Source organism: Streptomyces sp. NPDC001373, assembly GCF_042895815.1.
Classification (GTDB): Bacteria; Actinomycetota; Actinomycetes; order Streptomycetales; family Streptomycetaceae; genus Streptomyces.
Window position 1 is genome coordinate 56,247 of record NZ_JBIAWQ010000022.1, and the last position, 51,135, is coordinate 107,381.

Annotated in this window: 13 protein-coding genes and 2 pseudogenes (1 of these 15 cut by a window edge); 3 read left to right on the plus strand and 12 right to left on the minus strand. The window is 77.0% G+C overall.

The genetic code is table 11. The features are described from left to right. Positions 1 to 2,789, plus strand: partial view of an acyltransferase domain-containing protein gene (locus ACFY15_RS32200; protein ID WP_390826566.1) — the 3' portion only. 1,771 nt of this gene lie to the left of the window's left edge; only the last 2,789 of its 4,560 coding nucleotides appear in the window; its start codon lies off the left edge, out of view; its stop codon occupies positions 2,787 to 2,789. Further along, positions 2,789 to 3,637, plus strand: coding sequence for a metallophosphoesterase family protein (locus tag ACFY15_RS32205; RefSeq protein ID WP_390690638.1), 849 nt, complete (start codon positions 2,789 to 2,791; stop codon positions 3,635 to 3,637). The genes ACFY15_RS32200 and ACFY15_RS32205 overlap by 1 nt, the downstream gene beginning before the upstream one ends. A gap of 410 nt (positions 3,638 to 4,047) precedes the next feature. On the opposite strand, the gene ACFY15_RS32210 is transcribed toward ACFY15_RS32205, so the two are convergent. From ACFY15_RS32210 to ACFY15_RS32220, 3 genes are all read right to left on the minus strand, one after another. Continuing rightward, entirely contained in the window at positions 4,048 to 4,230 is a 183-nt protein-coding gene (locus tag ACFY15_RS32210; protein ID WP_366455077.1) for a DUF5302 domain-containing protein, read from the minus strand. A 124-nt stretch (positions 4,231 to 4,354) separates the two neighbouring features. Beyond that, positions 4,355 to 5,767, minus strand: a complete 1,413-nt coding sequence (gene hflX, locus ACFY15_RS32215) for a GTPase HflX (protein ID WP_390690639.1) — start codon at positions 5,765 to 5,767, stop codon at positions 4,355 to 4,357. A 35-nt stretch (positions 5,768 to 5,802) separates the two neighbouring features. Continuing rightward, on the minus strand, positions 5,803 to 8,337 hold the full coding sequence (locus ACFY15_RS32220) for a beta-glucosidase (protein ID WP_390690640.1): 2,535 nt from the start codon (positions 8,335 to 8,337) through the stop codon (positions 5,803 to 5,805). A 455-nt stretch (positions 8,338 to 8,792) separates the two neighbouring features. On the opposite strand from ACFY15_RS32220, the pseudogene ACFY15_RS32225 reads away from it, so the two are divergent. After that, positions 8,793 to 9,614 (plus strand): annotated as a pseudogene (locus ACFY15_RS32225) (transposase); the annotation flags it as partial. 361 nt (positions 9,615 to 9,975) lie between these two features. Here the strand turns inward: ACFY15_RS32225 and ACFY15_RS32230 are convergent. The 9 genes and pseudogenes from ACFY15_RS32230 to ACFY15_RS32270 all read right to left on the minus strand — a co-directional run. Then, positions 9,976 to 11,910 carry a helix-turn-helix domain-containing protein gene (locus ACFY15_RS32230; protein WP_390690641.1) on the minus strand — a complete coding sequence of 645 codons (1,935 nt, stop codon included), beginning with the start codon at positions 11,908 to 11,910 and terminating at the stop codon, positions 9,976 to 9,978. Between the two features lie 363 nt (positions 11,911 to 12,273). Further along, positions 12,274 to 12,999 carry a class I SAM-dependent methyltransferase gene (locus tag ACFY15_RS32235; RefSeq protein ID WP_390690642.1) on the minus strand — a complete coding sequence of 242 codons (726 nt, stop codon included), beginning with the start codon at positions 12,997 to 12,999 and terminating at the stop codon, positions 12,274 to 12,276. After that, complete coding sequence (locus ACFY15_RS32240) at positions 12,996 to 14,309, minus strand: activator-dependent family glycosyltransferase (protein ID WP_390690643.1); 1,314 nt, start codon at positions 14,307 to 14,309, stop codon at positions 12,996 to 12,998. Before ACFY15_RS32240 ends, ACFY15_RS32235 begins: the two co-directional genes overlap by 4 nt. Before the next feature lie 57 nt (positions 14,310 to 14,366). Further along, positions 14,367 to 15,566 carry a hypothetical protein gene (locus ACFY15_RS32245; RefSeq protein ID WP_390690644.1) on the minus strand — a complete coding sequence of 400 codons (1,200 nt, stop codon included), beginning with the start codon at positions 15,564 to 15,566 and terminating at the stop codon, positions 14,367 to 14,369. Positions 15,567 to 15,577: 11 nt separating this feature from the next. After that, the gene (locus ACFY15_RS32250) at positions 15,578 to 21,721 is read right to left on the minus strand and encodes an SDR family NAD(P)-dependent oxidoreductase (RefSeq protein ID WP_390690645.1); all 6,144 of its coding nucleotides are present in this window, start codon (positions 21,719 to 21,721) and stop codon (positions 15,578 to 15,580) included. 63 nt (positions 21,722 to 21,784) lie between these two features. Continuing rightward, the gene (locus ACFY15_RS32255; protein WP_390826567.1) at positions 21,785 to 26,512 is read right to left on the minus strand and encodes an SDR family NAD(P)-dependent oxidoreductase; all 4,728 of its coding nucleotides are present in this window, start codon (positions 26,510 to 26,512) and stop codon (positions 21,785 to 21,787) included. Between the two features lie 32 nt (positions 26,513 to 26,544). Next, on the minus strand, positions 26,545 to 37,848 hold the full coding sequence (locus ACFY15_RS32260; protein ID WP_390691531.1) for an SDR family NAD(P)-dependent oxidoreductase: 11,304 nt from the start codon (positions 37,846 to 37,848) through the stop codon (positions 26,545 to 26,547). A 31-nt stretch (positions 37,849 to 37,879) separates the two neighbouring features. Beyond that, positions 37,880 to 43,582 (minus strand): annotated as a pseudogene (locus ACFY15_RS32265) (SDR family NAD(P)-dependent oxidoreductase); the annotation flags it as partial. A 74-nt stretch (positions 43,583 to 43,656) separates the two neighbouring features. Continuing rightward, a partial coding sequence (locus ACFY15_RS32270; RefSeq protein ID WP_390691530.1) for a type I polyketide synthase occupies positions 43,657 to 51,135 on the minus strand: 7,479 nt, incomplete at its 5' end.

Below are 51,135 nucleotides of genomic sequence, written 5' to 3' on the forward strand. Positions count from 1 at the left end.
GGCTGACCGTGGCCTCGCGGCCGGAGGCGGCGGCCGGGGAGGAGCCGTGGGTGCGGCACCTGACGGCGGCCCTGGCCCCCGGCCGGGCGCCGGCCGGGGGCGACGGCCCGGGTGCCGCCGCGTGGCCGCCGGAGGGCGCCGAACCGCTGGAGGTGGACGGGGAGCGCCCCGCCCTGGAGCGGGCCTGGCGCCGGGGCGAGGAGTTCTTCGCCGAGGCCGCCCTGCCGGAGGACCAGGTGGCGCAGGCCGGGGCGTACGCCCTGCACCCGGCCCTCCTGGAAGCCGCGCTGCACCCCGTGCTGGCCGCCGGGGAGGTGCCGTTGGAGCCCGCCGCCTGGAGGGGGGCGGCCCTGTACGCGACGGGCGCCGCCTTCCTGCGGGTGCGGGCGGTGCGGGGGGCGTTCGGGGTGGTGGAGCTGGAGCTCGCGGACGCCGGGGGCGGGCCGGTGGCGGCCGCCACCGTGACCCTGTCGGCGGTACCGGAGGGCGCCGGCCGGGGACGGCCCGTCGTCCCGCTGCACCTGGTGTGGGAGCGGGCCGCCGACGCCCCCGAGGCGGCCGCCTCGGTGACCCGGGCGCTGGTCGGCGTACCGGCGGACGGCGGGCGGGGCCCGTCGGTGCTGCCGGACTGCGACGGGGCCCCCGCCCACCCGGCGCTGGCGGGCCTGCTGGCCGCGGCCGGGCCGCCGGAGCTGGTCCTGGCGCCGCTGACGCGGGCCGGCGACGGGCGGGATGTGTCCGGGGCCCGGGTGCGGGCCGCGGTGGACGAGGTACGCGAGCTGGTCGGCGCCTGGCTCGCCGAGGAGCGCTGCGCGGGCACGGCGCTGGCCGTCGTGACGAGCGGCGCGGAGGCGGTGCTGCCCGGCGAGGACGTCCCCGACCTGGCCGGCGCGGCCGTACGCGGCTTCGTGCGCTCGGTGCAGGCGTGGCTCGCCGGGGAGGGCGCGCGCCGCCTCATGCTGGTGGACGTGGACGACAGCGACGCCAGCCGCAAGGCCCTGGTGCGGGCGCTGGGCGCTGCGGAGCCGGAGCTGGCGCTGCGGGACGGCGTCGCTCACGCGCGCCGGCTGGTGCGCGCCGAACCCGTTGCGGCGGGGGCGCTCGCGGCCGGCGGTCCGGAGTCGGTGCGGCTGAGCGGCGCCTCCGACGGGCCCTGCGCCGAGGAGGCCGCCCGGCAGCTGGTCGAGGGGCACGGCGTACGGCTGGCGGGGCCCGGTGAGGAGGCGGCGGCGATCGTCCACCTGGCCGGGCCGGGCGGGCCGTCGCTGGAGGCCGCGGTGGACGCCGCGCTCGCCCTGGACGGGCACACCACGCCGCTGGCGTTCGTCACCACCGTCGGGGGCGTGGTCGGCGCGGGCTGCGCCGAGGAGACCGCCGTCCTGGGCGCGTTCCTCACCGCGCTGGCGGCCCGCCGCCGCGCCGCCGGGCTGCCGGCGGCCGTCCTGGGCTGGGGCGCCGACCCCGAGGGCGTCCCGGCGGGCCTGGCCCCGCTGGCCGGGGCCGCCGGGCCGGCGCCGCTGGGGCACGCGCTCGCGCGCAGCCTGACCCTGGTGTCCGCCCGCGCCGACGCGGGCCCGCTGCGGGCCGCGGGCGGGGCCGTGCCGGCGCTGCTGCGCGCCCTGATCCCCGTACCGCCTCGCCGGGCGGTCAACCGGTGGTCCGGCGAGGCCGTTTCGCCGCGCGAGCGGCTGGCGGCGCTGCCCGCCGGGGAGCGGACGGCGGTGCTGACGGACCTGGTGCGCGGGCACGCGGCCGCCGCCCTCGGGCACACCGGCGCCGAAGCCCTGTTCGTGGAGCGGCCGTTCACCGAGCCGGGCCTGCGGCCGGAAGGCGCCCGGCGGCTGGCCGACGCGCTGAGCGGGGCGACCGGGCTGGCGATCGCCCCGCTCGCCGTCCTCGACCACCCGTCGGTGGCGCGGCTGGCGGGGTACCTGGCCGGGCTGCTCGACGGGCCGCCGGAGGCCGCGGACGCCGCCCGGCGGGCCGGGGGCACGCTGGCCGGGCTGCTGCGGGGCGCGCACGCGCAGGGCCGTACCGCCGAGGGCGCGGCGCTGCTGATGGCGGCGGCCGAGCTGGTGCCGGGCTACGACTCGCGTGCAGGGGTGGCGCACTGGCCGGCCCCGGCCGGGCCGGCGCCCCACCCGCAGGGCGCACCGGGGCTGTTCGCGTTCCCCTCGCTGGGCGCGGCCTCGGGCCCGCACGAGTACCTGGCGCTGGCCGGGGCCCTGGCCGGGGGCGGCCGGGGGCTGACGGTGCTCCCGCACCCCGGGTTCGCGGGGGAGGCGGTGCTGCCGCGCAGCAGGCAGGCGTTGGTACGGGCACAGGCGGAGGCGGTCGCCGCTGCGGCGGGAGCGGCACGGCCGGTGCTGCTGGGACACTCGTCCGGGGGCTGGGTCGCGCACGCCGTGGCCCGGGAGCTTCCGGAGATCGGCAGGGAGGCGGCGGCGGTGGTGCTGCTGGACACGTACGCGCACGGTGAGACCCGCCATGGGCTGGCGGTGCTGATGGACCGGCTCCTCGACCCGGACGGCCCGCTGGGGGTGCCCGACGACGGGCGGTTCCTGGCGATGGGCGGCCATCTGCGGGTGTTCGCCGACTGGGCGCCGGAGCCGGCGGCGGCGCCGACGCTGCTGGTGCGAGCCGCCGCGTCGGCGGCCTCGGCCGTGGGCGGCTGGGAGTACGCCGACCACGTGGCGCAGGTGCCGGGCGACCACTTCTCGCTGCTGGACGCGGACGCGGGCGCGGTGGCGGCGACCGTGGACCGCTGGCTGCGGAAGGTGGCCCGCTGATGGCGGCGGCCGGGCGGCTGCTCGCCGTGTCCGACCTGCACGTGGTGCACGCGGAGAACCGGCGGCTGGTCGAGGAGCAGATCGTGCCGACGTCGCCCCGGGACTGGCTGCTGGTGGCCGGGGACGTCAGCGAGACGGCGTCCGAGATCGAGTGGGCGCTGGGCCTGCTGCGGGACCGCTTCGCGCGGGTGGTGTGGACCCCGGGCAACCACGACCTGTGGACGCCGCGGGACGACGCGGTCTCCCTGCGCGGGGAGGCCCGTTACCGCTATCTGGTGGAGATGTGCCGGGGCCTGGGCGTCCTGACCCCGGAGGACCCGTACCCGGTGTGGGAGGGGGAGGGCGGCCCGGTGGCCGTCGCCCCGCTCTTCGTCCACTACGACTACTCGTTCCGGGACGCGGAGCTGACGAAGGAGCAGTCCCTGGCGGCCGCCCACGAATCGGGGGTGGTGTGCACGGACGAGTTCCTGCTCCACACCGACCCGTACCCCGACGCCGACAGCTGGTGCCGGGCCCGGGTGGCGGCGACGGAGGCCCGCCTGGACGAGGTGGACCCCGCGCTGGCGACCGTGCTGGTCAACCACTACCCGCTGGTCCGGGAACCCACCGACGTCCTGCGCTACCCGCAGTTCGCGCAGTGGTGCGGGACCACCCTCACCGCGGACTGGCACCTTCGCTACCGGGCGGCGGCCGTGGTGTACGGGCACCTGCACATCCCCCGGACGACCTACCACGGCGGGGTGCGCTTCGACGAGGTCTCCATCGGCTACCCGCGCGAACGCCGCCGGCGGGGCCTGCCGCGGGGGGTGCTGCGGGACGTGCTGCGGCCGCGCGAGGACGGGGGCTGAGCGGAGGCGGGACCGGGAGGGGGTCTCCCCAGCGGCCTTCGAGCGGACGGCGAGCGGGTGCTGGTGGCGTGTGAGCCGACGGGTACGGCTGGTCGGCGCGCGTGTGACGCCCGGCCCCCTCTCCCTCAGCGGCCCGCCCGGGCCGCCGGGCGGGCCGGGGCCGTTGTTCCGCCGCTCCGCCGGCGGTAAAACCGAGGGGCCAGTTTTGTTTTCGCGGTCTCGCGGTTACGCGGTCTCGCGGATGCCGCGGACCGGAAATTCGGATGCGCTCGCACGAGGGCGCACTGTATTGTTTCCCGAGCCGCGCTCCAGTGGAATTCGAGCGGGATGTGCGGAAAACGGAGAAAGGGCTGCCGCGAACCGGCCGGTGACCGGGTCGCGGCAGCCCGCGCGTTCAGGGGCGGAAAGGGTCAGCCGGCCTTGCGGCGGAAGGTCCGGTTCTGGCCGTTGGGTCCGTTGAAGCCCTTGATCTTCAGGCGGCCCTCGTGATGGGCCTGCTGGGAGCGGGAGTTACGGGCCTTGCGCTCCAGAGCCTCGCGGAACTTGGCCTTGCCGTCAGCCTCGGCGGCGTGGTTTTCCGGCGTATCAGTCATGGGTTACCTCCTGGGCTTTTTCTAGAGCACTTTTATTGTGACATCCGAGTGGACGCATGGCGACCCTCTTACGAGGGAATGGCGCAATTCCTGCGGGAATGGCGCACGGGTGCGGAAGGGGGAATCAGGCGGCGTAGGGGGAGAGTTCCGCCGCCAGGGCGGCGTCGACGTTGGCCTTCAGGAGCGTGCCCGTTTCGCCGTGGGATTCGGAGAGGATCTCGCCGCTCGCGTGGACGCGGGCGACCAGGTGGCCCTCGCTGTAGGGGATCAGGACCTCGATCTCCGTCTCGGGGTGCGGGAGTTCGGCCTCGATGCGGGAGAGGAGGGCGGCGACGCCCTCGCCCGTGCGGGCCGAGACGACGACGGCGCCGGGTTCCGCCTCCAACAGGCGGGCCAGGGCCTGAGGGTCGGCGGTGTCGGCCTTGTTCACGACGACGACCTCCGGGACGCCCGCGCCGCCGACGTCGCCGACGACCGCGCGGACCGCCTCGATCTGGGCCTCCGGGTCCGGGTGCGAGCCGTCGACCACGTGGAGGATGAGGTCCGCCTCCGCGACCTCCTCCAGCGTCGAGCGGAACGCGTCGACGAGCTGGTGCGGCAGGTGGCGGACGAAGCCCACCGTGTCGGCCAGGGTGTAGGCGCGGCCCGCGGGGGTCTCCGAGCGGCGGACGGTCGGGTCGAGGGTGGCGAACAGCGCGTTCTGGACGTGGACCTCGGCGCCCGTGAGCCGGTTGAGGAGTGAGGACTTGCCCGCGTTGGTGTAGCCGGCGATGGCGACCGAGGGGATCTTGTTGCGGCGGCGCTCCTGGCGCTTGAGATCGCGGGCGGTCTTCATCTCGTCGATGTCCCGGCGCATCCTGGCCATCTTGTCGCGCAGCCGGCGCCGGTCCGTCTCGATCTTCGTCTCGCCGGGGCCCCGGGTGGCCATGCCGCCACCGCCGGCCCCGCCGCCGCCCATCTGCCGGGACAGGGAGGCGCCCCAGCCGCGCAGGCGCGGCAGCATGTACTGCATCTGTGCGAGGGCCACCTGGGCCTTGCCCTCGCGGGAGGTGGCCCGCTGGGCGAAGATGTCGAGGATCAGGGCGGTCCGGTCGACGACCTTGACCTGGACGAACTCCTCCAGCCGGACGAGCTGCGAGGGGCTCAGCTCGCCGTCGCAGACGACCGTGTCGGCGCCCGTCCCGATGACGATGTCGCGCAGTTCCTTCGCCTTGCCGGAGCCGATGTAGGTGGCCGGGTCCGGCTTGTCGCGGCGCTGGATCACCCCGTCGAGGACCAGGGCGCCCGCGGTCTCGGCGAGGGCGGCGAGCTCGGCGAGGGAGCTCTCGGCCTCCGCGACCGTGCCGGAGGTCCAGACGCCGACCAGCACCACGCGCTCCAGACGGACCTGGCGCTGCTCGACCTCGACGACGTCCCGCAGTTCGGTGGAGAGGGAGGCGACGTGCCGCAGGCCGGTCTCCTCCCGTGCGTCGATGGCCTCGGCCGTGCCGACCGGACGGGTCGAGGGGGTGGTCGCGGGCTGTGCGTTCGCGGTCATGCGCATCCAATCGGAAGGGGTGGGTGGGAGGTCGGTCACTGGTTGAGGCGGGACGTGAGGCGAAGGTCCGCCGAGGAGGAGCCGACGCTCACGGCGCGCGGGCCGGGGGCGCCGGTCCAGGCGTGGCGTCCGGTGTCCCAGTACTGGAGCTGGCGGGCGTCGACCGGGACGGTGACGCGCTTCTCCTCGCCGGGTTCGAGGGAGACCTTGGTGTAGGCGGCGAGCTTCCTGACGGCCTGCGGCGCGGAGACGAGGGGGCTGGGGCCGAGGTAGACCTGGACGGTCTCCTTGCCGGCGACGGGCCCGCTGTTGCGGACGGTCACGCGGACGGCGGCCCCGGTGGAGGTGCGCTCCACGGCGAGGTCGCGGTAGTCGAACGTGGTGTACGACAGGCCGTGGCCGAACGGGAAGAGGGGGGTGACGCCCTGCTTGTCGTACCAGCGGTAGCCGGAGTAAATGCCCTCGCTGTACTCCTGCCTGCCGTCGACCCCGGGGAACCGCCTGGGGTTTCCGGCGACCGGGTGGGCGTCCTCGGAGGCGGGGAAGGTCTGGGTGAGCCGGCCGCTGGGGTTGGCGTCCCCGTAGAGCAGGGCGGCGGTGGCCTGGGCGCCCTCCTGGCCCGGGTACCACATGTCGAGGACGGCGGCGGTGTCGGCGAGCCACGGCATCAGCACGGAGGAGCCGGTGTTGAGGACGACGACGGTGTTGGGGTTGGCGCGGGCCACGGCGGAGATCAGCGCGTCCTGGCCGTCGGGCAGGGAGAGCGAAGGGCGGTCGTAGCCCTCGGAGCCCTCGTCCTGGGCGAAGACGACGGCGGTCCTGGCGGAGCGGGCGGCGGCGACGGCGCGTTCGAGGTTCTGCGCGGCCTGCTGCGGGGTGACCCAGGTGAGGTCGACGGACAGCGGGCGGTCGGGCCAGGCCCAGCCGCTCATGGACAGCTTGTGGGTGCCCTGGGTGAGGCGGAGCACGACGCTGGTGGTCTCGCTGAAGGAGTCGGCTGCGTAGACCGGGTCCTGTCCTTCGACCTGGAGGACGGCGAGGCCGCCGTCGACGCGGACGCCGATGCGGTAGTCGCCGTCGGCGGGGACGGTGAGGGTGCCGTCGTAGAAGGCGCGGTCGCCGCCGGGTTCGAGCTGCCTGCCGCCGGTGAAGGCGGGGCTGAGGTTCTCGGCGGGCAGCGGGCTGCCGAGCCGGTCGACGCCGGGCTCGTAGCGGACGGCGGCGCCGGAGCCGGCCCGCTCGCGCAGGGCGTCCAGCGGGGCCTTGGCGGCGTCGGGCACGACGTGGGCGCTGCCGAGGCCGGAGACCTTGGGGCGCAGGGCGCTGTCGCCGATGACGGCGAGGTCGGTGCCGGCCGCGCCGGTGAGCGGCAGGGCCTTGCGTCCGCCGGCCGGCGCGGTGTTGCGCAGCAGGACGGCGCCGTTCTCGGCGACGGCGCGGGCGGTGTCGCGGCCCGCCGCGGCGTCGCGTGCGGGCCGCGGGGACGCGGGGGCGTCGAGGAGGCCGAAGCGTTCCATCTGGCCGACGATGCGGGTCACCGAGCGGTCCAGGGCGGCCTGCGGGACGGTGCCGTCGGCGATGGCCTTGCGCAGGGAGGAGCCGAGGTACTTGGAGTCCGGGACGGGGTCGGTGGGCTTGCCCATCTCCAGGCCGAGTTCCTGGTCGAGGCCCTTGGTGAGGTCGGCGGTGGCGTGGGTGGCGAGCCAGTCGGACATCACCCAGCCCCGGAAGCCCCACTGTTCGCGCAGGACCTTCTGGAGCAGCTGGTCGTTGCCGCAGGAGTGGGTGCCGTTGACCCCGTTGTAGGCGCACATGACGGCGGCGGCGCCGGCGTCGACGGCGCCGCGGAAGGCGGGGAGTTCGACTTCCTGGAGGGTCTGCTCGTCGATGGCGGCGTCGACGGTGAAGCGGTCGGTCTCCTGGTTGTTGCCCGCGAAGTGCTTGACCGTGGCCATCAGGCCCTGGCTCTGCGTGCCCTTGATCTGGGCGGCGGCGGTGCGCGAGGCGACCAGGGGGTCCTCGCTGAAGGTCTCGAAGTTGCGTCCGCCGTACGGCACCCGGATGGTGTTGACCATCGGGCCGAGGACGACGTCCTGGCCGAGCGCCCGGCCCTCGTGGCCGAGGACCTTGCCGTAGGCGGTGGCGAGGGAGTCGTCGAAGGTCGCGGCGAGGGCCGTGGGGGTGGGCAGGGCGGTGGAGCGGACGCCGTTGAGGCGGACGCCGGCCGGCCCGTCGGAGGCCTGGAGCGGGGGTACGCCCAGGCGGGGCACGCCGGGGAGGTAGCCGACGCCCCGGGCGAGGGGGCCGCCGGTGGGGCCGGCCGTCCAGTGGACGAAGGACAGCTTCTCGTCGAGGGTCATCCGCGCGACGAGGGCGCGGACGCGGGGAGTGCCCTCGGTGCGGTCCTCGGTGGCTCCGGCGGGCGCGGCGGTGAGCAGGCCGCCCGTGCACAGGAGGGCCGCGGAGGCGGCGAGGAGGCGGGTGGCGCGGGTGCCGGGGCGCCACCGCCCGCGTATGCGGAGGGTGCGGCGGAGGCGGGGTGTTCGCTCCCCTGACCTGCGGGACGGCATGGGGGGTCTCCTGAGTCTTTCGGCGGTGCGGCGTGCCCCGGAGGGGCGCCGGGGTATGCGTACGTCCACGCTTCCGCAGATCGGGGCCGGGGAGGAGGTCGCCCGGCCACACTCTTCGCGGGGCCGTGCCGCGGAGCCCGAACACCGCCCGGGAGCTGGGGCGTTGGCCGGCGCGGCGGCGGCCGGCGGAGGGCGGCGGAGGGCGGGGACGGCCAGGACCGGGTGGGCGGGCCCCCGTCGCCGCCCCCGGGTGGTGGCCCGGCCACCACGCGCGGCGGGCCCGTCGGGCGGTGCGGGGCCGGGCCGGGACAAGCGGGGTGACCGGTCGGTAAGTGTGTTTCCGGCCTACCTGGGCCGGGTGCCGCCTGGCGGGGAGGGTGGAGGGGATCCCACGACCACGACACCGCGAACTGCCCCGGCCTGGCTGCCTCGGGGTGCCGACCCCGAGGAGCGTCATGCGAACCGTTCGCCCGGCCCTGGAAGCCGAGAGCCTGTCCCGTGTCCCGCCCTCGGAGGTCCGCGCCCTGCGCACGTCGGTGCTGGGTTCGCTGCGCCGCCGGGACCAGCGGCACAAAGGCGAGCTGTACGTACGGGCCCTGCTGGACACGCCCGGCCGCAAGACAATGCGCAACCTGGCCGCGAGCACCGGCGAACGAGCCGCGGAGCAGAGCCTGCACCACTTCATCAGCTCCTCGACCTGGGACTGGTCCCCGCTGCGGGCGGAGCTGACGGCCGGTCTGGAGCGGTTGCTGGCGCCGCGCGCCTGGGTGGTGCGCCCGCTGGTGATCCCGAAGACGGGCCGGCACTCGGTGGGAGTGGGGCGCAGGTTCGTCCCGCAGCTGGGACAGGTCGTCAACAGCCAGCACGGGTACGGGCTGTGGCTGGCCTCGGGCGCGGCGGCGGCCCCGGTGAACTGGCGGCTGTCGCTGAGCGGGGACTGGCTCGACGACACGGAGCTGCGCCGCCGGGCGGCGATCCCCGACGACTCGGTCGACGCGGGGGCCGCCGGTGCGCCGGAGGCGCTGGCCGTGGACATGGTGGTGGAGGCGGCCGGCTGGGCCGGGGCGGCGCTGCCGGTGGTGGCCGACGCCCGGGAACAGGCCGTACTGCCGCTGGTGGAGGCGTTCTCGCGAGCCGGCCTGCCGTTCCTGATACGGATCGGGACCGGTACGGGCCTGCTCGCGCCGAACCTGGCGGCCGGACGGAGCCGCGCCGTGGCGGGGTCGGCGGGCGGGCTGGCGGAGCTGGCGCGGCCGCAGCGGCGGCCGGTGCAGTGGCCGGACCCTGCACGGCCGGGGCGGACGCAGACCTCACTGGTGGGGCTGCTGCCGGTGCGGCTGCCGGGCGGTCCGGCGGCGGTGCCGCTGACGCTGGTCGGCGTGTGGTCGCCGACGTCCCGGGAGGTGTCGGAGCTGTGGCTGACCAGTCTGACCGGGGCCGGCCGGGGCACGCTGCTGGGGCTGGGCGGGCTGATCGGGCGCGCCGACGCCGACTTCCGCGACACCAGCCTGCCGGTGGGCGCGCTGGACTTCGAGGGGCGGTCCTACAAGGGCTGGCACCGGCACGCCACGCTCGTGTCGCTGGCGCACGCCTCACGGCTGCTGGAGGCGGGCGCCCACCGGGGCCCCGTCGCGTCGGTCACGTCGATCCCGCTGACGGGGGGACGCCGGGTACGGGGTCGAGTGCGGCGCGCGCCCGGTGCAGCCGCAGCGCGAGCTGGAGTTCCAGTGCCTGGTCGGGATGCTGCCAGTCACGGCCGAGCAGCTGGGTGATGCGTTCCAGGCGGCGCGAGACCGTGTTGGGGTGCACGTAGAGGATCTCGGCGGCCCGGGTGGGGCTGCCGGCGGCACTGAACCAGCCCTGGAGGGTCTCCACCAGGTTGCCGAAGCGTTCCGCGTCGTGTTCCAGGAGCGGGCCGAGGGTGCGTTCGACGAAGCCGGGGACGTCGTGGTCGTCGGCGAGCAGCATCCCGAGGAAGCCGAGGTCGCGGTCGTCGGCGGAGCGGCCGGTGGCGCCGAGGGCGGTCAGCGCCTCCAGGCAGCGCACGGCCTGCCGGTAGCAGCGGTGGACGGCGTCGGCACCCCGCGCGGGGCCGGAGGCGCCGGCGGTCACCGGGGCCCCGGTGACGGTGGCGAGGTCGGCGCGCACCTTCGCGGCGGCCCCGGCCGCGTCCTCGCCGGGCAGCAGCAGGACGACCCGGTCGCCCTGGAGGATCTTCATGCCCCGGTGGCGGCGGGCGTAGGCGGTGGCCCAGTTCTCGATCAGGCCGGATGCGGGACTGTGTGCGTCGGCAACGACCAGGACGTACGGGCGCTGGAGCACGGTGGCTAAGGCTCGGGCCCGCTCCACGATCCGCTCGGGCGGGGCCTCCCAGGTGGTGAGGTCGGCCAGCAGGTCGTCGCGCACCCGGCCCTCGACGGCGCTGGAGCGCTGGACGACGAGCAGCAGGGCGACGGTACGGGCGTAGGAGAGCAGGACCCGCTCGCCGGGCGTCCCGCCGTCGGCGCCCGGGTGGAACAGGAGGCAGCCGACGTCCTCCGACCGCACCGACAGCGGGAGCACCCAGGTGCCGTCGGACAGCGGGCAGGCCACGCCGGTGGCGGCCGCGTTGAGCCGCACGCGGGACAGCTCGCCGGGGTCGGGGCGGGGCATCCGGCCGAGCTCGGCGAGCCGTTCGCCGGCCGCGCCGCGCACGGCGAGGCTGCCGCCGAGTTCGGCGGCGGCCCGGGCGAGGAGGGCGTCGAGGCCGATGCCGTCGAGGACGAGCTGGACGAGCTCGTCCTGGACGCTGCCGGCGCGCAGGGCGTCGCCGAGGGAGGCCCGTGCCCGTGAACCCGCCTTCTCCAGTTCGGTGTTGGCGGTGTGGACGCCCTCCAGCAGGCGGGCGCTCTGGATGGCCGTGGCGGCGAGGTCGGCGAGGGAGCGCATCAGCGCGATCTCGTCGGGGGTGAAGTGGTGGATGCCGCGGGAGGCCGCGTACAGGTAGCCGATGTGCCGGTCGTCCGCGCACAGCGGTACGCCGAGGACCGCCTGGAGGGATTCGGCGTGCAGCACCTCGTCCAGGGCGGTGGCGTGGGTGGTGCGGTCGTCGGCGAAGTGGTCGGCGGTCCAGAAGGGGGCGGGCCGCTCCCCCGGTCCGGCCGCCGCCGGCAGGGCGCCGGCGGGGATGCGGTAGCCGACGGTGAGGGCGCTGACGGCGCCGTCGGCGGTGGTGAGGGTGGCGGAGCCGTCCTCGTCGAGGAGGACGGCGGCCGCCAGGTCCATGGTGGTCATGAGCCGGGCCCGGCGGGTGATCAGGCGCAGGGTCGCGTCGAGGCTGCCGGGGCGGGTGAGGTCGCGGGCGGCGTCGACGAGCGCGGCGAGTTCGGCCTCGCGCCGGCTGCGCCGTTCGAAGAGGGCGTTCACCTCCAGGGCGAGGCCTCTGGCCCGCTCCGTCCGTTCGACGTGCGGTGCGGGGCCCGCGGTGCGGGCGCGGGCGACGAGTTGGTCGTAGGCGCGGGCGGGTGCCTCGCCCGCGAGGAGTTCGAGCACGCGAAGTGCGCCGTCGTCGGTGTGGGAGTCCTCCCCGGTCACTGTTGCCCCCGATCGGCCGGATCCTTCGATGGCGGGGAAGGTAACTTCCGGTTATAAGGAGCGTCAACCGACCTTTATGGCCTGCATACATGTGGTATCGCGGTGATCCGGCCACCACCGGGGGTTCCGGGACGGGGGTCCCGGGGGGCCCGCGCCACCTGGCCCGGCCCCCCGCCCGGACCTACGCTGAAGGGTTTGCCCGGGCAACGCCGCGGGGCCGGGGGCGTGGCCGGCCGGGGCCCGTGAGGGGCCCCGGCCAGGCCCCGGAGAGGCCGGTGGGCGACCCCGCGGCGGCCCCGGGGTCCGGCGGGACACGAGCGGTCCTGGCCCGGCCCTCGGCCGGGGTTCGAGGCGTCCGGCGGCTCAGGCGGGCGTGCCGACGAACAGGCCGCGGCCCGAGGGGCCGCCCTCCAGGAACTCCGCCTCCAGGCCCGCCCGGGCGAACGCCCGCTCGTACGCCGCCCGCTCGAAGAGGGTGATGCGGTGGCTCTCCGCGAGGTGTGCGATCTCCTCGCCCGGTGCGGCGATCAGGTAGTGCACGTCGATGCGGGTGGCGTCGTCCTCCAGCCGTGAGTGCGACACCCGCGAGATGGTCTTCCCCTCCGCCTCGGTGACCGACGCCCCGACGTACCCGGGGGTGAAGGTCTCCGGGAACCACCAGGGCTCCACGACGACCACCCCGCCCGCCGGGTCGAGGTGCGCGGCGAACCGGGCCAGAGCCGCGTCGAGTTCGGCCTGGTCGCGCATGTGGCCGATGGAGCTGAACATGCAGGTGACGGCGGAGTGGGTGGTGCCGAGCGCGAAGTCGCGCATGTCGCCGAGGTGCACGGGCACCTCCGGGTTGCGGCGGACGGCCAGCTCGCGCATGTCCGGGGAGATCTCCACGCCCTCGACCGACGCGAAGAGGGGGGCCAGGTGCTCCAGGTGGAGGCCGGTGCCGCAGGCCACGTCCAGGACGCTGCGCGCGCCCGGCACCCGGGAGCCGATCAGCGCGGCGAGGTCGGCGGCCTCGCGGGCGTAGTCCTTGCCCTTGCCCTGGTGGACGAGGTCGTAGAGGCGGGCGATGCCGCCCGCGTAGGCGGTGGTCACGAGGGGTCTCCTTGGCCGGGGTGGGCGGAACCCGGGCGGCGGGCGCGGTGCCGCGCCGCCAGCCGTTCCAGGGTCGGTACGAGGGCGGCGGGGGCCGGCTGCGCGCGGGCCTCCTCGCGCAGCCGGCGGGCCCCGTCGGCGAGCGAGGGGTCGGTGAGGGCGCGTACGACGGCCTCGCGGAGGGTGGCCGCGTCAAGCTTCTCCGGGGGCAGGTCGATGCCCGCGCCCGCCTCGGCGTGCAGTTCGGCCTTGAGCGGGGCGTCCCACAGGGAGCCGACGATGATCTGCGGAACGCCGTGCAGGGTGGCGGTGTAGCCGGTGCCGGCGCCGCCGTGGTGGACGACGGCCGCGCAGGTGGGCAGCAGGGCGTCCATGGGGACGAAGTCCACGGCACGGACGTTGTCGGGGAGGGCGTCGCGGTCCTGGAGCTGGCTTGCGTCGAGGGTGGCGACGATCTCGGCGTCCACGTCGCCGAGGGCGTGCAGGAGCTCCTCGAAGGGGACGGCGTCGCGCCCGTACGTCTCGCGCGCCGACACCCCGAGGGTGACGCAGACCCGGGGCTGGGCGGGCGGCTCGTACAGCCAGTCGGGGATCACCGAGGGCCCGTTGTAGGGGACGAAGCGCATCGGCAGCACCTCGCCGGGCACCGGTATGCGCAGGGCCTCGGGCGCGGGGTCGATGCTCCACATGCCGCCGATGACCTCCTCGACCGCGGCGGCGTCGGGGGTGATGCCGAAGCGGCCCAGGGTCCAGGCGAGCCAGTCGGCCATCGGGTCCTCACGGCGCTCCTCGGGCTGGAGGGCGAGCAGGTCGAGGAACTGGCGGCGGGCGTTCAGGATGACGTCGGGGCCCCACAGCAGGCGGGCGTGGGCCGCGCCGACGACGTGCGCGGCGATCGGGCCGGCGTAGGTGAACGGCTCCCACAGCACCAGGTCGGGCTGCCAGGCCCGGGCCAGCGCGACGGTGTCGTCGATGGTCGTGTCGCCGTTCAGCGGCGCGAACGACATGGCCGTCATCATGGTCTGCTGCCCGAGGGCGTGCTCCCAGCCGAGCGGCCCGGTGCGGGTCTGCGCGAAGTCCAGGCCCTGCTGGTAGGGGGTGGGGTCGCCGCCGATCTGCGTCATCAGCTCCGCGATGGAGTCGAGGTCGCCGACGGGCGCGGCCGTCAGCCCCGACCCGTTGACCACGTCGGTGAGCGCGGGCTGGCTGGCCACCCGTACCTCGTGTCCGGCGGCGCGCAGCGCCCAGGCCGGCGGCACCAGGTTGTAGAAGTGCGTGTTGTGCGCGAAGCACGTGATCAGGACGCGCATGGCATCCGCTCTCCCTACGGTCGGGGCGGGGTTCGGAAGGGGGGAGGGTCGGGGAGCTCAGGGGCGGGGCGTCCCCGCGGCGACCGGCTGGCGCGCCGGGGCCCGCAGGACGGGCGAGCGCAGCCGGGTCACCGGGTCGCCGTCGGCACGAAGGCCCGGGTGGGTCTCGGCGAGAGTGCGCAGCGCGGCCCGCGCGACGGCCTTGACCAGGTGCGCGGACAGCCCGAAGTGCAGGTCGGGCGAGAGGCCGAAGGGCGGGGCGTCCCGCGGGGCGCGCGGGTCGCGGTTGACGGCGGCGACGAGGAGCGTGACGCGGGCGCCGACGGGGAGTTCGGTGCCGGCGAGGGTGACGGGGGTGCGCACGACGCGGGACTCCAGCCGGACGGGGGGCGCGGTGCGCAGGGTGTGCTCGACGGCCTCCCCGGCCCGGCCGGGGTCCTCGGCCAGCCGCTGCCAGCCGCCGGGCTCGTCGAGCAGGAGGCGGACGGCGTTGGCGATGAGGACGGCGGTGGCTTCGGCCGCGCTGAGGGCCATGATCTTCGCGGCGCGGACCGTGTCGGCGGTGGACTCGTACAGGGCGTCCGTCAGGAGCCCCACCATGGCGGTCTCGGCCGCCTCGGCGGCCAGCGCCGTGGCGTGGGTCTGCGGGCACAGCAGGCCGTCGAGGGCGTGGCGGCAGTCGGGCAGGAGGCGGGAGAACCGTTCGTGGGCGGCCTCGGGCAGACCGAGCTGTTCGGCGAGGACCGGGCCGGTCAGCCTGCGGGCGAAGTCCTCGGCGAGGTCGAAGCGGTCGCCGAGCGCGGCCAGGACCGTACGGGCCCACGTGGCGGTCCGCTTCTCCACGGACGCGGCGTCGTCCGCCCACAGCAGACCGCCGCCGAAGGCGGTGAGCGCGGCGAGCGGCGCGGCGGAGGCGCGGTCGAGGGTGAGGACGGCGCTGCGGAAGGGGAGCGGGTCCCCGCCGGGGACGTCGGCGGCGGGGCCGGGGCCGTCGAAGGCGGGGTGGTCGATGACCTCCTGGGCGACGGCCCGGTCGGCGGTGACCCAGGTGTCCAGCAGGGTGCTGTGGTGGAGCGGGCCGAGGGCGCGGACGACCTCCTCGGCGGCGGTCGGCTCTCCGGTGCCGGCGCGCAGGACCAGGCCGTACGGGTCGGCTTCGATGCCGGCGAACCACTGGGCCGCCCGGGTGAGTTGGTTCCTGCGGGCGCGGCGGGCGATGTCCCGTCCGCGGTCCTCGGTCAGCAGCTCGGAGGTCATGTCTCTCCTCGTCATCGGTTGCGGCCGGGCAGTGCGTCCAGCCAGGTGTCGACGGCGCGGGCCGTGGCCGGGGCGTGCTCGGTCATCATCGTGAAGTGGTTGCCGGGGACGTCGGTGACGGTGTGCGCGGCGTCCCAGACGGATCGCCAGTCCTCGCGGGGGTCGGTCCACGCGGCCATGGGTTCTCCGGCGCGCAGGTGCAGGACCGGGGCGCGGGTGGGCTCCGGTGTCCAGTCGAGGAGGAGTCGGTGATAGGCGCCCATGGCGGTGAGCCGGGTGTCGTCGAGGGGTACGGGCGAGCGGTCCATCGCCCAGCGCAGCATGACATCCCGCCAGACGCCCATGGCGCCGGGCGCGCTGGGGGTGTAGACGTCGGCGAGGACGAGGGCGGCCGGGGCGGGGCCGTGCCGTTCCAGGTGGCGGGCGAGGGCGTGGGCGGCGTTGGCTCCGGCGGAGTGCCCGATCAGGGCGTACGGGCGCCCCTGCGCGAGCCGCTCCACGGTCGCGGCGTGCGCGGCGCAGAGCGCCTCCAGCGAGTCCGGCAGCGGCTCCCCGTCCCGGAACCCGGGCTGGGCGAGCGCGACGACGTCCCGTCGGCCGGCGAGGGCGCCGGCGAACGCGGAGAACTCCAGGGGCCCGGACACGGCGGCGGTTCCGGCTACGCCGATGAGCAGGAGCGGCCCGTCCGGTGCGGCCTGCGCGGCCTGCGCGAGGTGGACCGGGGGGAGCGGGTGGGGGTGGGCGGCGGTGAAGACGGGGCGGAGGGCGGCCACGGCGGCCAGGGCGTCGACCGCCCGGTCGACCCGGCCCTCCCCCACCGCGCTGCGGTAGAGCGCGGTGAGCGTGCCCCCGTCGGCCCGGCGGTCTCCTGCCGGTGCGGCGGATCCGGCCGGTGCGGCGGGGTGTCCGGGGGCCTGGAGGAGCTCCAGGAGGTGGTCGGCGAGCGCGGCGGGGGTGTCGTGGTCGAACAGGGCCTCGGGGGCGGGTTCGAGTCCGGTGGCGGCGGCGAGGCGGCGGCGGAGCCGGGTGACGGCCAGCGAGTCGAAGCCGATGAGCAGGAAGCGGGCGTCGGGCTCGACCTCGTCGCCGTGCGCGTACCCGAGCACGGCGGCGGCCTCCGCCCGTACCAGCCCGAGCAGAGCCTCCCGCCGGGCCTGCGGCCCCATCCCGGCCGGCCGTCGGCCGAGGCCGGCCGGCCCGTCCGGCCCGGCGCCCGGTCCACCAGGTTCGGCGGTGTGGGCTCCACCCGGGGCGAGCAGGGGCGTGAGGAGGGGGCTGGGGCGGTACGACGTGAAGGAGTCCGCGAAGCGGGGCCAGTCCGTGTCGGTGACCGTCAGCGCGGGGGTGCCGTCGGCGACGGCGGCGAGGAGTTCGTCCAGGGCGGCCTCCGGGGCCATCGGGCGGACGCCCCGGCGCAGCAGGTACGCGCCGCCCTCCCCCTCGCCCATGCCGCCCCCGTCCCACAGGCCCCACGCCACGGAGGTGGCGGGCAGGCCGTCCGCGTGGCGGCACAGGGCCAGCGCGTCGAGGCCGGCGTTGGCGGCGGCGTACGCGCACTGGCCGGCGCTGCCCCAGACTCCCGCGCCCGAGGAGTAGAGGACGAACGCGTCGAGGCCGAGCGGGCGGGTGAGTTCGTCCAGGTGGCGGGCGCCGGCCAGCTTGCCGGCGTAGACCTCCGCGAAGTCGTCGGGGCCGGCCCCGGTCAGCGGGCTGACCTGGGGGACACCCGCCGCGTGGAACACGGCGGTGAGCGGGGCGTCGGCGGGGACCTCCGCGAGCAGGGCGGCAACCGCCTCCCGGTCCGCGAGGTCGCGGGCGGCGAAGGTCACCTTGGCGCCCAGCGCGAGCAGTTCGCCCTCCAGGGTCTCCGCGCCGGGGGCCTGCCGGCCACGCCGTCCGACGAGCAGCAGGTGCGTGGCCCCCTCGGCGGCGAGCCGCCGCGCGAGGTGCCCCCCGAGGGCCCCGGTCCCCCCGGTGACCAGCACGGTCCCCCGCGGCCGGTAGCGCCCCCGGGCCGCGGCCCCGGCCCCGGACCCTGCCCCGGACACAGGCGCAGCCACGGAGGCGGGCGCGCGCACGAACGCAGGCACAGGCCCGGACGCGGGCACGGGCACGGACCCGGCCCCGGCCGTAGGCGCAGCCACGGACTCGGACTCGGACGCGGGCACGGACCCGGGCACGGACGCAGGCGCAGCCGCGGACGCGGGCGCGCGCACGAACGCAGGCACAGGCCCGGACACGGACGCGGGCACGGCCCCGGCCCCGGCCGTAGGCGCAGCCACGGACTCGGACGCGGACGCGGGCACGGACCCGGGCGCAGCCACGGACGCGGGCGCGCGCACGAACGCAGGCACAGGCCCGGACACGAACGCGGCCCCGGACGCACCGGCGGACGCAGGCGCGCTCACGGACTCGGCGGAGCCGGACCCGAGGTCCTGGCCCGGGCCGGACGCGAGCGTGGCCACGGTCGACGAACCGGAGACGGTTACCGCGCCCGCTGCCGAACCGGAGCCGGGTGCCGGCGGTGCGGGGGCCGGTTCGAGGCGACGGCCGTACAGGTGGCCGTCGCGTACGGCCACCTGGTCCTCGGGGCCGCCGAGGGCGGTGGCGAGGAGCGTCCAGGACGCGGCGTCCGCCGTCTCGGCCAGGTCGACGAGGCCGCCCCACCGGGCGGGGAGTTCGAGGGCCGCGACCCTGCCGAGGCCCCACAGCTGGGCGCCCGCCGTCCGGGGCCGCTCGCCGGGGGCGGCGGCGACGGCTCCGCGGGTCGCGCACCACAGGCGGGCGGGTACGCGCCGCTCCTCCAGGGCCTGGACGAGGGCCAGGGTGGCCCGGACCCCGGCCGGGACGGAGCCACGGCCCGGCTCCTCCCGTTCGTCGGCGCCGAGGAGGGAGAGGACTCCGCCGAGGGTGCCGGCGCCGGCGGCGTCCAGCAGTGCGGCCAGTGCCGTGCGGTCGGCGGTGTCGGCGTCGACGGCCACCCGGCGGACGTCCGCGCCGAGCGCGCGCAGGGCGCGCTCGGCGGCGTCGCCGTCGCCGGAGGTGAGGTCCTGGGCGGACTCGACCAGCAGCCAGGTCCCGGTCGGCCGCGCCCCGGCCGCCGGTCGCGCCGGCTGCCAGGCGACGCGGTAGCGCCGGGCTCCCGGGGCCGCCGCCTGGCCGGCGGGGCCGTCCGGGGCCGCGAGGGCCCCCGTGCCCGGGGCCGCGGGAAGGCCCGCGTGCGCCTGACCGCTCCGGGCTCCCGGGGCCGCCAGAGCAGCCAGGGCAGCCGGGGCGGCCAAGCCATCCGGGGCGGCCAGGCAGTCCGGGGCGGCCAGGGCAGCCGGGGCGGCCGAGGCGTCCGGGGTAGGACGTGCCGGCCCGGCCGACCTGCCGCGCGGGGTCGGGGCGATCCAGAAGCGGCGGTGCTGCCAGGCGTAGACGGGCAGGGGGGCCGGGTGGGCGCCCGCACCGTCGAAGAGGCGGGCTCGGTCCAGCGCGGCGCCGCGGGCGGCGGCGACGGCCACGGCGCCCATCAGGGTCTCGGCCGCGGGCCGACCCCGGCGCAGGGCGGGGACCGCCACGTGCGCGTCCGAGGCCAGGACCTCCTCCGCCATGGCGGACAGGACGGCGTCCGGCCCCAGTTCGACGAAGGTGACGGCCCCCAGGTCGTGGGCGGCGGTGCGCACCCCGTCGGCGAAGCGGACCGCGGAGCGGACGTGCGCGGCCCAGTAGACGCCGGTGCGCAGGTCGTCGCCGGTGGCGCGCAGGCCCGTGACGTTGGAGACGACGGGGATGCGCGGGGCGCGGTAGGTGAGCCGGTCGGCGAGGGCGCGGAACTCCTCCAGCATCGGTTCCATGAGCGGGGAGTGGAAGGCGTGGCTGACGGTGAGCCGCCTGGTCCTGCGGCCCTGCTCCGCCAGCCGGGCGCCGATCGCCGCGACGGCCTCCTCGGTGCCGGAGACGACCACGGCGCGGGGCCCGTTGACGGCGGCGACGTCGGCGCCGGGGTGTCCGGCGAGCAGCGCCCGCACCTCGTCCTCGCCGGCCCGTACGGAGAGCATCGCGCCCCCGGCGGGCAGGGCCTGCATCAGCCGGCCCCGGGCGGCGACGAGGGCACAGGCGTCGTCGAGATCGAGCACACCGGCCGCGTGGGCGGCGGCGATCTCCCCGGCGGAGTGGCCGAGGAGGACGTCGGGCCGCACGCCCCAGTGCTCCAGCAGCCGGAACAGCGCCACCTCCACCGCGAACAGGGCGGCCTGCGCGTACTGGGTGCGGTGCAGCAGCTCCTCCTCCGGGCTGCCGGGCGCGGCGTCGAGGACAGCGGCGAGCGGCCGGTCCAGGTGGGGGTCGAGGCGTTCGGCGACGGCGTCCAGCGCGGCGGCGAACACCGGGTGCGCGGCGCGCAGTTCGCGGGCCGCGCCGGGGCGCTGGCTGCCCTGCCCGGTGAACAGGAAGGCGGTCTTCGCGTCCCGGCGCCGCACGCCCCGTACCACCGCCGCGGAGGGGGTCCCGTCGGCGAGCGCGTCGAGGCCCCGGGCGAGCTCGTCGTACGTGGCCCCGAGGATGACGGCCCGGTGCTCGAAGGCGGTACGGGTCGCGGCGAGCGCGTAGCCGATGCCGAGGGCGTCGGGCGCGGCGCCGGTGAGGTGCTCCCGCAGCCGCCGCGCCTGCGCGACCAGCGCGGCCTCGGACCGCCCGGAGACGAACCACGGCACGACGGCCATCCCGGAGGCACCGCCCGCGGCCGGGGCACCGCCCACGGCCGGGGCCGCCTCCGCGGCCGGGGGCCGGGGGGCCTCCTCCAGGATGAGGTGGGCGTTCGTGCCGGCCACGCCGAACGCGGAGACGGCCGCCCGGCGGGGGCGGGGTCCCGCGGGCCACGGGACCGGGTCGGTGAGCAGGCGGACGCCGCCCGAGGACCAGTCGACGTGCGGGGTGGGGCGGTCGGCGTGGAGGGTCTTGGGCAGCACGCCGTGCCGCAGGGCCTGGATGGTCTTGATGACCCCGCCCACCCCGGCGGCCGCCTGGGAGTGCCCGATGTTCGACTTGAGGGAGCCGAGCCGCAGCGGCCGGTCCGGCGCCCGGTCCTTGCCGTAGACGGCCAGGAGGGCCTGGGCCTCGATCGGGTCGCCGAGCCGGGTGCCCGTACCGTGCGCCTCGACCGCGTCGACGTCCTGCGGCTCCAGGCCGGCGTCGGCGAGGGCCAGGCGGATGACCCGCTGCTGCGAGGGGCCGTTGGGGGCGGTGAGGCCGTTGCTGGCACCGTCCTGGTTGACCGCCGAGCCCCGGATCACCGCCAGGACCGGCCGCCCCGCGCGGACGGCGTCGGAGAGCCGCTCCAGGACGAGGACGCCGACGCCCTCGGCCCAGCCGGTGCCGTCCGCGTCGGCGGAGAAGGCCTTGCAGCGGCCGTCGGCGGCCAGCCCCTTCTGCCGGGAGAACTCGACGAACGCGGCCGCGTCCGGCATGACGGCGACCCCGCCCGCCAGGGCGAGGACGCTCTCGCCGCGCCGCAGCGCCGCCACCGCGAGGTGCAGGGCGACGAGCGAGGAGGAACAGGCCGTCTCCACCGTCATGGACGGGCCTTCGAGGCCGAGGGCGTACGAGATACGGCCGGACGTCACGGCGTCCGCGCTGCCCGTCAGGAGGTAGCCCTCGGAGCCCTCCGGCACCGTGTCCGGGTCCGTCGCGTAGGCGCCGTGCGCGGCACCCACGTACACGCCCGTCCCGCTGCCGCGCAGGGAACGCGGGTCGATGCCGGTGCGTTCCAGGGCCTCCCAGGAGGTCTCCAGCAGCAGCCGCTGCTGGGGGTCCATGACGACGGCCTCGCGCGGGGAGATCCCGAAGAACGCGGCGTCGAAGTCGGCGGCGCCCGCGAGGAACCCGCCCCGGTCGCAGTACGTGGTGCCCTGCGACTCGGGGTCCGGGTCGTAGAGCCCGTCCAGGTCCCAGCCCCGGTCCCGGGGGAACGGCGCGATGGCGTCCCGTCCGGCGGCGACGAGGTCCCAGAGCTCCTCGGGCGAGTCGGCGCCGGGGTAGCGGCAGGCCATGCCGACCACCGCGACGGGCTCGTGCGCGGCCGCGGCCAGATCCCGGTTGAGCCTGCGGAGGCGCTCGCTCTCCTTCAGCGAGGTGCGGAGCGCCTCCATGAGCTTTTCGGAGGACATGGCCATCGGTGGGTCCCTCTCTGGGTACGGCGGGCGGACGGTGGGGGCGGAAGCCCCGGGGGGGGGAGGTCAGGCGGCGGAGTCCCGCAGGGCCAGGGCGATCAGCGCGTCCTCGTCGAGGTCGTCGATGGCGTCGAGGTCGTCGTCGGCGGTGGCGGCCGGGCCGGGGGCGTCCGGGCCGCCGGTGCCGGCTCCGCCCCGCGCCCCGTCGAACGTGCCGCCCCCTGAGCCCCGCTCGGGCGGCGCCGCGAGGGCGAGGAGGGCGTCCAGCAGGCCGGACTCCCGCAGCACGGCGAGCGGTACGGCCGCCAGGGCGGCCCGGATCCGCGCCTCCTCGGGGTCCTCGCCGGATCCGGATCCCGGGAGGCCGGGTTCGAGGAGTTCGAGCAGGTGCCCGGCGACCGCGGCGGGCGTCGGGTGGTCGAAGACCAGCGTCGGGGGCAGTTTGCGGCCGGCGGCGGCGCTGAGCCGCTGCGCCAGCTCGCCGGCGGTGAGGGAGCTGAACCCGATGTCCCGGAAGGCCCCTTCGGGGTCGACGTCCTCCGGTCCGGCGTGGCCGAGTACGGCCGCCACCGCGCGGCGCACCCGGTCGAGGACGATCTCGGACCGCTCGGCCGGCCCGGCCGCCGCGAGCAGGCCCGGCAGGCCGTCGTCGGCCGGGTCCGCGCTGCCGCCGTCGTCGCCCGTGGCCTCGCGCACGCCGGGCAGGCCGCCGATGAGCGGGCTGGACCGGAAGGCGGTGAACCCCTTGGCGAACAGCGGCCAGTCCATGTCGGCGAGGGCCACGCACACGTCCTCGCGGTCGAGGGCCCGGCCGAGGGCCGCCACGGCCAGGGCGGGATCCATGGTGCGCAGGCCCCGGCTGCTGAGGAACTCCTCGCCGGCGCCCTCGCCCATGCCGCCCCCGCCCCACAGGCCCCAGGCGACGGAGGTGGCCGGCAGGCCCTCGGCGCGGCGCTGTTCGGCGAGGGCGTCCAGGGCGGCGTTGGCGGCCCCGTAGGCGCTCTGGCCGCCGCTGCCCCAGACCCCGGCGCCGGAGGCGTAGAGCACGAACGCGTCGAGCTCCAGGCCCCGGGCGCGGGTGAGTTCGTGCAGGTGACGGGCGCCGGTGACCTTGCCCGCGTACACGTCGGCGAAGGAGCGGGTACGGGTGTCGAGGAACGCCTCGGAGTGCGGGACGCCGGCGGTGTGGAAGACGGCGGTGGGCGGGTGGGCGTCCAGGAGGGCGGCGAGCGCGTCCCGGTCGGAGACGTCGCAGGCGGCCACGGTCACCTCGGCGCCGAGGGCGCGCAGTTCGGCGGCCAGCGCGTCGGCGCCGGGCGCGCCGGGCCCGCGGCGTCCGGTGAGGACGAGGTGCCCGGCGCCGGCGCCCGCGAGCCAGCGGGCGACGTGCGCGCCGAGGGCTCCGGTGCCGCCGGTGACCAGGACCGTCCCGCGCGGGGTGTACGTACGGCGGGCGGGCGTACCGGCGGCGGGGACGAGTCGGCGCCCGTACGCCCCGGAGGGGCGGACGGCGACCTGGTCCTCGCCCGGGAGGCCCGCGGGGTCGGCGAGGAGGGAGACGAGCCGCTGCCAGGCGCGGTCGTCGGGGCTCTCGGGGAGGTCCACGAGGCCGCCCCACAGGGTGGGCAGCTCCAGCGCGATACCGCGCCCGAGGCCCCAGACCTGGGCCCCTTCCGACCGGGGCACCTCGCCCGGGGAGACGGCGACCGCGCCCCGGGTGACGGTCCACAGGCGGCCGCTGAGTCCCGCGTCGGCGGCGGCCTGCGCGAGCAGGGCGGTGCCGACGGCGGCGAGCGGCAGGTCGGGGTGGGCGGGGTGCGGGAGTCCGGTGGTCCCGAGGAGGGAGAGCACCCGGGCGTGGCCGCTGTACGGGGCGAGGTCGGCGGCCAGTCCGGTACGGGTGGCGGTGGCCGCGTCGACGGTGAGCCGCTCGGCGCCGACGCCGTGACGGGCGAGGGCGGCCTCGGCCGCGTCGGCGAGGGCGGTGTCCGTCCCGGCGGGGACCACCAGCAGTACGGGCCCGGCCGGCGCCGAGCCGGCACCGGTCCCGGGGAGGGTCTTCCAGGTGGTGCGGTAGCGCCAGCCGTCGATGCCGTCCGGCTCCGCGGCCGGGGCGGCGGCGGGGGCGGAGGGCTCCAGCCAGTGGTGCTCGCGCTGGAAGGCATACGTCGGCAGGTCGACGCGGCGGGCGCCGGTCCCCTCGAAGAGGGAGGCCCAGTCGATGTCCGTCCCCCGGACGAACAGTTCGGCGGCGGAGGTCAGGAACCGCTGGAGGCCACCCTCCTCACGGCGCAGGGAGCCGACGGCGTGCACGGCCGCCCCGGCGGCTTCGGCGGTCTCCTGGATGCCGATGGTGAGGACCGGGTGGGCGCTGGACTCCACGAAGGTGGCGAAGCCCTTGGCGAGCAGGGCGCGGACGGTCTCCTCGAAGCGGACGGGCCGGCGCAGGTTGCGGTACCAGTACGCGGCGTCGAGGACGGGTTCCCGGAGCAGACCGCCGGTCACGGTCGAGTAGAAGGCAACCTCCGGCCGGCGCGGGACGACCGGCCCCAGAACCTCCAGCAGTTCGGCCTCGATGCGCTCGACGTGCACCGAGTGCGAGGCGTAGTCCACGGGCACCTGACGCGCCCGGATCCCCTCCGCCTGCGCCTGGGCGACGAACGCGGCCACGGCGTCCGCGTCACCGGCGACCACCGTGCCGGACGGCCCGTTCACGGCCGCCACACCCAGACGTCCCGCCCAGCCCTCCAACCGCTCCTCGACATCCGCCAGCGGCAACGGAAGGGAAGCCATGCCCCCGAGCCCGGCCAGCTCACGCCCGATCACAGCCGCACGCAACGCCACCACCCGGGCCGCGTCCTCCAACGACAACGCACCCGCAACAGCCGCAGCCGCGATCTCACCCTGCGAATGCCCGACCACCGCATCCGGAACGACACCCAGCGAACGCCACACCTCCGCCAGCGACACCATCACCGCCCAGGTCACCGGCTGGACCACCTCCACCCGGTCCAGCGACAGCCCCTCCCGCACGACCTCCACCACATCGAAGTCCACGAACGGCGCAAGCGCCTCCGCGCACTCCCGCAGCCTGGCCGCGAACACCGGCGAGGACTCCAGCAGCCCCGCACCCATCCCCACCCACTGCGTCCCCTGACCCGGAAACACCCACGCCACCCGCCCCCGCGAGGACGCCACACCCTCGATCACGGCCGACCCCACCGCGACCCGCCGGTGGTCGAACACCGACCGCGTCGTGACGAGGGAGTACCCGAGGTCCAGGGGTCGCGGCCCCTCGGGAAGCCGGGCCAGCTGGGCGCGCAGACCTGCGGGCGAGCGGCCCGACACCACCAGCGGCACCACCGGCAGTTCGCGCACCGCCTCGGCCGGTGCCCCGGCCTGCTCCGGGGCCTGCTCCAGGATCACGTGGGCGTTCGTCCCGGACACCCCGAAGGAAGACACGGCCGCGCGCCGCGGGCGGTCGAGCTCGGGCCAGTCCCGCGCCTCCGTCAGCAGCTCCACCGCACCCGCCGACCAGTCCACCTGGGACGAGGGCGCCTCCACGTGCAGGGTCCTGGGGAGCCGGCCGTGTTCCAGCGCCTTGACCATCTTGATGACACCACCCACACCGGCGGCCGCCTGCGCGTGCCCGATGTTCGACTTGAGCGAGCCGAGCCACAGCGGCCGTCCGGCCGTGCGGGCGCTGCCGTAGGTGTCCATGAGGGCCTGGACCTCGATCGGGTCGCCCAGCTTCGTGCCGGTGCCGTGCGCCTCGACCGCGTCGACGTCGGCGGCGGTGACCTGGGCGTCGGCGAGGGCCTGGCGGATGACGCGCTGCTGGGCCGCACCGCTGGGGGCGGTGAGGCCGTTGCTGGCGCCGTCCTGGTTGACGGCCGATCCGCGCAGGACGGCCAGGACCCGGTGCCCCTTGCGTAGGGCGTCGGAGAGGCGTTCCACGAGCAGGATCCCGGCGCCCTCGCCGGGGCCGAAGCCGTCGGCGGTGTCGGCGAAGGCCTTGCAGCGGCCGTCGGCGGCGACTCCGCGCTGGCGGGAGAACTGGACGAACACGGCGGGGGTGGACATGACGGTGACGCCGCCGGCCAGGGCGAGGTCGCATTCGCCGCGGCGCAGGGACTGGGCGGCCTGGTGGAGGGCGACCAGGGAGGACGAGCACGCGGTGTCGACGGTGACGGCGGGGCCCTCCAGGCCCAGGGTGTAGGAGATGCGGCCCGAGGTGAAGCTGACGACGCTGCCGGTGAGGAGGTCGCCTTCGAGCTGGGCGGAGGGTGCGCGGACCCCGCTGGTGTAGCCGCCGTCCCAGGCGCCGACGAAGACTCCGGTGCGGCTGCCGTGCAGGGAGCGGGGGTCGATGCCGGCCCGCTCCAGGGCCTCCCAGGAGGTTTCCAGCAGCAGCCGCTGCTGGGGGTCCATGGCGACGGCCTCGCGGGGGGAGATCCCGAAGAAGCCGGGGTCGAAGGCTCCGGCGGCGTTCAGGAAGCCGCCTTCGCGGCAGTACGAGCGGCCGGCCGCGTCCGGGTCGGGGTCGTAGAGGCCCTCGACGTCCCAGCCGCGGTCGGCGGGGAACGGCGAGACGGCGTCGGTGCCGGTGGACACCAGCTCCCACAGGTCCTCGGGGGTGTCGGCCCCGCCCGGGAAGCGGCAGGCCATGCCGACGATCGCGATGGGCTCGTGGGCCCGTCCCTCCAGTTCCTTGAGGCGTTCGCCGGTGCGGTGCAGTTCGGTGGTGGCCCGCTTCAGGTAGGTGCGGAGCTTGTCTTCGTTCGCGTTCGCCATGTCTCGTCACCCGTCACGTGCTGTGCGGCGGTTCAGAACCGCTCGTCGATGAATGCGAAGATCTCGTCGTCGTCGGCGTCCTCGATGGCTTCGGCCACCGAGTCGGCCGCCGGATCGTCGTCGCCGGTGGACGGTGCGCCGCCGAGGCCGTTCCACAGGCCGGTGAGGGCCGCGAGGCGGCCGGCGATCTCCTTGTGCGCCGTCTCGTCGGGTCCCCCGCCCTCCGCGGCCCTGCCGGAGAGGGCGCCGAAGAGGGATTCCAGCCGGTCGAGTTCGGCGAGGACGGAGGCCGCGCGGGCGTCGGTGCCGGCGGCGGCCGGGTCGTCGGCGGGGGCCAGGGCGCCGCTCAGGTGGGCGGCGAGGGCGGCCGGGGTGGGGTGGTCGAAGACCAGAGTGGCGGCCAGGCGCAGTCCGGTGGCGGCGGCCAGCCGGTTGCGCATCTCGACGGCGGTCAGGGAGTCGAAGCCGAGTTCCTTGAAGGCCCGGTCGGTGAGGACGTCCTCCGCTCCGCCGTGGCCGAGTACGGCCGCGGCGTGGGCCCGTACGGCGTCGAGGAGCAGTTCCTCCCGTTCGTCGGCGGGCAGGCCGGCGATCCGGTCGGCGAGGGTTTCGGCGGGGCCGGTGTGCTGCGGGGTGGCGCTGGTCTGCCGGCCGCCGCCGACGAGGTCGCCGAGGAAGGCGGGGACGGGGCCTGCGGCGCGCAGGGCCGCGGGGTTGAGGCGGATGGGGACCTGGAGGGGGCTGTCGACGGCCTGGGCGGCGTCGAAGAGGGCGAGGCCCTCGGTGTCGGTGAGGGGCATGATGCCGCCCCGGGCGAGGCGGCGGTGCATGCCGCTCTGGTCGAGGTGTCCGGCCATGCGGCTGTCGGTCGCCCACAGGCCCCAGGCGAGGGAGACGCCGGGCAGGCCGAGGGAGCGGCGGTAGCCGGCGAAGGCGTCGAGGAAGGCGTTGGCGGCGGCGTAGCCGCCCTGGCCGGGGCTGCCGAACAGGGCGGACGAGGAGGAGTAGAGGACGAACGCGGACAGGTCGTGGTCGCGGGTCAGTTCGTGCAGGTTGAGGACGGCGTCGACCTTGGGGTGCAGGACGGTGTCCAGGGCCTCGGGGGTGAGGGTGGGCAGGGTGCCGTCGGCGAGGACGCCGGCGGTGTGGACGACGCCGGTGAGGGGGGCGTCGTCGGGGATCGCGGCGAGGAGCGCGGCGAGCTGTTCGCGGTCGCCGGCGTCGCAGGCGGCGAGGGTGACGCGGGCGCCGAGCGCGCCGAGTTCGGCGGCGAGTTCGGGGGCGCCTTCGGCGTCGGGGCCCTGGCGGCCGGCGAGGACGAGGTGGCGGACGCCGTGTGCGGTGACGAGGTGGCGGGCGACGGCGCTGCCGAGGGTGCCGGTGCCGCCGGTGACGAGGACGGTGCCGTGGGGGCCGAAGGCGGGCGGCAGGGTGAGGACGAGCTTGCCGGTGTGCCGGGCCTGGCTGAGGGTGCGGAACGCCTCGCGGGCGTGGCGGACCTCGTGGACGGTGAGCGGCAGCGGCTCCAGCACGCCCGCCTCGAAGAGGGCGAGGAGTTCGCGGAGCATCTCGCCGACGGTGTCGGGGCCGGCCTGGACCAGGTCGAACGCCTGGTAGCGGGTGCCGGGGTGGGCCGCGGCGATGGCGTCGGGGTCGCGGACGTCGGCCTTGCCGAGCTCCAGGAAGTGGCCGCCGCGGGGCAGGAGGCGCAGGGAGGCGTCGACGAACTCGCCGGTGAGGGAGTTGAGGACGATGTCCACGCCCCGGCCGCCGGTGGCGGCGAGGAACGCGTCGGCGAAGCCGGTGGTGCGGGAGTCGGAGAGGGCGTCGTCGGTGAGGCCGCGGGCGCGCAGGGTGTCCCACTTGCCGGTACTGGCGGTGGCGTAGACGGTGAGGCCGTGGTGGCGGGCCAGCTGGAGGGCGGCCATGCCGACGCCGCCGGCGGCCGCGTGGACGAGGAGGGACTGGCCGGGGCCGGCCGCGGCCAGGCGGGTGAGCGCGTAGTGGGCGGTGAGGAACACGGCCGGGACGGAGGCGGCCTGGGCGAAGGTCCAGCCGGCCGGGACGGGGGCGAGCATGCGGTGGTCGGCGACGGCGTAGGGGCCGAAGCCGCCGGTCCACATGCCGAGGACCCGGTCACCGGGGGCGACGGTGGTGACGCCGGGGCCGACCTCGGCGACGACGCCGGCGCCCTCGGCGCCCATGACGGGGTCGCCGGGGTACATGCCGAGGGCGATGAGGGTATCGCGGAAGTTGATGCCGGCGGCGCGTACGGCGATGCGGACCTGGCCCTCCTCCAGGGGTGCCAGGGTGTCGGGGGCGGGGGCGAGGCGCAGGCCCTCCAGGGTGCCGGTGCCGCTGGTGGCGAGCCGCCAGGCGGGGGTGCCGGCGGGCGGGATCAGGAGGTCGCCGGGGTGCTCGCCGGAGCGGGCCAGGCGGGGGGCCCGGACGGTGGCGCCGCGGATGGCGAGCTGGGGTTCGCCGGAGGCGAGGGCGGCGGCGAGGGCGGCGGCGCCGGCGGTGTCCGGGTCGCCGGCCGGGTCGAGGTCGAGGAGGGAGAAGCGGCCCGGTTCCTCGGACTGGGCGGAGCGGACGAGGCCCCAGACGGTGGCGGTGGCCGGGTCGGTGACGTGTTCGCCGGGGGCGGTGGCGACGGCGCCGCGGGTGATCAGGGTGAGGGTGGTGCCGGCGAGCCGGTCGCCGGCGTCGAGCCAGGCCCGGGCGAGGTCCAGGGCCCGGTGGGCGGCGGCGTGGGCGGTCGCGGCGTCGGGGCGGGGGTGGTGCGGGAAGGACACGGCGACGGTGTCGGGGGCGGGTCCGCCGGCGGTCTCCAGGGCCGCGAGGAGCGCGGGCAGGTCGGGGTACCGGTCGGCGGGGGCGCCGGCGGTCTCCAGGGCGGCGAGGACCTTGGCGTGGTCCTCGCCGACGACGGCGGTCCGCACCGGCGGCGGGGCCGCGGGGGTGTGCTGCTCCGGCCAGGTGACCTCGTACAGGGAGCCGCCGTGGCGGCCGCCCGCGATGCCGGACGCGGCGGCGAGCTGTTCGTCGGAGACGGTGCGGACGAGGAGTTCGTCGACGTCGAGGACGGGCCGGCCGGTGTCGTCGGTGGCGCGCAGGGTGACGGCGTCCTCGCCGGCGGGGGTGAGGGTCACCCGCAGCCGGTCGGCGCCCTCGGCGTACAGGCGTACGCCGCGGACGGCGAAGGGCATGCGGGCCTTGCCGTCGTCGGGGAAGAAGGCGCCCAGGCTCATGGCCTGGAGGGCGGAGTCGAGGAGGGCGGGGTGGATGCCGTAGCCGGCGGAGGCATCGCGGGTGCGGGGCGGGAGGGCGATCTCGGCGTGGACGGCGGTGTCCTCGCGCCAGCCGTCGTGGAAGCCGCGGAAGTGCGGCCCGTAGTCGTAGCCGCGGGCGGTGAACTCCTCGTAGAACGCGTCGGGTCCGGGGCGTCCGGCGGGCCGGGCCGCGGCGGCCGGCCAGGGCCGGGGCAGCGGGGCGGGCGGGGTGTCGGCGTCGGGGGCGAGTGTGGCTTCGGCGTGCCGCTGCCAGGGGGAGCCGGGGGCGGCGCCGGCCGCGCGGGAGTGGACGCCGAGGGTGCGCCGGCCGTCCGCGCCGGCGGCGGTGACCTGGACGCGGAGTTCGACGGCGCCGTCGTCGGGCAGGACGACGGGCGCCTGGAGGATCAGTTCGTCGAGGCGGCCGCAGCCGGACTGCCGGCCGGCCCACAGGGCCAGGTCGACGAGGGCGGCGCCGGGCAGCAGGACGGTGCCCAGCAGGGCGTGGTCGGCGAGCCAGGGGTGGGTGTCGGCGCCGACGCGGGCGGTGTAGACGACGGACCCGGACTCGGGGAGTTCGACGCCGCCGCCGAGCAGCGGGTGGCCGGCCTCGTGGAGGCCGATGGAGGCGGCGTCGCCGCGCCGGGCGGGCGCGTTGTACCAGTAGCGTTCCCGCTGGAAGGGGTACGTCGGCAGGTCGACGCGGCGCGAGTCCTTGCCGAAGAGGGCGTCGGCGTCGATCTCCACACCGTTGACGTGGGCCATGGCGAGGGCCGCGGCGAACCAGCGGGCGCCGCCCTTCTCCCGGCGCAGGGTGCCGAGGACGGCGGCGCGGGCGCCGGCGTCCGCGACGGTCTCCTGGAGGGAGGCGGAGAGCATCGGGTGGGGGCTGGGTTCGAGGAAGACCTCGTGGCCGTCGGCGATCAGCGCCCGGGTGGCCCGCTCGAACTCGACGGGTTCGCGCATGTTGCGGTACCAGTAGTCGCGGTCCAGGGCGGCGGTGTCGAGGAGTCCGCCGGTGACGGTGGAGTAGAAGGGGATGTCGCCGGTCCGGGGGGCGACCGGGTCGAGGACCTCCAGGAGGTGCTCCTTGAGGGCGTCGACCTGCGCGGAGTGCCCGGCGGTGTCGACGCCGGGGATGGCCCGGGCGTGGACGCCTGCGGCGGTGAGTTCGTCGAGGAGTTCGCGCAGGGCGTCCGGCTCGCCGGCGACGGCGGCGGTGCCGGGGCTGTTGACGGCGGCGACGGACAGCCGGTCGCCGAACCGCTCCAGGCGGGCGCGCAGTTCGGCGGGGGCCAGCGATGCGGCGATCATGCCGCCCTTGCCGGCGAGGGTGAGCCAGGCCTGGCTGCGCAGGGCGACGACGCGGGCGGCGTCGTCGAGGGAGAGGCCTCCGCAGACGTAGGCGGCGGCGATCTCGCCCTGGGAGTGGCCGACGACGGCCGACGGGTGGACGCCGAGGGAGCGCCAGGTGGCGGCCAGCGACACCATCATCGTGAACAGGACGGGCTGGACGACGTCGACGCGGGCGAGCGACGGCGCGCCGGGCACCTGGCGCAGGACGTCCATGACGGACCAGTCCAGGTAGGGGCGCAGGGCCTCGTCGCAGGCGGCGGCGGTCTCCCGGAAGGCCGCGGAGCGGTCCAGGAGGCCTTCGGCCATGGCGGGCCACTGGGAGCCCTGGCCGGGAAAGACGAACGCGACGCGGTCGCCGGGTCCGGCGGAGCCGTGGAGCACGGCGAGGTGCGGCCGGTCCTGTGCGAGGGCGCCCAGGGCTTCGAGGATCTCCTCGCGGCTCTCCCCGATGACGGCGGCGCGCCGTTCGAAGCGGGAGCGGGCCGTCAGCAGGGTGTGTCCGACGTCGGCGGGGTGCGTGCCGGGGTGTTCGACGAGCCGGGCGCGCAGCCGGGCCGCCTGGGCGCGCAGGGCGGTCTCGGAACGGGCGGACAGCAGCAGCGGGACGGTGACCTCCGCCCACGCGTCCGGGTCGTCCTCCGGTGCGGTGGCGGGGGCCGGCCCGTCGGGGCGGGGCGCCTCTTCGAGGATGACGTGGGCGTTGGTGCCGCTGATGCCGAAGGCGGAGACGGCGGCCCGGCGCGGGGTGCCGTCCCCCTGCCAGTCGAGGTCCTCGGTGAGGAGGGAGACCGCTCCGGAGCTCCAGTCGACGCGCGGGGTGGGCGCGTCGACGTGCAGGGTGCGGGGCAGGGTCCCGCCGCGCAGGGCGAGGACCATCTTGATGACGCCGGCGACGCCCGCGGCGGCCTGGGTGTGGCCGATGTTGGACTTCACGGAGCCCAGGCGCAGCGGCCGGGCGGGGTCGCGGTCCCGGCCGTAGGTGGCGAGGACGGCCTGGGCCTCGATGGGGTCGCCGAGTGCGGTGCCGGTGCCGTGCGCCTCGACGGCGTCGACGTCCTGCGGTTCCAGGCCGGCGTCGGCGAGGGCCTGGCGGATGACCCGCTGCTGGGAGGGGCCGCTGGGGGCGGTGAGGCCGTTGGATGCGCCGTCCTGGTTGACGGCGGATCCGCGGATCACGGCGAGGACGGGGTGGCCGTGGCGTTCGGCGTCGGAGAGCCGCTCGACGAGCAGCATGCCGGCGCCCTCGCCGAGGGCCACGCCGTCGGCGCCGGCCGCGAAGGCCCGGGTGCGGCCGGTGGGGGACATGACGCGCTGGCGGGAGAACTCGACGAGCATCTCCGGGGTGGACATGACGGTGGCGCCGCCGACGAGGGCCATCCCGCACTCGCCGCGGCGCAGCGACTGCACGGCCAGGTGCAGGGCGACCAGGGACGCCGAGCAGGCGGTGTCGACGGTGACGGCCGGGCCTTCGAGGCCGAAGACGTAGGAGAGCCGGCCGGACATCACGCTGGCGGAGTTGCCGGTGCCGAGGTAGCCGTCGAAGTCCTCGTCGCCGTTCTGCAGCAGCGGCATGTAGTGCTGGCCGTTGGTGCCGACGAAGACGCCGGTGCGGCTGCCGCGCAGGGCGGCCGGGTCGAGGCCGGCGCGTTCCAGGGCCTCCCAGGACGTCTCCAGCAGGAGCCGCTGCTGCGGGTCCATGGCGAGGGCCTCGCGCGGGGAGATCCCGAAGAACTCGGGGTCGAAGTCGGGGGCGTCGTGCAGGAACCCGCCCTCGCGGACGTACGTGCGGCCCTTCGCCTCGGGGTCGGGGTCGTAGAGGCCGTCGAGGTCCCAGCCGCGGTTGGCCGGGAAGGTGCTGATGGCGTCGCCGCCGCCGAGCAGCAGCTGCCACAGCTCGTCGGGGGTGTTGATGCCGCCCGGGAAGCGGCAGGCCATGGCGACGACGGCGACGGGCTCGGCGTCCCGGCCGGCGGGGACGGTGGCGAACGGCCCGTCCGCCTCCCCGTCGGCTCCGGTGCCGGAGGCCAGCTCGTGGAGGTGGCGGGCGACGGCCGCGCTGGTGGGGTGGTCGAAGACGAGGGAGGCGGCCAGGTCCAGTCCGGTGGCCTCGCGGAGCCGGTTGCGCAGTTCGACGGCGGTCACCGAGTTCACGCCGAGTTCCCTGAACGCCCGCTCGGCGTCGATGCCTTCGGGTGAGGCGTGGCCGAGGACGGCCGCCACGTGGGTGCGGACGAGCCGCAGCAGTTCGCGCCGCTGCTCCTGCTCCGGCTGGCCGCGCAGGGCGCCCGTGATCCGGGGCGCGGACGTTCCGGCGGCTCCGGCGGCGTCGGCGGCGGCCTTCTCGGCGGCGCGCAGGGCGCGTACGGCGGGCAGTTCGTCGAACAGCGCGGAGGGGCGGGCGGCCGTGTAGGCGGCGGCGAACCGCGCCCAGTCGACGTCGGCGACGGCGACGGCGGTCTCCCGTCCGGCCAGCGCCGCGTCGAGGGCGTCGAGGGCCCGCTCGGGGTCCAGGAACCGCAGGCCCGCGCGGAGCGCCTGCTCGGCGGCGGGGCCGGTGAGGGCGCCTTCCCAGGGGGTCCAGGCGAGGGAGGCGGCGGGCAGGCCGAGGCCCCGGCGGGCTTCGGCGAGGGCGTCGAGGTAGGCGGTGCCGGCGGCGTATCCGCCCTGGCCGGCGCCGCCCCACACGCCGGCGACGGAGGAGAACAGGACGAGGGCGTCGACTTCCGTGCCGGTGGACCCGAGGAGGGTGTGCAGGCGGGCGGCCAGTCCGGTCTTGGCGGTGACGGCCGCCGCGAAGCCCTCGATCGTGGTCTCGGCGAGGGCGGTCAGGGGGGCGGTGGGCGGGGCGACGTAGACGGCGGACGGCGCGTACCGGTCGAGAAGCTCGCGGAGCCGGCCGTCGTCGGCGAGGTCGCAGCGGACGACGGTGACCCGGTCGTCGGCACCGGAGCCGGGGGCGCCGGAGGCACCGGAGCCAGAGGCACCGGAGCCGGAAGCACCGGAGCCGGAGGCACCGGAGCCGGAAGCACCGGAGGCGGGCGCGCCGGAGCCGGGCATGCCGGAGCCGGAAGCGTCGGAGACGGTAGCACCGGAGCCGGGGGCGCCGGAGCCGGGGGCCCCAGGGCCGGGGGCCCCAGGGCCGGGCATGCCGGAGCCGGAAGCGTCGGAGACGGGGGCGTCCGGGCCGGGGGCCTCGGTGTCTCCGGCGAGGACCACGTGGTCCGCGCCGGCGGCGAGCAGTCGGCGGGCCAGCGGGCCGGCCGCGGTGGCGAGGTCGCCGACGAGCAGGACGGTGCCGCGCGGGGCGGGTGTACAGGGGCCGGACGCGCCGGCGGCGGCCGGGAGGAGGCGGCGGCCGTAGGCGCCGGAGCCCCGAACGGCGACCTGGTCCTCGGCGGCGGGCGCGGCGAGGACGGCGGCCAGGCGCTGGAAGGAGCGGGCGTCCGGCTGCGCGGGCAGGTCGACGAGACCGCCCCACAGGGAGGGCAGTTCGAGGGCGGCGACCCGGCCGAAGCCCCAGGTCTGGGCGGCCTCGGGCGACGGGGACTCGGCGGGCGAGACGGCGACGGCCCCGGCGGTGGCGGCCCAGAGACGGGCCTCGCTGCCGGCGTCGGCGCAGGCCTGGGCGAGGGTCAGGGTGGCGGCGAGGCCGAGCGGCAGGCCGGGGTGGTCGGGGTGCTCGCCCTGGACGAGGGACAGCAGGGACAGGACCCCGCCGAGCGGCAGGGCCTCGGGCCGGTCGGCGGCTTCGGCGAGGAGGGCCCGCAGGCGGGACCGGTCGGCGTGGGCGGGGTCGACGGCGAGGGTCTCGACGGTGGCACCCCGGCCGGCGAGGGCCTGCCGGGCGGCTTCGGCGTGCGCGGAGCCGGAGGGGGAGTCGGCGGCGACGAGCAGCCAGCGGCCGGAGAGCCGGTGGGCCGGTTCGTCGGCGCGCAGGTTCTTCCAGGTGACCCGGTAGGCAAGACCCGCCTCCGGCCCGGTGGCGGAGGGTGTGACGGTGGGGGCCGCGGGCAGCCAGTGGTGCTCGCGCTGGAAGGCGTACGTCGGGAGGTCGACGCGACGCGCGCCGGTCCCTTCAAAGAGGGAGGCCCAGTCGATGTCCGTCCCACGCACGAACAGTTCGGCGGCGGAGGTCAGGAGCCGCTGGAGGCCGCCCTCGTCACGACGCAGGGAGCCGGTGGTGAGGACGGGCGCGCCGAGGGCCTCGGCGGTCTCCTGGACGCCCATGACCAGCACGGGGTGGGCGCTGGACTCCACGAACGTCCCGAAGCCCTTGGCGAGGAGCGCGCAGACGGTGTCCTCGAAACGGACGGGCTGGCGAAGGTTGCGGTACCAGTACGCGGCATCGAGCGCGGCCGTGTCGACCAGCTCACCGGTAACGGTCGAATAGAAGGGAACCTCAGGCCGACGCGGGACGATCGGCCCCAGAACCTCCAGCAGCTCCGCCTCGATCCGCTCCACGTGCGCCGAGTGCGAGGCGTAGTCCACGGGCACCTGACGCGCCCGGATCCCCTCCCCCTGCGCCTCAGCGACGAAAGCGGCCACGGCATCGGCATCACCGGCCACCACCGTGCCGGACGGCCCGTTGACGGCGGCCACCCCGAGGCGACCCGTCCACTCCTTCAGCCGCTCCTCGACCTCGGCGAGCGGCAGCGGAAGGGAAGCCATGCCCCCGAGCCCGGCGAGCTCACGCCCGATCACAGCAGCACGCAGCGCCACCACCCGGGCGGCGTCCTCCAACGACAACGCACCCGACACGGCAGCAGCTGCGATCTCACCCTGCGAGTGACCCACGACCGCGTCCGGCACCACGCCCAGGGAACGCCACACCTCAGCCAGGGCGACCATCACCGCCCACGTCACCGGCTGGACCACCTCCACACGGTCGAGAGAGCGACCCTCCCTGACGACCTCGACCGCGTCGAAGTCCACGAACGGCGCAAGGGCGTCCGCACACTCCCGCAGCCTGGCCGCGAACACCGGCGAGGACTCCAGCAGCCCGGCACCCATCCCCACCCACTGCGTCCCCTGACCCGGGAACACCAACGCCACCCGCCCCCGCGACGAGGCGACGCCATCGACGGTGACGGGGCCCACCACGACCCGGCGGTGCTCCAGCGTCGAGCGTCCGGTGACCAGGCTCAGGGCCACGTCCAGGGGACGCGGCGCGGGCTCCTGCTCCAGGCGGGCGCGCAGGCGGGCCTGCTGGGCCTGGAGGGCGGTCTCGGAGCGGGCGGTGAGCACCACCGGCACCACCGGCAGTTCGCGCACCGCCTCGGCCGGTGCCCCGGCCTGCTCCGGGGCCTGCTCCAGGATCACGTGCGCGTTCGTCCCGGACACCCCGAAGGAAGACACGGCCGCGCGCCGCGGGCGGTCGAGCTCGGGCCAGTCCCGCGCCTCCGTCAGCAGCTCCACCGCACCCGCCGACCAGTCCACCTGGGACGAGGGCGCCTCCACGTGCAGGGTCCTGGGGAGCCGGCCGTGCTCCAGCGCCATCACCATCTTGATGACACCACCGACACCGGCGGCCGCCTGCGCGTGCCCGATGTTCGACTTCAACGAGCCGAGCCACAGGGGCTGTCCGGCCGGCCGCCGGCCGTAGGTCGCCAGCAGCGCCTGCGCCTCGATCGGGTCGCCCAGCCTCGTACCCGTCCCGTGCGCCTCGACCACGTCGACGTCGGCCACACCCAGACCGGCACTGTCCAGCGCCGCCCGGATCACCCGCTGCTGCGACGGACCGTTCGGAGCCGTCAGACCATTGGACGCACCGTCCTGGTTCACGGCCGAACCCCGCACCACCGCCAGCACCCGATGGCCCTTCGCCACCGCGTCCGACAGCCGCTCCACCAGCAGCATCCCCACACCCTCGGCCCAGCCCGTGCCGTCCGCGGCGTCGGAGAAGGCCTTGCACCGGCCATCGGCGGCCAGCCCCCGCTGCTGCGAGAACTCCACGAAGGTGGAGGGGGTCGCCATGACGGTGACACCGCCCGCCAGGGCCGCGTCGCACTCACCCGTCCGCAGGGACTGCGCGGCCAGGTGGAGGGCCACCAGGGAGGAGGAGCACGCCGTGTCGACCGTCACCGCCGGGCCCTCCAGGCCCAGGGCGAAGGAGATGCGGCCGGAGACCACGCTGCCGGAGGTTCCGGTGCCGCCGTAGCCGCCCGCGTCGTCGAGCACGCCGGGCCGGTCGGTGCCGTAGTCGTGGTACATCGAGCCGACGAAGACGCCGGTGCGCGAACCCCGCAGCGAGGACGCCGGGATCCCCGCCCGCTCCAACACCTCCCACGACGTCTCCAACAGCAACCGCTGCTGCGGATCCATCGCCACCGCCTCACGCGGCGAAATACCGAAGAAGTCCGCGTCGAACTCCCCCGCCTCATGCAGGAAACCCCCCTCCCGCACATACGAACGCCCCGCAACACCCGGCTCAGGATCGAACAGCGACTCCACGTCCCAACCCCGGTCCCCCGGGAACCCCGACACCGCGTCCACCCCCGACGACACCAGGTCCCACAACCCCTCCGGAGACACCACCCCACCCGGAAAACGGCACGCCATCCCCACGATCGCGATCGGCTCGCTGCCCCGCTCCTCGACCTCGCGCAGGCGCGCCCGGGTCTCGTGGAGCTCGGTCATGGCACGGCGGAGGTACTCGCGGAGCCTGGTTTCGTTGCCCGTGGCGTCCTGGTTGGTGTCGTGAGCGGACACGGCTCTCCCCTGGAGGTGTCGGTGCGGGGCTTCAGACGGAGCGGAAGCCGCTGTCGAGCAGCTGGAACAGTTCGTCGTCGGAGGCGGAGTTGAGCAGTTCGGTGACCTTGCCCCGGTCCTCGGCGGGCCGGTCCGGGGCTTCGCCTCCCGTCCCGCCCGCCGGGTTCCCGGCGGGCGGGACGGCGGCCGGGGCGGCCCCGGTGCCGAGGTCCGCCAGCAGGGCGGAGAGGCGGTCGGCCACCGCGCGGCGGGCGTCCTGGTCGAGGGCCGCCTGTGCGGTCGCCGCGCCGAGCTGCCCGATCAGGGCGAGTACGGCGGCCTCCGCGCCCGGGAGTTCGCCGTCGAGGTGTTCGGCGAGGGCTTGGGGGGTGGGGTGGTCGAAGACGAGGGTGGGTGTCAGGCGCAGGCCGGTCTCGGCGGTGAGCCGGTTGCGCAGTTCCACGGCGGTGAGCGAGTCGAAGCCGGCCTCGCGGAAGCTGCGGTCCACGCCGACGTCGGCCGGGCCGGCGAAGCCGAGGACGGCCGCGACCTCGGTGCGGACGAGGTCCAGCAGCAGCGCCGCGCGGTCGGCGCGGGACAGGCCCGTGATCCGCTCGGCGGCGGTCGCCCGCCGGGGCGGCTCGGCCGGTCCGGTCGCCCGCGCGGGGGTGGCCCGGCCGGCGGCGGGGCCGGTCCGGTCCGCGGACGTCCGCAGGACGGGCGGCAGCCCGGGCGCGGCGGGGTCCACGCGCAGCGGCAGCACGGCGGGCAGGCCGCTGCCGAGGGCGGCGTCGAAGAGGCCGAGGGCCTCGTCCTGGGCGAGCGGGACGAGCCCGGTGCGGCGCAGCCGGGCGGCGTCGGCGCCGTCCAGGGCGCCGGCCATGCCGTCGCCGGCCCAGGGACCCCAGGCGAGGGAGACGGCGGGCAGGCCCTGGGCGTGGCGCCGGGCGGCGAAGGCGTCGAGGTGGGCGTTGGCGGCCGCGTAGGCGGACTGTCCGGCGCTGCCGAGGAGTCCGGCGGCGGAGGAGAAGAGCACGAACGCGTCGAGCGACAGGGCGGCGGTGAGTTCGTGGAGGACGCGGACGGCGTCCGTCTTGGGCCGCAGCACGGCTTCGAGGCGGGCCGGGTCCTGGGCGGTGAGGAGGCCGTCGTCCAGGACGCCGGCGGTGTGCACCACCGCGCTGAGGGGGTGCCCGGCCGGGATCCGGTCGAGGAGCGCGGCGAGGGCGGTCCGGTCGGCGGCGTCGCAGGCGGCGACGGTGACCTCGGCGCCCAGGGCGCGCAGTGCGGCGGCCAGTTCTCCGGCTCCGGGGGCGTCCGCGCCGCGGCGGCTGGTGAGCAGCAGGTGCCGTACGCCGTGTGCGGTGACCAGGTGGCGGGCGACGGCCGAGCCGAGACCCCCGGTGCCGCCGGTGACGAGGACGGTGCCGTGGGGGTTCCAGGCCGCCGGGGCGGCGGCCTCGTCGCGGACCCGTACGACGCCGGGGGCGTGGGCGGTGCCGGTGCGGACGGCGAGTTCGGCGGCGTGGTCGGCGCGGGTGAGGGCGGCGGGCAGGGCGGCGTACGAGGCGGGGTCCTCGTCGGTGTCGACGAGGACGAAGCGGCCGGGGTGCTCGGCCCGGCCGGAGCGGAGCAGCCCCCAGGCGACGGCGGCGGCGGGGTCGGTGACGGGTGCCCCGGTTCCGGTGTCGACGGCGCCGTGGGTGAGGACGGTGAGGCGGGCCCCGTCGGGCCGGCCGGCGGCGAGCCAGGCCCGGGCGAGGGCGAGCGTGCGGCGGCCGACGGCCTGCGGGTCGTCCTCGCCGCGCAGGTCGGCGACGGCGTGGAGGGCGTCGGCGGGGACGCCGTCCAGGGCCGTGGCCGGGTCGCCGGGGTGCGTGCGTACGGTCGCGCCGGCCGCGGCGAGGGCTTCGACGAGGGCCGGGGCGGGCGTGCCGAGGAGGTGCCAGACGGCCATGGCGGGGGCGCCGGGGTCGGCGGGGAGCGGGGTCCACGAGGGCCGGAGCAGCGGGGTGCGGCCGGTGGCCGCGGCGGCGATCCGGTCGGCGGCGACGCGGCGCAGGGCCAGGGAGCCTGCGGCGAACACGGGACGGCCCTGGGGATCGGCGGCGGTGACGGCGTAGGCGTCGGGGCCGGCCGGGGAGATCCGGACGCGCAGGGCGTCGGCGCCGCGGGAGTGCAGGGCGGCGCCGGTCCAGGAGAACGGGACGAGGCCGTGGGCGTCGGGCCGGGCGGCGGTGACGGCGTGCAGGGCGGCGTCCAGGAGGACCGGGTGGAGGCCGTAGGCGGCGGCTTCGGCGGCCTCTTCGGGGCGCAGGGCGACGGATGCGAAGACCTCTTCGCCGCGCCGCCAGGCGGCCCGCAGCCCCTGGAAGGCGGGGCCGTAGGCGATGCCGGCTGCTGCGAAGCGCTCGTAGGCGTCGTCGACGGCGACGGGTTCCGCGCCCTCGGGCGGCCAGACGGCCGCGGTGAGGGGTCCGAAGTCCGCGTCGGCGGGGGCGGCGGTGCGGCCGGTGGCGTGCGGGGTCCAGTCGGCGGGGCCGGTGGCGGCCGGGGCGGAGTCGACGCGGACGGGGCGGGTGCCGTCGGCGTCGGCGGCGCCGAGGTGGACGCGCAGCCGGACGGGTGCCGTGTCGGGCAGGACGAGGGGGTTTTCGAAGGTCAGTTCGGCGATGCCGTCGGCACCGGCGGCGGTGAGGGCCAGTTCGAGCAGGGCGGTGCCGGGGACGACGGGGCGCCCGGCGAGGGTGTGCGCGGCGAGCCAGGGGTGGGTGGCGGTGGACAGGGTGGCCGTCCACACGGCGCCCTGCCCTTCGGGGAGTTCCACGTGGGCCGCGAGAAGCGGGTGTCCGGCGGTGTCCACGCCGGCGGAGGCCAGGGGGGCGGCCTGCCGGGCGGGGGCGTCGAGCCAGTACCGGGTGCGCTGGAAGGCGTACGTGGGCAGGGTGGCGGCGAGGCCGGACGGGGCGGCGTGCGGGGCGAGGGTGACGGGTACGCCGTGGACGTGGGCGGCGGCCGCGGCCCGGGCGAAGGTCTCCGTCTCGGGCTTCCCGCGCCGTATGACGGCGGCGGTGAGCACGCCGTCGGAGGGCTCCTCCTCCGCGTCGAGGACGGTGCGGGTCATGGCGGTGAGGACGGCGTCGGGGCCGAGTTCGAGGAAGGTGTCGATGCCGTCGGCGCGCAGGGCGCGCACCCCGTCGAGGAACCGTACGGGCAGGCGCGCATGGCGGACCCAGTGGTCCGCGGTGCGCAGCGCGTCGCCGGTGGCGAGCTGTCCGGTCAGGTTCGACATGACAGGAATCCTGGGCGGGTGGTGTTCGACGCTGCGAGCGATCTCCGCGAACTGTGTCAACATGCCGTCCATGTGCGGTGAGTGGAAGGCGTGACTGACGGTCAGGCGCTTCGCGGCGCGACCGCGGCTCTTCCAGTACTCGACCAGTTCGTCCACGTCGGAGGCGTCCCCGGCGACCACGACGGCCTGCGGTCCGTTGACGGCGGCGAGGCCGGTGCGGGCCTCCCGGCCGGCGAGCAGGGGCAGCACCTCCTCCTCGGAGGCCTGGAGCGCGGCCATCGCCCCGCCCTCGGGCAGCTCGCCCATCAGGCGGCCGCGCGCGGCGACGAGCCGGGCGGCGTCGGGCAGGGTCAGCACCCCGGCGGCGTGGGCGGCGGTGAGCTCGCCGACGGAGTGCCCGGCGACCGCGTCGGGCCGTACGCCGCGGTCCGTGACGAGTGCGAACAGGGCGGTTCCGAGGGCGAACAGGGCGGGCTGGGTGTACTGCGTGCGGTCGAGCAGCGCTGCGTCCGGGGTGCCGGGGTCGGCGAACATGACGCTGCGCAGGGGGCGGGGCAGGTGGGGGCCGAAGGCGGCGCAGACCTCGTCGAGGGCGGCGGCGAACACCGGCTCGGCGGCGTACAGCTCCCGGCCGGCGGCGGGGCGCTGGCTGCCCTGCCCGGTGAAGAGGAAGGCGGTGCGGCGTCCGTCGCAGGCCCGTCCGGTGACGACGGACCGGGGGTCGGGGCGCTCGTCGCGCGCGAGGGAGTCGAGTCCGCGCAGCAGGGCGTCGGGGTCGGCGCCGAGGACGACGGCCCGTTCGGCGAAGGCGGTCCGGCCGTGGGCGAGTACGGAGGCCACGGCGCCGGGCGCGGCGGGCGCGGCCCGCAGGTGTGCGGCGAGCCGGCGTGCCTGCTCCCGCAGCGCGGGCACGCTCCGCGCGGACAGCGGCCAGGCTGTGGGGGTGGCGGCGCCGGCCGGGGCGGGCGCGGCGACCGACGGTGCTCCGGCCGCGGGGCGGCCGCCCGGGGCCGGTGCGCCCGGTGTGCACGCCGTCGCTCCGGCGGGGCTTCCCGCCCCGCCCGGGGCGGGGACGGCAGGGGGTGGCACGGCGGCTTCCGGCAGGGCGTCGGCCTCCAGGATGACGTGGGCGTTCGTGCCGCTCGCGCCGAAGGCGGAGACGGCCGCGCGGCGCGGGGCGCCGGTGCGGTCGGGCCAGGGGGTGCGTTCCGTGAGGAGGGCCACCGCGCCGTCGGCCCAGTCGATACGGGTGGACGGGGTGTCGGCGTGCAGGGTCTTCGGCAGGATCCCGTGCCGCATGGCCAGCACCGTCTTGATGACGCCCGCCACCCCGGCGGCGGCCTGCGCGTGGCCGATGTTGGACTTGAGCGAGCCCAGCAGCAGCGGGGCGTCCGCGGGCCGGGCGCGGCCGTAGGTGGCGAGAAGGGCGCCCGCCTCGACGGGATCGCCGAGACCGGTGCCGGTGCCGTGTGCCTCGACGGCGTCGACCTGGTCGGCGGTGAGGCCGGCGTTCTTCAGGGCGGCGCGGATGACCCGTTGCTGGGCGGGCCCGTTGGGGGCGGTCAGCCCGGCGCCGCCGCCGTCCTGGTTGACGGCGGAGCCGCGCAGCACGGCCAGTACCGTACGGCCCTCACGGCGCGCGTCGGACAGCCGCTGGAGCAGCAGCATGCCCGCGCCCTCGCCGAAGCCGGTGCCGTCGGCCGCGTCGGAGAACGCCTTGCAGCGGCCGTCGGCGGCGAGCCCGCGCTGCCGCGCGAAGTCGATCAGCATGGTCGGCGTGGACAGCACGGTCGCCCCGCCCGCGAGCGCCAGGTCGCACTCGCCGGCCCGCAGGGCCTGCGCGGCGAGGTGGACGGCCACCAGCGACGAGGAGCAGGCGGTGTCCACGGTGACGGCCGGACCGCGCAGTCCGAAGGTGTAGGAGATCCGCCCGGAGGCGACGCTGCCCGCGCTGCCGTTGACGAGGTAGCCCTCCAGTCCCTCGGGGAGGGCCTCGCCGGGGGTGTGGGGGACGCGCGCGCCGTAGTCGTCGTACATGACCCCGGCGTAGACGCCCGTGCGGCTGTCGCGCACCGCGTCGCGGCCGAGGCCGGCCCGTTCGAAGGCCTCCCAGGCGGTCTCCAGGAGGAGGCGCTGCTGGGGGTCCATGGCGAGGGCCTCGCGCGGGGAGATCCCGAAGAACTCGGGGTCGAAGCCGGCGCAGTCGTGGAGGAAGCCGCCTTCGCGGGCGTAACTGGTGCCGGGGGCGTCGGGGTCCGGGTCGTAGAGGGCCTCGAGGTCCCAGCCCCGGTCCTCGGGCAGGCCGCCGATCGCGTCGGTGCCGGTGTCGAGGAGCCTCCAGAGGGCCTCGGGGGTGTCGGCGCCGCCGGGGAGGCGGCAGCTCATGGAGACGATCGCGATGGGCTCGCGGGCGCTCTCCTCCACGGTGCGCAGCCGTTCGCGGGTGCTGACGAGTTCGGCGGTGACCCGCTTGAGGTAGTCGCGGATCTTCGCCGAGTTGTCGGAGGCGCCGGCGGTGGGGGCGGGGGCGGTGTCCGTCACAACTGCTCCTCGATGAAGGCGAAAAGTTCCTCGTCGTCGGCCGACGCCAGCAGCACATCAGCGGCCGCGGCCGGGTCCGGCGCCGGGGCCGGGAGGCCGGACGCCGCGCCGGCCGGGTCCGCGGGCGGGCCGTCGGAGCGGCCGTCGGCGGCGGGACCGGCGGCCAGGGCGGCGACGAGGCCGGTGAGCCGGCGGTGCACGGTCTCGCGGCGGATGTCGTCGGCGGCGAGGACCGCGAGAGCGGCCTCCAGGGCGGCGAGCCCGGCGAGGGCCGCCTCGCCGGCCTCCCGGCCGCCGGACGCGGCGGTGTGCAGTTCCGCGCCGACGTGCTCGGCGAGGGCCTGCGCGGTGGGGTGGTCGAAGACGACGGTGGCGGCGAACCGCAGTCCGGTGGCGGCGGCCAGCCGGTTGCGCAGCTCGACGGCGGTCAGGGAGTCGAAGCCGGCCTCGCGGAACGGCCGGGCGGGGTCGACGGCTTCGGGGCCGGTGAAACCGAGGACCCCGGCGACCTCGGTCCGCACGAGCGCGAGCAGTTCCCGGCTCCGGGCGGCCCCGTCGAGGCCGGCCAGCCGGTCCGCCAGGACTCCTGCCGCGTCCCCGGCGGGGGCCGGAGCACCCGCCGGGACGGCCGGGGCGCCGCCGGGACGGGCGGCGCGCGGCGCGGCGCCGGCGTCCGGGACCAGCGCGCGCAGCAGGACGGGTACGGCCTCACGGCCGTGGGCGGCCTGCTCCCGGCGCAGGGCGGGGACGTCGAGGCGGAGCGGGACGAACAGGGCCTCGTCGGCGCGGCCGGCGGGGGCGGCGAGGGCCCGGTCGAAGAGGGCGAGGCCCTGGTCGCTGTCCATCGGGGCGAGGCCGGAGCGCCGCATGCGGCGCAGGTCGGCCCCGGAGAGGTGCCCGGTCATTCCGGTGGCCTCGCCCCACAGGCCCCAGGCCAGGGAGACGGCGGGCAGTCCCGCGGCGCGGCGGTGCTGGGCGAGGGCGTCGACGAAGGTGTTCGCGGCGGCGTAGTTGGCCTGGCCGGGGCGGCCGAGGAGGCCGGCGGCGCCGGAGAACAGGACGAACGCGGACAGGGGCAGGTGGGCGGTCAGTTCGTGCAGGTGCAGGGCGGCGTCCGCCTTGGGCCGCAGGACGGTGTCCAGCCGGCCGGCGTCGAGGGCGGTGAGGGCGCCGTCGTCGAGGACGCCCGCCGCGTGGACGACGGCGGTCAGCGGGTGTGCGGACGGGATTCCCGAGAGCAGTGCTTCCACTGCGGATCGGTGTCCCGTGTCGCAAGCGGTGATCTCGACGTGGGCGCCCAGCGCGGTCAGTTCCCGTTCGAGCTCGGCCGCCCCCGCGGCGGCGGGCCCGCTGCGGCTGACGAGCAGCAGCCGCCGCACGCCGTGCGCGGTGACGAGGTGGCGGGCGAAGAGCCGGCCGAGGGTGCCGGTGGCCCCGGTGACCAGGACGGTCCCCTCCGGGTCGAGGGCGGCGGCCGCCGCGGGCCGCGCGGTGGTGTCCGGGCGGGCCAGGACGGGGGTGCGGACCTCGCCGTCGCGGAGCGCGAGCTGCGGAGCGCCGCCGGCGAGGGCCCCGGCCAGTGCGGCCGCCGAGGCCTCGGTGCCGTCGGTGTCGACGAGGACGAACCGGCCGGGGTGCTCGTTCTGCGCGGAGCGCACGAGCCCCCACAGTCCGGCGGCCGCCAGCCCGGGCAGCGCCTCCCCTGGCCGGGTGGCCACGGCGCCCTGGGTGAGCACGACCAGACGGGTCCTGTCGTACCGCGCGTCCTGCCCGAGCCAGGCGCGGAGCAGGTCCAGCCCCCGGGCGAGGGTCTCCCGCACCGCCCCGGGCGAGGGCGCACCACCGGTGCCGGCGGCGCCGTCACCGGCCGCGTCGGCCGGGAACTCCACGACGACGGCGTCCGGGACGGGGCCGCACGCCTCCGGGGCAGCGCACAGCGCCCCCAGGTCCGGGTGGACCTCGGCCCCGGCGGCCCGGGCCACCCCGAGCGGGTCGGCCCCGGCCACGGCGATCCGTACCGTGCCGCGGCCCGCACCAGTGGCGGTGGTGTTCCGCCAGTCGATCCGGTAGAGCGGCAGTGCGGTGCCGGACGCGCCGAGCAGCGCGTCGAGGTGCTCGCGGGCGACGGGCCGCATCACGAGGGCGTCGAGGGTCAGGACGGGCGCCCCGGCCGGGTCGACGGCCTCCAGGGAGACCGCGCCCTCGCCGGTGCGGGCGATGCGGACGCGCAGGGCGTCCGCGCCCGTCGCGTACAGGGCGGCCCCCTGCCAGGCGAAGGGCAGCAGCACGGACCCGTCGGGTACGTCGAGGAGCCCACCGGCCAGCCAGGGCTGGAGCGCGGCGTCGAGCAGCGCGGGGTGCACCCCGTAGTGCGCCGCGTCCGCCCGGACCCGGGCGGGCAGGGCGACTTCGGCGAATACCTCGCCGTGGCGGCGCCAGACGGATCCGATCCCGGCGAACGCCTCCCCGTACTCGTAGCCGAGGTCCGAGAAGCGGGCGTACACGTCCTCGGCTTCGACGCGTTCGGCGCCGGCCGGCGGCCAGGCGGCCCCGTCCGCCCAGTCGGCCGGGGCGGGCCCGGGCCGGCCGGCGGCCGGGGTGAGCGTCGCGGTGCCGTGCCGGGTCCAGGGGGCGTCCCCGTCCTCGGCGCGGGAGTGCAGGGTCAGTGCGCGGCGGCCGCTCGCGTCGGCCGGCCGGACCCGCACCTGGAGCTGGACGGCTCCGCGGCGGGGCAGCACGAGCGGGGCCTCCAGGCCGAGTTCCTCCAGGCCGCCGCTGCCGGTCGCGGCGGCGGCGTGCAGGGCGAGCTCGACGAAGGCGGTGCCGGGCAGCAGGGCGCGTCCGGAGACGGCGTGGTCGGCGATCCACGGGTGGTCGGCGAGGGAGACCCGCCCGGCGAACACCGTCTCGCCGCTGTCGGCCAGCGGCAGCGCACCGCCCAGCAGCGGGTGGGTCTCCCAGGCCATCCCGAACCGGGCGGCCGCGGCGTCGCCCACACCGGCGGGAGAGGTGGGCGCCCAGTAGTGCGTCCGCTGGAAGGCGTACGTCGGCAGCGGGACGCGGCGGGCGCCGGTCCCCTCGAAGAGGGAGGCCCAGTCGATGTCCGTCCCCCGGACGAACAGTTCGGCGGCGGAGGTCAGGAACCTCTCCAGGTTCCCCTCCTGGCGCCGGAGCGAACCGACGGCGGTGACGTCCGTGCCCGCCGCTTCGGCCGTCTCCTGGATGCCGATGGTGAGGACCGGGTGGGCGCTGGACTCCACGAAGGTGGCGAAGCCCTTGGCGAGCAGGGCGCGGACGGTCTCCTCGAAGCGGACGGGCCGGCGCAGGTTGCGGTACCAGTACGCGGCGTCGAGGACGGGTTCCCGGAGCAGACCGCCGGTCACGGTCGAGTAGAAGGCAACCTCCGGCCGGCGCGGGACGACCGGCCCCAGAACCTCCAGCAGCTCCGCCTCGATCCGCTCCACGTGCGCCGAGTGCGAGGCGTAGTCCACGGGCACCTGACGCGCCCGGATCCCCTCCCCCTGCGCCTGGGCGACGAAAGCGGCCACGGCGTCCGCGTCACCGGCGACCACCGTGCCGGACGGCCCGTTGACCGCAGCCACACCCAGACGTCCCGTCCAGCCCTCCAACCGCTCCTCGACATCGGCGAGCGGCAGCGGAAGGGAAGCCATGCCCCCGAGCCCGGCCAGCTCACGCCCGATCACAGCAGCACGCAAGGCGACCACCCGGGCCGCGTCCTCCAACGACAGCGCACCCGAGACGGCAGCAGCCGCGATCTCACCCTGCGAATGACCGACCACCGCATCCGGCACCACGCCCAGGGAACGCCACACCTCAGCCAGGGCGACCATCACCGCCCACGTCACCGGCTGGACCACATCCACCCGGTCCAGCGACAGCCCCTCCCGCACGACCTCCACCACATCGAAGTCCACGAACGGCGCGAGGGCGTCCGCGCACTCCCGCAGCCTGGCAGCGAACACCGGCGAGGACTCCAGCAGCCCCGCACCCATCCCCACCCACTGCGTCCCCTGACCCGGGAACACCCACGCCACCCGACCGGCGTCGGCCGCGACGCCCTCGACGGTGACGGCGCCCAGGGTGACCCGCCGGTGCTCGAACACCGAACGGCCCACGGCCAGGGTGAACCCGGCGTCGAGCGTGCGCAGCCCCTCCAGGCCGCCGCGGAGCCGGTCCGCCTGCTCCCGCAGGGCGGGCGCCGACTTCGCCGACAGCACCAGCGGGACCACCGGGAGTGCGCGCGGTGCGCCGGGGGCGGTCTCCTCGGCCGGGCCCGGGGCCTGCTCCAGGATCACGTGCGCGTTTGTCCCGGACACGCCGAAGGCCGAGACGCCGGCCCGCCGGACCCGGCCCGCTTCGGGCCAGTCGCGGGTCTCGGTCAGCAGCTCGACGGCGCCCGCCGCCCAGTCCACTTGCGAGGACGGCGCGTCCACGTGCAGGGTCCGGGGCAGCTTGCCGTGCTCCAGCGCCTTGACCATCTTGATGACGCCGCCCACACCGGCGGCCGCCTGCGGGTGCCCGATGTTGGACTTGAGCGAGCCCAGCCACAGCGGCCGGCCGTCCGGCCGCTGCCCGTACGTCGCGAGCAGCGCCCGGGCCTCGATCGGGTCGCCGAGCCGGGTGCCCGTGCCATGCGCCTCGACCACGTCCACGTCCGCGGCGCCCAGCCCGGCGTTGGCCAGCGCCTGGCTGATGACCCGTTCCTGGGAAGGGCCGTTGGGGGCGGTGAGGCCGTTGCTGGCGCCGTCCTGGTTGACGGCGTCGCCGCGGACGACGGCGAGCACCGGGTGTCCGTGGCGGCGGGCGGCGGAGAGACGCTCGACGAGGAGCATGCCCGCGCCCTCGGCCCAGCTGGTGCCGTCGGCCGCGTCCGCGAAGGCCTTGCTGCGCCCGTCGGCGGCCAGACCGCGCTGGCGGGAGAACTCCACGAACAGGCCGGGCGCGGCCATGACGGTGACACCGCCCGCGAGGGCCAGGTCGCACTCCCCGGCCCGTACGGCCTGCGCGGCGAGGTGCAGCGCCACCAGGGAGGAGGAGCAGGCGGTGTCGACGGAGACCGACGGGCCCTCCAGGCCGAGCACGTACGAGATGCGGCCGGAGACCACGCTGGCGGACTTGCCGGTGAGCAGGTAGCCCTCGTGTTCCTCGGAGGCCTCGTGCAGCCGGGAGGCGTACTCCTGGTGGGTGAGGCCCGCGTAGACGCCGGTCCGGCTGCCGCGCAGGGAGCGCGGGTCGATGCCGGCGCGTTCCAGTGCCTCCCAGGAGGTCTCCAGGAGCAGGCGCTGCTGCGGGTCCATGACGAGGGCCTCGCGGGGGGAGATGCCGAAGAAGTCGGCGTCGAACCCGGCGGCCCCGTGCAGGAAGCCGCCTTCGCGGACGTACGTCGTACCGCGCCGGCCCGCCTCCGCGTCCGGCTCGTACACCTCGTCGAGGTTCCAGCCGCGGTCGGCGGGGGCGGCGCCGATGACGTCGCGCTCGTCCATGACGAGGTCCCAGAGCGCCTCGGGAGTGTCGGCGCCGCCGGGGAAGCGGCAGGCCATGCCGACGATGACGACGGGGTCCTCGTCCGGGGCCGGTACGGGCGCGGACGGCACGGGGGCAGGGGCGGCGGACGTGCCGTCCCCCGTGCCGAGCAGCTGGTCCAGCAGGTGCGCGGCGAGGACGGCCGGGCTGGGCCGGTCGAAGACGACGGTGGCGGCCAGGCTCAGTCCGGTGGCCCGGACCAGGCGGTTGCGCAGCTCCAGGGCGGTGAGGGAGTCGAACCCGGAGTCCTTGAACGCCCGGTCGGGCCGGACGGCTTCGGTCCCCGGGTGCCGCAGCACGGCGGCGGCCTCGGTGCGGACCAGCTGGACGAGGAGCCGGGTGCGCTCGGCGTCGGACAGGGCGGCGAGCCGCCCGGCGAGCCCGTCGGCAGGTCCGGCGTCCGTCGCCGTCCGCTGCCGGGCGGCTTCCAGCGCGCGGCGGGCCTCGGGCACGGTGTCGAAGACGGGCCCGGGGCGCAGGGCGGCCGTACGGGGGGCGAACTCCGCCCAGTCGACGTCGATGACGGTGAGGCAGACGTCGGCGTGGCCCAGGGCCCGGTGGAGGGCTTCGATGCCCTCGTCGGGGTCCATGGCCCTGATGCCCCGGCGGCCGAGGCTCTCCTCGCCGGCGCCTTCGGCCATGCCGCCGCCGCCCCACAGGCCCCAGGCGAGGGAGGTGGCGGGCAGGCCCTCGGCGCGGCGCTGTTCGGCGAGGACGTCGAGGGAGGCGTTGGCCGCGGCGTAGGCGGCCTGGCCGCCGTTGCCCCAGGTGCCGGTGACGGAGGAGAAGAGGACGAAGGCGTCCAGCTCCAGGCCCCGGGCGCGGGTGAGTTCGTGCAGGTGGCGGGCCGCATCGGCCTTGGGGGCGCGGACCTCCCGGAAACGGTCGGCGTCGAGCGCGGCGATGACGCCGTCGTTGAGGACGCCGGCGGTGTGGAAGACGGCGGTGGGCGGGTGGGCGTCCAGGAGGGCGGCGAGCGCGTCCCGGTCGGAGACGTCGCAGGCGGCCACGGTCACCTCGGTGCCGAGGGCGCGCAGTTCGGCGGCCAGCGCGTCGGCGCCGGGCGCGCCGGGGCCACGGCGGCTGGTGAGGACGAGGTGCCCGGCACCGTTGCGGGCGAGCCAGCGGGCGACGTGCGCGCCGAGGGCTCCGGTGCCGCCGGTGACGAGGACGGTGCCGCGGGCCCGCCAGCGGGCGCCGCCGGCCGGGGCGGCGGGCGGCAGGGCCCGGGCGACGCGGCGGGCATAGGAGCCGGAGGGACGTACGGCGATCTGGTCCTCGGCACCGGGACGGCCGCCCTGGGCGAGGGCGTCGGCTACGCGGTCGAAGGCGCGGTCGTCGGGCTGCGCGGGCAGGTCGACGACGCCGCCCCACAGGTGGGGCAGTTCGAGGGCGGCGACCCGGGCGAACGCCCAGACCTGCGCCCCGAAGTCCTCGGGCAGTTCCCCGGGCGCGGCGGCGACGGCGGCGCGGGTCAGCGCCCAGACCGGGGCGTCGGTGCCGGCGTCCCCGATGGCCTGGACGAGGGCGAGGGTGGCGGGCAGGGCGCCGGGGGTGCGGGCGAGTGAGAGGAGAGAGAGGACTCCGCCCAGGTCCTCGTACGCGGCGAGTGCCTCGGCGAGTCCGGTACGGGTGGCGGTGGCCGCGTCGACGGTGAGCCGCTCGGTGTCGGCCCCCCGGCGGGCGAGCGCGGCCTCGGCCGCGTCGGCGAGGGCGGTGTCCGTCCCGCCCGGGGCCACCACCAGCCACCGCCCGTCGAGCCGCGCCGGCGCCCCACTGCCGCCCAGCCCCTTCCAGGTGGTGCGGTAGCGCCAGCCGTCGATGCCGTCCGGCCCGGCGGCCGGGGCGGCGGCGGGGGCGGAGGGCTCCAGCCAGTGGTGCTCGCGCTGGAAGGCATACGTCGGCAGGTCGACGCGGCGGGCGCCGGTCCC

Excerpts from the sequence above, each read along its gene's own strand:
- ACFY15_RS32205 (WP_390690638.1), top strand. The coding sequence starts at position 2,789 with ATGGCGGCGGCCGGGCGGCTGCTCGCCGTGTCCGACCTGCACGTGGTG.
- ACFY15_RS32210 (WP_366455077.1), bottom strand. The coding sequence starts at position 4,230 with ATGACTGATACGCCGGAAAACCACGCCGCCGAGGCTGACGGCAAGGCC.
- hflX (WP_390690639.1), bottom strand. The coding sequence starts at position 5,767 with ATGACCGCGAACGCACAGCCCGCGACCACCCCCTCGACCCGTCCGGTC.
- ACFY15_RS32220 (WP_390690640.1), bottom strand. The coding sequence starts at position 8,337 with ATGCCGTCCCGCAGGTCAGGGGAGCGAACACCCCGCCTCCGCCGCACC.
- ACFY15_RS32240 (WP_390690643.1), bottom strand. The coding sequence starts at position 14,309 with ATGCGCGTCCTGATCACGTGCTTCGCGCACAACACGCACTTCTACAAC.
- ACFY15_RS32245 (WP_390690644.1), bottom strand. The coding sequence starts at position 15,566 with ATGACCTCCGAGCTGCTGACCGAGGACCGCGGACGGGACATCGCCCGC.
- ACFY15_RS32250 (WP_390690645.1), bottom strand. The coding sequence starts at position 21,721 with ATGGCCATGTCCTCCGAAAAGCTCATGGAGGCGCTCCGCACCTCGCTG.
- ACFY15_RS32255 (WP_390826567.1), bottom strand. The coding sequence starts at position 26,512 with ATGGCGAACGCGAACGAAGACAAGCTCCGCACCTACCTGAAGCGGGCC.